Source organism: Streptomyces sp. NPDC101132 (genome assembly GCF_044759225.1).
Classification (GTDB): domain Bacteria; phylum Actinomycetota; class Actinomycetes; order Streptomycetales; family Streptomycetaceae; genus Streptomyces.
On record NZ_JBIVYX010000015.1, the window covers coordinates 126082 to 180774 of the forward strand.

General features: G+C 73.5%; 57 protein-coding genes (1 of these 57 only partly in view). 23 read left to right on the forward strand and 34 right to left on the reverse strand.

The features are described 5' to 3' along the window. Positions 1 to 201: 201 nt before the first annotated feature. Positions 202 to 1686 carry a protoporphyrinogen oxidase gene (gene hemG, locus ACIQUR_RS29270; protein WP_403670482.1) on the reverse strand — a complete coding sequence of 495 codons (1485 nt, stop codon included), beginning with the start codon at positions 1684 to 1686 and terminating at the stop codon, positions 202 to 204. Between the two features lie 364 nt (positions 1687 to 2050). On the opposite strand from hemG, the gene ACIQUR_RS29275 reads away from it, so the two are divergent. Together ACIQUR_RS29275 and ACIQUR_RS29280 are read left to right on the forward strand one after the other, a co-directional pair. Beyond that, the gene (locus ACIQUR_RS29275) at positions 2051 to 2779 is read left to right on the forward strand and encodes an SDR family oxidoreductase (protein ID WP_403670484.1); all 729 of its coding nucleotides are present in this window, start codon (positions 2051 to 2053) and stop codon (positions 2777 to 2779) included. Positions 2780 to 2917: 138 nt separating this feature from the next. Further along, on the forward strand, positions 2918 to 3796 hold the full coding sequence (locus ACIQUR_RS29280; protein ID WP_403670487.1) for an NmrA/HSCARG family protein: 879 nt from the start codon (positions 2918 to 2920) through the stop codon (positions 3794 to 3796). Positions 3797 to 3848: 52 nt separating this feature from the next. Here the strand turns inward: ACIQUR_RS29280 and ACIQUR_RS29285 are convergent, their stop codons facing one another. After that, on the reverse strand, positions 3849 to 4466 hold the full coding sequence (locus ACIQUR_RS29285) for a DsbA family protein (RefSeq protein ID WP_403670490.1): 618 nt from the start codon (positions 4464 to 4466) through the stop codon (positions 3849 to 3851). 222 nt (positions 4467 to 4688) lie between these two features. Between ACIQUR_RS29285 and ACIQUR_RS29290 the strand changes: the two genes are divergently transcribed. The 3 genes from ACIQUR_RS29290 to ACIQUR_RS29300 all read left to right on the forward strand — a co-directional run bounded on the left by ACIQUR_RS29290 (position 4689) and on the right by ACIQUR_RS29300 (position 6960). Then, complete coding sequence (locus tag ACIQUR_RS29290; protein ID WP_403670493.1) at positions 4689 to 5717, forward strand: methyltransferase; 1029 nt, start codon at positions 4689 to 4691, stop codon at positions 5715 to 5717. A gap of 132 nt (positions 5718 to 5849) precedes the next feature. Further along, positions 5850 to 6281, forward strand: coding sequence for a carboxymuconolactone decarboxylase family protein (locus ACIQUR_RS29295; protein ID WP_399954886.1), 432 nt, complete (start codon positions 5850 to 5852; stop codon positions 6279 to 6281). A 16-nt stretch (positions 6282 to 6297) separates the two neighbouring features. Beyond that, positions 6298 to 6960: a sulfotransferase family protein gene (locus ACIQUR_RS29300; protein WP_403670496.1), complete on the forward strand. Its 663-nt coding sequence runs from the start codon at positions 6298 to 6300 to the stop codon at positions 6958 to 6960. A gap of 81 nt (positions 6961 to 7041) precedes the next feature. On the opposite strand, the gene ACIQUR_RS29305 is transcribed toward ACIQUR_RS29300, so the two are convergent. The 13 genes from ACIQUR_RS29305 to ACIQUR_RS29365 all read right to left on the reverse strand — a co-directional run bounded on the left by ACIQUR_RS29305 (position 7042) and on the right by ACIQUR_RS29365 (position 21214). After that, positions 7042 to 8988 (reverse strand): multicopper oxidase family protein, encoded by a 1947-nt coding sequence (locus ACIQUR_RS29305; protein ID WP_403670499.1) that lies wholly within the window; start codon positions 8986 to 8988, stop codon positions 7042 to 7044. 111 nt (positions 8989 to 9099) lie between these two features. Then, on the reverse strand, positions 9100 to 10851 hold the full coding sequence (locus ACIQUR_RS29310; protein WP_403670664.1) for an ABC transporter ATP-binding protein: 1752 nt from the start codon (positions 10849 to 10851) through the stop codon (positions 9100 to 9102). Between the two features lie 428 nt (positions 10852 to 11279). Further along, a complete protein-coding gene (locus ACIQUR_RS29315) occupies positions 11280 to 12197 on the reverse strand; it encodes an ABC transporter permease (RefSeq protein ID WP_403670502.1) in 918 nt (305 codons plus the stop codon). After that, positions 12184 to 12990: an ABC transporter ATP-binding protein gene (locus tag ACIQUR_RS29320; RefSeq protein ID WP_403670505.1), complete on the reverse strand. Its 807-nt coding sequence runs from the start codon at positions 12988 to 12990 to the stop codon at positions 12184 to 12186. The genes ACIQUR_RS29315 and ACIQUR_RS29320 overlap by 14 nt, the downstream gene beginning before the upstream one ends. 59 nt (positions 12991 to 13049) lie before the next feature. Further along, positions 13050 to 14156 carry an aliphatic sulfonate ABC transporter substrate-binding protein gene (locus tag ACIQUR_RS29325; protein WP_403670507.1) on the reverse strand — a complete coding sequence of 369 codons (1107 nt, stop codon included), beginning with the start codon at positions 14154 to 14156 and terminating at the stop codon, positions 13050 to 13052. After that, complete coding sequence (locus ACIQUR_RS29330) at positions 14156 to 15487, reverse strand: sulfate adenylyltransferase subunit 1 (RefSeq protein ID WP_403670510.1); 1332 nt, start codon at positions 15485 to 15487, stop codon at positions 14156 to 14158. The genes ACIQUR_RS29325 and ACIQUR_RS29330 overlap by 1 nt, the downstream gene beginning before the upstream one ends. A gap of 2 nt (positions 15488 to 15489) precedes the next feature. Continuing rightward, entirely contained in the window at positions 15490 to 16428 is a 939-nt protein-coding gene (cysD, locus tag ACIQUR_RS29335; protein ID WP_403670513.1) for a sulfate adenylyltransferase subunit CysD, read from the reverse strand. Continuing rightward, positions 16425 to 17006, reverse strand: a complete 582-nt coding sequence (gene cysC, locus ACIQUR_RS29340; RefSeq protein ID WP_403670667.1) for an adenylyl-sulfate kinase — start codon at positions 17004 to 17006, stop codon at positions 16425 to 16427. The genes cysD and cysC overlap by 4 nt, the downstream gene beginning before the upstream one ends. A gap of 117 nt (positions 17007 to 17123) precedes the next feature. Further along, a complete protein-coding gene (locus tag ACIQUR_RS29345) occupies positions 17124 to 17900 on the reverse strand; it encodes an alpha/beta fold hydrolase (protein WP_403670516.1) in 777 nt (258 codons plus the stop codon). A gap of 306 nt (positions 17901 to 18206) precedes the next feature. After that, complete coding sequence (locus ACIQUR_RS29350; protein ID WP_403670519.1) at positions 18207 to 18689, reverse strand: iron chaperone; 483 nt, start codon at positions 18687 to 18689, stop codon at positions 18207 to 18209. A gap of 51 nt (positions 18690 to 18740) precedes the next feature. After that, positions 18741 to 19265 carry a helix-turn-helix transcriptional regulator gene (locus tag ACIQUR_RS29355; protein WP_403670522.1) on the reverse strand — a complete coding sequence of 175 codons (525 nt, stop codon included), beginning with the start codon at positions 19263 to 19265 and terminating at the stop codon, positions 18741 to 18743. Between the two features lie 48 nt (positions 19266 to 19313). After that, positions 19314 to 19724, reverse strand: a complete 411-nt coding sequence (locus ACIQUR_RS29360; RefSeq protein ID WP_403670525.1) for a VOC family protein — start codon at positions 19722 to 19724, stop codon at positions 19314 to 19316. A 59-nt stretch (positions 19725 to 19783) separates the two neighbouring features. Further along, positions 19784 to 21214, reverse strand: a complete 1431-nt coding sequence (locus tag ACIQUR_RS29365) for an ATP-binding protein (protein ID WP_403670528.1) — start codon at positions 21212 to 21214, stop codon at positions 19784 to 19786. A gap of 152 nt (positions 21215 to 21366) precedes the next feature. Here ACIQUR_RS29365 and ACIQUR_RS29370 point away from each other — a divergent pair, with 152 nt between their 5' ends. The 3 genes from ACIQUR_RS29370 (at position 21367) to ACIQUR_RS29380 (ending at position 24627) form a co-directional block, all read left to right on the forward strand. Next, the gene (locus ACIQUR_RS29370) at positions 21367 to 22572 is read left to right on the forward strand and encodes an NAD(P)/FAD-dependent oxidoreductase (RefSeq protein ID WP_403670531.1); all 1206 of its coding nucleotides are present in this window, start codon (positions 21367 to 21369) and stop codon (positions 22570 to 22572) included. A 240-nt stretch (positions 22573 to 22812) separates the two neighbouring features. Continuing rightward, positions 22813 to 23628 carry an NAD(P)H-binding protein gene (locus tag ACIQUR_RS29375; RefSeq protein WP_403670534.1) on the forward strand — a complete coding sequence of 272 codons (816 nt, stop codon included), beginning with the start codon at positions 22813 to 22815 and terminating at the stop codon, positions 23626 to 23628. 54 nt (positions 23629 to 23682) lie between these two features. Next, the gene (locus ACIQUR_RS29380; RefSeq protein WP_403670536.1) at positions 23683 to 24627 is read left to right on the forward strand and encodes an AraC family transcriptional regulator; all 945 of its coding nucleotides are present in this window, start codon (positions 23683 to 23685) and stop codon (positions 24625 to 24627) included. Between the two features lie 30 nt (positions 24628 to 24657). On the opposite strand, the gene ACIQUR_RS29385 is transcribed toward ACIQUR_RS29380, so the two are convergent. After that, on the reverse strand, positions 24658 to 26235 hold the full coding sequence (locus ACIQUR_RS29385) for an FAD-dependent monooxygenase (protein ID WP_403670539.1): 1578 nt from the start codon (positions 26233 to 26235) through the stop codon (positions 24658 to 24660). Between the two features lie 148 nt (positions 26236 to 26383). Here ACIQUR_RS29385 and ACIQUR_RS29390 point away from each other — a divergent pair, with 148 nt between their 5' ends. Then, complete coding sequence (locus tag ACIQUR_RS29390) at positions 26384 to 27058, forward strand: TetR/AcrR family transcriptional regulator (protein ID WP_403670542.1); 675 nt, start codon at positions 26384 to 26386, stop codon at positions 27056 to 27058. A 137-nt stretch (positions 27059 to 27195) separates the two neighbouring features. Here ACIQUR_RS29390 and ACIQUR_RS29395 read toward each other — a convergent pair whose 3' ends face one another. Next, complete coding sequence (locus ACIQUR_RS29395; RefSeq protein ID WP_403670544.1) at positions 27196 to 27930, reverse strand: Clp protease N-terminal domain-containing protein; 735 nt, start codon at positions 27928 to 27930, stop codon at positions 27196 to 27198. 93 nt (positions 27931 to 28023) lie between these two features. Further along, complete coding sequence (locus ACIQUR_RS29400; RefSeq protein WP_403670670.1) at positions 28024 to 29523, reverse strand: M4 family metallopeptidase; 1500 nt, start codon at positions 29521 to 29523, stop codon at positions 28024 to 28026. Positions 29524 to 29781: 258 nt separating this feature from the next. Between ACIQUR_RS29400 and ACIQUR_RS29405 the strand changes: the two genes are divergently transcribed. The 6 genes from ACIQUR_RS29405 (at position 29782) to ACIQUR_RS29430 (ending at position 35357) form a co-directional block, all read left to right on the forward strand. Further along, on the forward strand, positions 29782 to 30312 hold the full coding sequence (locus ACIQUR_RS29405; protein ID WP_403670547.1) for a GNAT family N-acetyltransferase: 531 nt from the start codon (positions 29782 to 29784) through the stop codon (positions 30310 to 30312). Positions 30313 to 30451: 139 nt separating this feature from the next. Further along, positions 30452 to 31705 carry a glycosyltransferase gene (locus tag ACIQUR_RS29410; RefSeq protein ID WP_403670550.1) on the forward strand — a complete coding sequence of 418 codons (1254 nt, stop codon included), beginning with the start codon at positions 30452 to 30454 and terminating at the stop codon, positions 31703 to 31705. A gap of 116 nt (positions 31706 to 31821) precedes the next feature. Beyond that, entirely contained in the window at positions 31822 to 32511 is a 690-nt protein-coding gene (locus tag ACIQUR_RS29415) for a PP2C family protein-serine/threonine phosphatase (protein WP_403670552.1), read from the forward strand. A 111-nt stretch (positions 32512 to 32622) separates the two neighbouring features. Beyond that, on the forward strand, positions 32623 to 33213 hold the full coding sequence (locus tag ACIQUR_RS29420) for a dihydrofolate reductase family protein (RefSeq protein WP_403670554.1): 591 nt from the start codon (positions 32623 to 32625) through the stop codon (positions 33211 to 33213). Between the two features lie 212 nt (positions 33214 to 33425). Further along, positions 33426 to 34454: a S66 peptidase family protein gene (locus ACIQUR_RS29425; RefSeq protein ID WP_403670557.1), complete on the forward strand. Its 1029-nt coding sequence runs from the start codon at positions 33426 to 33428 to the stop codon at positions 34452 to 34454. A 156-nt stretch (positions 34455 to 34610) separates the two neighbouring features. Further along, on the forward strand, positions 34611 to 35357 hold the full coding sequence (locus ACIQUR_RS29430; RefSeq protein ID WP_403670560.1) for a hypothetical protein: 747 nt from the start codon (positions 34611 to 34613) through the stop codon (positions 35355 to 35357). Between the two features lie 34 nt (positions 35358 to 35391). On the opposite strand, the gene ACIQUR_RS29435 is transcribed toward ACIQUR_RS29430, so the two are convergent. Further along, positions 35392 to 36009, reverse strand: coding sequence for an isochorismatase family protein (locus tag ACIQUR_RS29435; protein WP_403670563.1), 618 nt, complete (start codon positions 36007 to 36009; stop codon positions 35392 to 35394). 88 nt (positions 36010 to 36097) lie between these two features. Further along, on the reverse strand, positions 36098 to 37093 hold the full coding sequence (locus ACIQUR_RS29440; protein WP_403670566.1) for a GlxA family transcriptional regulator: 996 nt from the start codon (positions 37091 to 37093) through the stop codon (positions 36098 to 36100). A gap of 132 nt (positions 37094 to 37225) precedes the next feature. Here ACIQUR_RS29440 and ACIQUR_RS29445 point away from each other — a divergent pair, with 132 nt between their 5' ends. After that, entirely contained in the window at positions 37226 to 37441 is a 216-nt protein-coding gene (locus ACIQUR_RS29445; RefSeq protein ID WP_403670569.1) for a hypothetical protein, read from the forward strand. Positions 37442 to 37478: 37 nt separating this feature from the next. On the opposite strand, the gene ACIQUR_RS29450 is transcribed toward ACIQUR_RS29445, so the two are convergent. The 3 genes from ACIQUR_RS29450 to ACIQUR_RS29460 all read right to left on the reverse strand — a co-directional run bounded on the left by ACIQUR_RS29450 (position 37479) and on the right by ACIQUR_RS29460 (position 39013). Further along, positions 37479 to 37949 carry a hypothetical protein gene (locus ACIQUR_RS29450; RefSeq protein ID WP_403670572.1) on the reverse strand — a complete coding sequence of 157 codons (471 nt, stop codon included), beginning with the start codon at positions 37947 to 37949 and terminating at the stop codon, positions 37479 to 37481. Between the two features lie 108 nt (positions 37950 to 38057). Beyond that, on the reverse strand, positions 38058 to 38639 hold the full coding sequence (locus ACIQUR_RS29455; protein ID WP_403670575.1) for an HAAS signaling domain-containing protein: 582 nt from the start codon (positions 38637 to 38639) through the stop codon (positions 38058 to 38060). Next, positions 38636 to 39013: a PadR family transcriptional regulator gene (locus ACIQUR_RS29460; RefSeq protein ID WP_403670578.1), complete on the reverse strand. Its 378-nt coding sequence runs from the start codon at positions 39011 to 39013 to the stop codon at positions 38636 to 38638. Before ACIQUR_RS29460 ends, ACIQUR_RS29455 begins: the two co-directional genes overlap by 4 nt. A 142-nt stretch (positions 39014 to 39155) precedes the next feature. Here ACIQUR_RS29460 and ACIQUR_RS29465 point away from each other — a divergent pair, with 142 nt between their 5' ends. Beyond that, positions 39156 to 39551, forward strand: coding sequence for a hypothetical protein (locus ACIQUR_RS29465; RefSeq protein WP_403670581.1), 396 nt, complete (start codon positions 39156 to 39158; stop codon positions 39549 to 39551). A gap of 26 nt (positions 39552 to 39577) precedes the next feature. On the opposite strand, the gene ACIQUR_RS29470 is transcribed toward ACIQUR_RS29465, so the two are convergent. Next, positions 39578 to 40195 (reverse strand): class I SAM-dependent methyltransferase, encoded by a 618-nt coding sequence (locus ACIQUR_RS29470; protein ID WP_403670584.1) that lies wholly within the window; start codon positions 40193 to 40195, stop codon positions 39578 to 39580. Positions 40196 to 40316: 121 nt separating this feature from the next. Between ACIQUR_RS29470 and ACIQUR_RS29475 the strand changes: the two genes are divergently transcribed. Further along, positions 40317 to 40982 carry a DUF998 domain-containing protein gene (locus tag ACIQUR_RS29475; RefSeq protein ID WP_403670587.1) on the forward strand — a complete coding sequence of 222 codons (666 nt, stop codon included), beginning with the start codon at positions 40317 to 40319 and terminating at the stop codon, positions 40980 to 40982. On the opposite strand, the gene ACIQUR_RS29480 is transcribed toward ACIQUR_RS29475, so the two are convergent. Next, a complete protein-coding gene (locus tag ACIQUR_RS29480; protein WP_403670590.1) occupies positions 40979 to 41554 on the reverse strand; it encodes a DUF6434 domain-containing protein in 576 nt (191 codons plus the stop codon). The genes ACIQUR_RS29475 and ACIQUR_RS29480 overlap by 4 nt on opposite strands. A gap of 235 nt (positions 41555 to 41789) precedes the next feature. Between ACIQUR_RS29480 and ACIQUR_RS29485 the strand changes: the two genes are divergently transcribed. The 3 genes from ACIQUR_RS29485 to ACIQUR_RS29495 all read left to right on the forward strand — a co-directional run bounded on the left by ACIQUR_RS29485 (position 41790) and on the right by ACIQUR_RS29495 (position 45654). Next, entirely contained in the window at positions 41790 to 42488 is a 699-nt protein-coding gene (locus ACIQUR_RS29485) for a DUF4097 family beta strand repeat-containing protein (RefSeq protein ID WP_403670592.1), read from the forward strand. Between the two features lie 92 nt (positions 42489 to 42580). Beyond that, the gene (locus ACIQUR_RS29490) at positions 42581 to 44881 is read left to right on the forward strand and encodes a DPP IV N-terminal domain-containing protein (RefSeq protein WP_403670595.1); all 2301 of its coding nucleotides are present in this window, start codon (positions 42581 to 42583) and stop codon (positions 44879 to 44881) included. Then, the gene (locus ACIQUR_RS29495) at positions 44878 to 45654 is read left to right on the forward strand and encodes an alpha/beta fold hydrolase (protein ID WP_403670598.1); all 777 of its coding nucleotides are present in this window, start codon (positions 44878 to 44880) and stop codon (positions 45652 to 45654) included. Before ACIQUR_RS29490 ends, ACIQUR_RS29495 begins: the two co-directional genes overlap by 4 nt. A gap of 4 nt (positions 45655 to 45658) precedes the next feature. Here the strand turns inward: ACIQUR_RS29495 and ACIQUR_RS29500 are convergent, their stop codons facing one another. After that, positions 45659 to 46165, reverse strand: a complete 507-nt coding sequence (locus tag ACIQUR_RS29500; RefSeq protein ID WP_403670601.1) for an MOSC domain-containing protein — start codon at positions 46163 to 46165, stop codon at positions 45659 to 45661. 200 nt (positions 46166 to 46365) lie between these two features. On the opposite strand from ACIQUR_RS29500, the gene ACIQUR_RS29505 reads away from it, so the two are divergent. Then, positions 46366 to 46713: a hypothetical protein gene (locus tag ACIQUR_RS29505; protein WP_399957565.1), complete on the forward strand. Its 348-nt coding sequence runs from the start codon at positions 46366 to 46368 to the stop codon at positions 46711 to 46713. A 59-nt stretch (positions 46714 to 46772) separates the two neighbouring features. Beyond that, the gene (locus ACIQUR_RS29510) at positions 46773 to 47402 is read left to right on the forward strand and encodes a class I SAM-dependent methyltransferase (protein ID WP_403670604.1); all 630 of its coding nucleotides are present in this window, start codon (positions 46773 to 46775) and stop codon (positions 47400 to 47402) included. A 79-nt stretch (positions 47403 to 47481) separates the two neighbouring features. On the opposite strand, the gene ligA is transcribed toward ACIQUR_RS29510, so the two are convergent. The 8 genes from ligA to ACIQUR_RS29550 all read right to left on the reverse strand — a co-directional run. Beyond that, positions 47482 to 49521: an NAD-dependent DNA ligase LigA gene (gene ligA, locus ACIQUR_RS29515; protein ID WP_403670607.1), complete on the reverse strand. Its 2040-nt coding sequence runs from the start codon at positions 49519 to 49521 to the stop codon at positions 47482 to 47484. A 138-nt stretch (positions 49522 to 49659) separates the two neighbouring features. Continuing rightward, entirely contained in the window at positions 49660 to 49827 is a 168-nt protein-coding gene (locus ACIQUR_RS29520) for a hypothetical protein (RefSeq protein ID WP_403670610.1), read from the reverse strand. 35 nt (positions 49828 to 49862) lie between these two features. After that, positions 49863 to 50285, reverse strand: a complete 423-nt coding sequence (locus ACIQUR_RS29525; RefSeq protein WP_403670613.1) for a hypothetical protein — start codon at positions 50283 to 50285, stop codon at positions 49863 to 49865. Beyond that, positions 50285 to 51742: a phytoene desaturase family protein gene (locus ACIQUR_RS29530; protein WP_403670616.1), complete on the reverse strand. Its 1458-nt coding sequence runs from the start codon at positions 51740 to 51742 to the stop codon at positions 50285 to 50287. Before ACIQUR_RS29530 ends, ACIQUR_RS29525 begins: the two co-directional genes overlap by 1 nt. Next, positions 51739 to 53454: an ABC transporter ATP-binding protein gene (locus tag ACIQUR_RS29535; protein WP_403670619.1), complete on the reverse strand. Its 1716-nt coding sequence runs from the start codon at positions 53452 to 53454 to the stop codon at positions 51739 to 51741. Before ACIQUR_RS29535 ends, ACIQUR_RS29530 begins: the two co-directional genes overlap by 4 nt. Before the next feature lie 2 nt (positions 53455 to 53456). Next, a complete protein-coding gene (locus ACIQUR_RS29540; protein WP_403670621.1) occupies positions 53457 to 53636 on the reverse strand; it encodes a hypothetical protein in 180 nt (59 codons plus the stop codon). 29 nt (positions 53637 to 53665) lie between these two features. Beyond that, positions 53666 to 54379 carry a class I SAM-dependent methyltransferase gene (locus ACIQUR_RS29545; RefSeq protein ID WP_403670624.1) on the reverse strand — a complete coding sequence of 238 codons (714 nt, stop codon included), beginning with the start codon at positions 54377 to 54379 and terminating at the stop codon, positions 53666 to 53668. Continuing rightward, positions 54376 to 54693: the 3' portion of a hypothetical protein gene (locus ACIQUR_RS29550; protein ID WP_403670627.1), read on the reverse strand. Its footprint extends 234 nt past the window's final position; the window shows 318 of its 552 coding nt (coding positions 235-552); its start codon lies beyond the right edge, outside the window — the gene reads right to left on this strand; its stop codon occupies positions 54376 to 54378. Before ACIQUR_RS29550 ends, ACIQUR_RS29545 begins: the two co-directional genes overlap by 4 nt.

Genomic DNA, 54693 nt, shown 5'->3' on the forward strand with positions numbered 1-54693 from the left:
CGGCGCCCCGTCCGCCGGGCGGGGCACGGGGGGGGGCCGCGAGCGCCCCCCGCACCTCCTGCCGACCGGACCTCCTGGTGACGGGAAGGGGCCGTGCCCGATCGGGCACGGCCCCTTCCCGTCACCAGGAGGTCCGGCGCACACATGCCGGATCCCCCGGCGCGATCGCTTCGTGACCGCGCCGGGGGATCCGGATCCGACTCAGACCCCGACCGTGACCGAGGAGGCGGCGGCGGCCGCCTTCCTCACGAAGGGGAGGATCTGGTCGACGGCCCGGCGCGAGGTCATCATGCAGACGCCGACGCCCACGCCGTCGTACACCGCACCACAGACGGCGAGTCCGGGCTGGGTCGCCACGGCCTCGCGGATCTGCCGCACCCGCTCGACGTGGCCGACGGTGTACTGCGGCAGGGCGCTCTCCCAGCGGCTGACACGGGTCGCCACCGGGGCACCGGACACGCCGGTGGCCTCGGCGAGCTCCGCCGTCGCGAGCTTGACCAGGTCGGCGTCGTCGAGCTGGAGCAGGTGCTCCTCGCCGAACCGGCCGATCGAGCAGCGCACGATCTCCACCTCGCCCGCCAGGTGCGGCCACTTCACCGTGGTGAACGTGACCTCCTTGACGGCCTTGCCCTCCTCCGCCGGCACCCGGTAGCCGGCGTAGCCGCGGCCCGTGAGCCCGCCGGGGAACGCCCCCTTCGGGAAGGCGAGCGTGACCATGGCCACGCTGGAGTACGGCACCTCGGAGAGCGCCGAGACGGCGGGAGCCGTACCGGAGACGCCGGCGAGCAGGCTGCCCGTCGGACCGGCCGGGGTGGCGATGACGACCGCGTCGGCCTCGATGACCTCCGCGTCGGCGCCCGAACCGACGGTCACCCGCCAGCCCTCACCGTGGCGCGCGAGCTCCCGGACGGAGGCGCCGGTGCGCAGGGCCGTGTCGGGCGCGGCGTCCAGCACCTGCTGGATGATCGCGCCGGGCAGCGTGCCGAAGCCGCCCTCGATGGTGGCGACGCTGATCGGGGGGAGCTTCTCGCCCTCCTGGAGCTGCGGCACCAGCGAGCCGGCCGCGTCCGCGAGCGAGATGTGGTCGCGGGACGCACGCGCCAGCGGGGTCAGGGTGGCCTCGAACGAGAGGTCCGCGGCACGCCCGGCGAACACACCGGCGAGGAACGGCTCGACGAGGCGGTCCACGACCTCCTGGCCGAACCGGCCGCCGACGAAGGACGCGACCGAGACGTCGCCCTCCAGGTCGAACGAGGGGAGTACGAGGTCCTGCCGCGCCCGCTCCACGCCCTCGGCCGACAGCACGCCGGACCGGGCGAGGTCGTCCATGTCGCAGGGGACACCCATGAACTGACGGTCGGGCTGGTGCTTGATCGCACCCTGGGTCCAGATCGCCGACGCGGTGACCGGGCCCGCGGACACGATCTGCTCGCCGAGCCCCGCCTCCTTGATCAGGCCGGTGGTCTTCTTCCGGTTGGCGTACAGCGACTCGGCGCCCTCGTCGACCGGGACCCCCGCGACGTCGGAGACCAGCAGCTTGCCGCCCAGCCGGGACGAGCTCTCGAGGAGCGTGACCCGCACCGGCTCGTTCCGCAGGTGGAACGCCGCCGCCAGTCCCGAGATACCGCCACCGACGATGACCACGTGGGGCTTACCGCTCGCCTGAGCCTGTTCGCTCCCAGTCATTCCACCAGCTCCTTCATGGTTACGGTGTTGTAAGACCTGCTCACGGGCGACGACGGTCGGCGCCGACACAGGCGTGGGCAGTCTGGCCGGGCGCCCCGGACCGCGGGTGGAGGCCGCCTCGAAAGCGGGCCCGTCCCCGGCAATTGCACGCCGGCCGTCCGTTCAACTGCGGACCCCCGGCGTTTGAACACGGTGTTTCCGGCGGCGGTATCGCCAAGGGCCCGGGCGTTTGCGTTTCATGCCGTGAACGTATTAATTCGTTCCTCGAAAACCGGGCGCACGACGTTCCGCTCGCCGCCTCTTCGTATCCGGCGAAGTGGCGTTCCGGGGGCAGTGCCACCTGGACCTCACGAAAGGAAAAGACGTGCCGGTCGAGAAGATCGCGCTCATCACGGGCGCCAACAAGGGCATCGGATTCGCCATCGCGCGACAGCTCGGCGAGCAGGGGATCACCGTTCTCGTCGGCGCCCGGGACGAGGTGCTCGGCAAGCAGGCCGCCGACGCGCTGGCGGACGACGGCATCACGGCCGTGCCGCTCCGGCTCGACGTGACGGACCCGGCCTCCGTGGCGGAGGCCGCCCGCGAGATCGAGAGCCGGTTCGGGCGCCTGGACATCCTGGTCAACAACGCCGGCATCGCGGGCGGCTTCACCGGGACGCCCAGCGAGGCGACCGCCGCCGACCTGCGGGAGGTCTACGAGACCAACGTGTTCGGGGTGGTCACCGTGACCCACGCGCTGCTGCCGCTGCTGCGCCGTTCGCCGGCCGGCCGCATCGTCAACCTGTCGAGCCACGTGGCCTCGTTGACGCTGGGCTCGGCCCCGAGCGGCCCGCTGGCGGGCGTCAGCATGATCGCCTACCAGTCCTCGAAGACCGCCCTGAACGCGGTGACCCTCGCGTACGCCAAGGAGCTGCGGGAGACCCCGGTCAAGGTCAACGCGGCGCTGCCCGGAGTGGTGGCCACCGACATCAACGGACACCGCGGGTTCCGGTCGCCCGCCGAGGGCGCGGAGATCGCCGTCCGGCTCGCCACGCTGCCCGAGGACGGCCCGACGGGCCAGTGCCTGGCGGACGACGGCCCCGTCCCGTGGTAGCGCGGAGCGCCACCACGCAGAGGACGCCCGGCGCGGAGCCGGCGGCCTGATCCCGCGAGGGACCGCGGCCGTTCGCGGCCATCACACCGATCGCCGGGCCGGGCGAGGCCCGGCGGGCACACGACATGGAGGCAGACAGTGGCGGATGCACAGACGATCCTGGTGACGGGCGGCACCGGCCGGCAGGGCGGGGCGGTCGCCCGCGACCTGCTGCGGCGCGGTTTCCCCGTACGCGCCCTGGTCCGCGACCCGCAGAAGGCGGAGGCACGGGCGCTGGAGGAGGCGGGCGCGGTCCTCGTCCGCGGTGACATGGAGGACGCGGCCTCGCTCGACGCGGCGACGGAGGGCGCGTACGGCGTCTTCAGCGTGCAGACCTTCCGCGGCCCCGGCGGCGTCGAGGCCGAGATCCGCCAGGGCAAGGCGGTGGCCGACGCCGCGGTGCGGGCCGGCGTGAAGCACTTCGTCTACAGCTCGGTCGGCGGTGCGGACCGGGACACCCGCGTCCCGCACTTCGAGAGCAAGCTGGTGGGCGAGCAGTACCTGGCCACGCTCGACCTGCCGGCCACGGTGCTGCGGCCGGCGATGTTCCACGACATCCTGCTCGACATCAAGCCGCGGCCGGTGCAGGGCGAGCTCGTCCTGGCCATGTGGCTCGACCCCGAGACCCCGGTCCAGGTCATCGCGACGAGCGACATCGGCGCGTTCGCCGCGGACGCCTTCGAGAACCCGGAGGCGTGGCTCGGCCGGACGGTCGACATCGCCAGCGAGGAGCTGACCGGGCCGCAGATGGCCGCGGCGTTCGAGGCCGCCTCCGGCGTCCCGACCCGCTACCAGCAGCTGCCCATCGAGCCGCTGCGCGCCGGCCGCCCGGACCTTGCCAACATGTTCGACTGGTTCGAGCGCGACGGCTTCCAGGCCGACCTGCCCGAGCTGCGCAAGGGCCGGCCGGACCTGCTCTCCCTGGAGGCCTGGCTCAAGGACAACTGGACCCCGCCGGCGGTCGCGGCCCGCGGCTGACGCCGCGGCCGGCCGCGCGGGCCGCGGCGCCGGCCGGGGACGGAACCGGGACTCAGGCGAAGATCGGGTCCCGGGTCCGGGTGCGCTTGAGTTCGAAGAACCCGTCGGTCTGGGCCACGGCGAGCACCCCGTCCCAGAGCTTCACCGCGGCCTCCCCGCGCGGCGTGGGCGTCACGACGGGGCCGAAGAAGGCCACGTCCCCCACCGCGATCACAGGGGTGCCGACATCGGTGCCGACGCGGCCGATGCCGTCGTGGTGCGACGCGCGCACCGCGGTGTCGTACGCGTCGGACCCGGCGGCGTCGGCCAGGGCGGTGTCGAGGCCCGCGGCGGCGAGGGCCTCCGCGTAGGTGACCCGGTCCTTGGGCGCCTTCTCCAGGTGGAACCGGTTGCCGAGCTCGGTGTAGAGCCGGCCCAGCACGCCGGGTCCGTACGCGCGCTCGGCGGCGGCGCAGACCCGTACCGGCTCCATCCGCAGGGCCAGGTTCCGGTGCCAGCGCTCGTCCAGGTCCGCGCGGCCCTCGTTGAGCACCGTCAGGCTCATGATGTGCCAGCGGATCTCCAGGGGACGTCGCTCTGCGACCTCGAGGACCCATCGGGAGGTCATCCATGCCCAGGGGCAGGTCGGGTCGAACCAGAAATCCACCGGGGTCGGGGTGTCGTGCGCCAACGTCGGCCTCCTCAAGGCGACTGCAAGGTCGCGGTCGGCACAGCCTGACAAGCGGGCTCGGATTCCCGGTCGAGCGTCAATAGAGGTGGGCTCCGTTCAAACGCGAGAATTTCCCGTGCCGGACATTCACGTCAACGATTTGAGAAAATCGGCCGGTTGCGGCGGGGAGAAGCGCCGACCTATCGTCTGGAATCCGTGAAAAGCAACTCCGAGGGGAAATCGATGTCCGCATCGGCCGAGGTCCGCGACCAGTCGGATTCCTACGCGCTGCTCGATCTGATTCAGGGTGCCGTCATCACCCAGGCGATCTCCGTCGCGGCCAGGCTCGGCATCGCGGACGTCCTCGCCGACGGGCCGCTGTCCGCCGAGGACATCGCACTGCGCGTCGAGGCCCACCCGGGGGCCACCCACCGGCTGCTGCGCGCGCTGACCGGCCACGGGGTCTTCGCGGTCCGCCCGGACGGCCGGTACGAGAACACCGCCCTGTCCGACAAGCTCCGCGAGGACGCCCAGGACTCGATGCGGAAGTTCGCCGTGCTGATGAGCGACCCCCTGCTCCACGAGGAGTGGGGCCACCTGCTCACCACCGTGCGGACCGGCGAGGCGAACCTGCCCAAGCTGCGCGGCATGAGCACGCTGGACTTCTTCCACGCGAACCCCGCCTACGCCGCCACCTTCTTCCAGGCGTTCGGCAAGGTCTCGGAATCGGAGACCGACCCGGTCCTGGCCGCCTACGACTTCACGCAGTTCGGCACCGTCGTCGACGTCATCGGCGGCCGCGGCTACCTCCTGGCGGCCGTCCTCCAGCAGGCGCCGGACGCCAAGGGCGTGCTGTACGACTTCGAGATCGCGACCGTGGACTCGGCCTCGCTCTTCGAGGAGGCCGGCGTCGCGGACCGCTACACCATCGAGCACGGCAGCTACCTCGGCAAGCTGCCCAAGGGCGCCGACGCGTACCTGTACAAGCGCATCATCCACAACTTCTCCGAGGAAGACGCCCTGACCGCCCTGCGCAACGCGCGCGAGGCGATCGGCCCCGACGGCAAGCTGCTGTGCATCGAGTACCTGCTGCCCGAGAACAACGAGCGCCACATCGGCCACACCATCGACCTCTGGCTGATGCTGATGATCGGCTCCCAGGACCGCACCCTCGCGCAGTACACCGAGCTCTTCGCCCGGGCCGGCTTCAAGATCACCAGGGCGATCCCCACCGCGTCCCCGATCTCGATCATCGAGGCGATCCCGGTCTGACGGCCCCTCCGGCAGCCCTTCCGGCGGCCCCTCCGACGGCTCTGCCGACGGCCCCTCCGGCGGTTCCGCCCGACGGCCCGTCCGACGTCGTTCCACCTTCCAGCGCACCCTCACCACACAGGAGAACTCCCGATGGCTCCACGGATGGACAACCCCTCCCTGGTCGTTCCCGGCGCCCTGCAGCCCCTGCTCGACCTGTCCGAGGTCATCGGCAAGGTCGGCGTGCCGCAGTCCACCCTCGACTTCATCCGGCTGCGCGTCGCCTCGCTCAACGGCCGCGTCTACACCTTCCCGGCCGAGCCCGCGGACAAGCGCCTGCTCCTGGTGGACGAGTGGCGGACCGAAGCCTCCTTCACCGACGCCGAGCGCGCCGCGCTGGAGCTGGCCGAGGCCGTCACCCTCCAGACCGACGCCGCCAACGCGCCGACCGACGAGGTCTGGGGCAACGCCTCGAAGCACTACACCGACGTGCAGCTCGGCGCCCTGGTCATGCACATCAGCCTGGTCAACTTCTGGAACCGGGTGAACGTCGCCACCCACCAGGACGACGCGGTCTGGCGCTGAGGGGGAGGACGCACCCGTGCTGAAGCTCATCAACGCCGGCCTCGGCAGGACCGGCACGACATCGCTCCAGGTGGCCCTGGAACGGCTCGGCCTCGGCCCCTGCTTCCACATGTTCGACGTCGTCGACGACGACGAGCGCCTCGCGCAGTGGGAGCGCATCATCTGCGACGGCGAGCGCCCCGACTGGGCCGCGCTGTACGACGGCTACGCCTCCGCGGTCGACGGCCCCTCCACCGTCTACTACCGGCAGATCAGCGAGGCGCTCCCCGAGGCCAAGGTGGTCCTGACGGTCCGCGACGCCGAGGGCTGGTACAAGAGCACGTACGACACGCTCTACCAGTTCGCGCTGCGGACCAAGCAGAACCCGCCCGAGCCGGGCTCCCGGCAGGCCCGGCTGTTCCGCGTCGTCAACGCCCTGGTCTGGGACGGCCTCTTCGACGGCCGCTTCGAGGACAAGGACCACGCCATCGCGGTCTACCACCGGCACACCGAGGACGTCGTGCGCGCCCTGGGCGCGGACAACGTCCTCGTGTACGACGTGAAGCAGGGCTGGGAGCCCCTCTGCGCGTTCCTCGGGGTCGACGTCCCCGACGAGGAGTTCCCGCGGGCCAACAGCTCCGAGGACATGCGCCGGCGGATAGCCGAGGCCACCGGCGCCGGCCGGGCCGCCGCCGCCTGAGCCCCCGCGTCCCGCCACCGGGACGGGAAACGGCCCGTGGGCCCGCGCCGGTCACCGGCGCGGGCCCACGGCGTTCCCGCCTCAGTGGTGACCGTGGCCCCCGCCGCCCGCCTGCAGGTGCGCGGCCGGCGACACCACGAGGGGCCGCACCATGTGCTGCTCGTGCTCCAGCATGTGGCAGTGGTGGACGCCCCTGCCGACGACCGGGAACCGGAGCGCCACGGTGACCAGCTCGCCCACCGTCGCGTTCGGCCCGATCTGGCCGGCCGTACCCACCCGGATGACGTCCTTCTCCCCGAGCTCGTGCGCCTCCAGCGCCGCCGCGGCCTTGAACGCGATGGGCCGGGACGAGCCGCGGGTGGCCCGGTCGAACCCGCTGATGTCGTAGTTCTCGCGGGACAGCACCTGGAAGTGCGACAGGTGGACGTGCATGGGGTGCGGGGACGCCGCGAGGTTGAGGTACTTCCAGATCTCCGTGCTGCCGTGCGCGACGGTGAACGTGTTGCCGTCGTCGTACGCCATCGCCGTCCTGCGCAGCGTGACGACGGCGCCCTCGGCGTCCCGCACCTGGACGACCCCGGCGGTCGGGAAGGTGATCCCCGCGGGGTCGACCTCCTCCATCTCCCACAGCTCGGGAACGTTCGTCGAGCCGGGGCCGACCACGACCACCCACCGGGGGGCGCGGTCGTGCGGCACGTCCTCGTGGCTGAGCCGCTTGAACGTGGGGGAGAGGGTCTCCGGCAGCACGAACCTCCCCGACGGCCGCTGGTCCGCGACGCGGAACTGCATCACGTCCGGCTCCAGCAGGTCGTTGAGCTTGTTGGAGGCACCGGGCGTGATGCCCTCCAGCGTGTTGACCAGCTTCAGGGCCTGTCCCCGGAACGCGCTGAAGTCGACCAGTACGTCGACCCGCTCGCCGGGGGAGAGGTTGAGCGCCCCGTCGACCGCCAGCGGCTTGTCGATCAGGCCCTGGTCGGTCCCGATCACCTTCAGCGCCCCCGGGACGGGCTTCCCGTCCGCCAGCAGCATCAGCCGGTACATCCGGGAGTTCGCGGCGTTGGCGATCCGGAACCGGTACCAGCGCGGCGCGACGTCCAGGTACGGCCAGACCACCCCGTTGACCAGGGTGTACGGGGCCGCGTGGGCGCGCATGAGCTTCTGCGGGCCGATCATCTCCACCTTGTGGACCAGCCGGCCGACCAGGGCTCCGGACTCGTCCACGTCGAAGTTGCGGTCGCTGAGCACCAGCGGCACGTCGCGGGCGCCGTCGGGCAGGCCGAGCGCTTCCTCCTCCTCGTTGCGGGAGAGGAACAGGCCCGCCAGGCCGGCGTACACGCTGAAGCGGCTCACGTGGTGGGTGTGGTCGTGGTACCAGAGCGTCGTCGCGGCCTGGGCGTTCGGGTAGGCCGACAGCTGGACGTCGCCCGGGCCGATGAGGTTCTCCATCCAGCCGTCGTTGCCGCCGCCGGTCAGCATGCCGTGCATGTGCACCGCCGCCCACGGCTCCAGGCCCGCCACGCCGGCGACCTCCTGGGTGCCCGCCGTGCCGGGGTAGTTGGTGAGCGGGTCCGGCGCGCGGCCCGTGGGCGAGGCGAAGTCGACGGCCTTGACGGGGATGTTCCCCGACAGCCGGTTCTCCCAGACGACCCGCAGCGGACGCCCGCTGACCGTCTTGATCGTCGGACCGGGGAAGACCCCCTCGTACGTCCACATCGTCACCGGCGGCATCTCCGAGTGCACGGTGACGTCGGCGGTGCGCATCCGGACGGTCAGCTCGTCGTAGCCGCCGCGGTCGCGGGGGCGGAGCACCGGCGGTATTCGCAGCGGATCCCGGAACTTGGTCAGCTTCAGCTCGGGCGCCGACGGCTCGGGCCCGCCGGCGCCCGCCGAGACGGCGACCGCGCCTTGCGACTTGAGGAGGGGGGCGGCGGCCACCAGGGCGCCCAGGCCGGCCATGGTGCCGCACCGCAGCAGCGCGCGGCGGTTCAGCCCGGAGGGCTCGAATGCTTCGGAAGCTGTGGGTTCCATTCCCCCGACGCTAGGGGCGGCCGCTCTCGATGGACTCGAACTCGGCTCCAGACCGACGGGGTCGGTCCGTGGAGCCGGGCCCGGTCCTCAGGGAGCCGCGTCGGACCGCGATCAGACCGCGATCGGCTCGCTGTCCCGGTTGACGAGCGTCGCGTAGTGGCCGGCGCGCAGCAGCAGCTCGTCGTGGGTGCCGCGCTCGGAGATCCGTCCGCGGTCCAGCACGATGATCTCGTCGGCGTTGCGGACGGTCGACAGCCGGTGGGCGACCGTGATGGTGGTACGGCCCACGCTGGCCGCGTCGATGGCCTGCTGGACGGCCTGCTCGGTCTGCGTGTCCAGGGCGCTGGTGGCCTCGTCGAGCACCAGGATCGGCGGGTCGCGCAGGATGGTGCGGGCGATCGCCAGCCGCTGCTTCTCACCGCCGGAGAACCGGTACCCGCGCTCGCCCACCACCGTGTCGTACCCGTCGGGCAGCAGCATCAGGTAGTCGTGGATGTGGGCGATCCGGGCCGCCGCGTACAGCTCCTCGTCGGTCGCGTCGGGCTTGGCGAACCGCAGGTTCTCCGCGACCGTCGCGTGGAAGAGGTACGTCTCCTGGGCCACCACGCCGACCGCCGACGTGAGGGTGTCGAAGGACATGTCGCGCACGTCGACCCCGTCGATGGTGACCGAGCCGGACGTGACGTCGTAGAGCCGGGGGATGAGGTAGCTCAGGGTGCTCTTGCCCGATCCGGTCTCGCCGACGATCGCGAGGCTGCGGCCGGCGGGGACGGTCACGTCCACGCCCGCCAGCGTCGCCTGGTCCGCGCCCGCGTAGGAGAAGCCGACCCCCCGCATCCGCACCTCGCCGCGCAGGACCGCCGGCTTCACCGGCCGCTCCGGCTCGGCGATGTCGACCGGCAGGTCGATGTACTCGAAGATGCGGCCGAAGAGCTCCAGGGAGCCCTGGATCTCGATGCCGACGGTCAGCAGGCGCTGCGCGGGGCGGAACAGGCTCTGCTGGAGGGAGGTGAAGGCCACCAGGGAGCCGATGGAGATGGCCATGTGGCCGTTGTTGGAGGTCAGCCCCGCGACCCAGTAGATGACCGCCGGCATCGAGGCGATGACGACCCAGATCGTGGACTGGTACCACAGGCCCGCCGTGGTGACCCGCACCTCGACGTCGGTGAGCTTGCGCGACTGCCGCGCGAAGTTGTCGGTCAGGGAGCGCGAGCGGCCCATGGTGTGGCTGAGCAGGATCCCGCTGATCGACAGCGACTCCTGCATGGTCGAGGACAGCTCGGCGAGCCGGTTCTGCCGGTCGCGGGTGATGTGCCGCCGCTCGTTGCCGACGCGGCGGCTCACCAGCGCGAACATCGGCAGCATCAGCATCGACGCGAGCGTCAGCCGCCAGTCGAGCATGAACATGGCGGTGGTTGCGGCGATGACGATCGTGATGTCGGACAGCAGCGCCGTGGCGGTGGTCGTGATGGTGACCTGCATCCCGCCGATGTCGTTGGCGATGCGCGACTGCACCTCGCCGGTCCGCGTGCGGGCGAAGAAGGCCAGCGACATCCGCTGGAGGTGCGCGTACACCGCCGTGCGCAGGTCGTGCATGACGAGCTGGCCCACGGTGGCCGAGATGTGCGTCTGCCAGACGTTGAACGTGCTGGTGGTGACGGACACCAGGATCATGCCGAGGGAGAGCAGGGACAGCAGCCCCAGCCGGTCCTGCGGCAGCGCCACGTCCATGATCTCGCGGATCAGGAACGGGTTGACGAGCGCGATGAGGGAGGAGCCGGCGACCAGCAGCACGACCGACAGCAGCTTCCTCCGGTACGGGCGGAACAGCCGGAGGACACGTCGCAACTCGCCGTGTTTCATCACTGCCTGGGGACGCGTGGTGCCCGAGCTGGCGCGGCTCACCCTGGCCTCCTTCTCTCTTGGGTCGGTTCCGGTCGACGGAACGCAGGACGACAGCGGAGTCGAAGCCGCTGGGGGGGGGGCGCCTAACGCAGTTGCCTGACCAGCGCCGCCCACCGGGCTTGCTCCTCCCGCGACAGCGCCGGCGGGAGCGGCTCGTCGGCGGGCGGGGCGGTGGCTTCCTCCCATGCGCAGGGAGGACACAGGCCGTTCCAGGCGAACCCCGTCCACATGAGGCCCTCACCGAACTTCTTCCATACGGATCGCATAGCGGACCTGGGCCGCGTGCCCATGTCGGTCTCCATTCGCAGGGGGAACGCCCGACGTCATCCTTCGCAACGCGCCTCGACGGGACATCGGGACCGTGTCGAGCGCCGCTTGAGGCCGCTTCAGCGGGCGGCCAGCAGCCCGCGGCTGCGCAGCACCCGGCGCTCCAGCGGCGAGAAGAACAGCAGGTCGATGGCGACGCCCACGACGAAGATCAGGAGGATGCCGAGCATCACTCCCGGCATGTCGGAGAACTCCCGCTGGTTCTGCAGGAACCGGCCGAGGCCCAGCCCCAGCTCGGGGGAGGAGGCGATGAGCTCGGCGGCCATCAGCGACCGCCAGGAGAACGCCCAGCCCTGCTTCAGACCGGCCAGGTACCCGGGCAGCGCGCCGGGCAGCAGCACGTGCCGGGCGCCGCGCAGACCGTTCGCGCCGAGCGTACGGCCGGCCCGCAGGAACAGCGGCGACACCTGGTCGACGCCGGCGATCAGGCCGTTGGCGATCGAGGGCACCGCGCCCAGCAGGATCACGGCGTACATGGCCGAGTTGTTGATGCCGAGCCAGATCACGGCGGCCGGAACCCAGGCGACCGAGGGCAGCGACTGCAGGCCCGCCAGCACCGGCCCGATGGCGGCCCGTACCGGTTTGATCTGGGCGACGACCAGGCCGATCGGCGTACCGATCAGCACGGCCGCCACGAAGCCCGACACACCGCGCCAGAGACTGGTCCAGACGACGGAGAACAGGGTGCCCTCGCCCCAGAGGACGGTGAACGCGTGCCACACGTCGGCCGGACTCGGCAGCTTCTCGGGGCTGGTCAGGTGCAGGCTGTAGGCGAGCTGCCAGAGGCCGACGACCAGGACCACGCCCAGGACCGGCGGCAGCACCTTCGCCCGCAGCACCTGGCGGTACGAGGTGCGCTGTACGGGGCCGGTCTCCAGCGCGTCGAGGCCGGCCCCCAGCGTGTCGAGGCCGCCCCCCACGACGGGGCGCCGGGCGGCGCGCTCGCCCGGCGCGTACAGGGTGTCAGTGCTGGACATGGCGGCGGATCTCCCCACGCAGGTGCTCGGTGATTTCGATGGACAGCTCCGCGACCTCGCGGGACTCGCCCCGCAGCGAATGCGGCAGGTCGACCCGCCACTCCCGGGAGATCCGGCCGGGCCGGGACGACAGCAGGACGACCCGCTGGGCCAGGCGCACGGCCTCTCGCACGTTGTGGGTGACGAACAGGACGGTGAGCCGGCGCTCGTTCCAGATCCGGGTGATCTCCTCGTGCAGGACGTCCCGCGTGATGGCGTCGAGCGCGGCGAACGGCTCGTCCATCAGCAGGACGGTGCTGCCCTGGGCGAGCGCCCGCGCCATGGCCACGCGCTGGCGCATGCCGCCGGACAGCTCGTGCACCCGCTTGCGGTACGCGCCGCCGAGGCGGACCAGCTCCAGGAGCCGCTCCGCCTCGGGCCTGCGGTCCTCGCGCGGCACTCCGGCCAGGCGCAGGGCCAGCTCGACGTTCTTGCCCGCGGTCAGCCACGGGAAGAGGGCGTGGTCCTGGAACATCAGCGCCGGACGGGTGCCGGGCACCTCGATGTTCCCGGCACTGGGCTCGTCGAGCCCCGCCACCAGGTTCAGCAGCGTGGACTTGCCGCACCCGGAAGCCCCGAGCAGGGTGACGAACTCGCCCGGCGCCACGTCCAGGCTGATGTCGTCGAGCACGACGGGCGCCGCGCCGGGGCGGCCGAATCCCTTCGAGACGTGCGAGAGCCGGACCGCCGGGCACTCGTCCGTGGTGGTCTCGACGACGGGTGCGCACTGCGGGATGGTCAGTGCCGTGGTCATTGCGGACACCTCCTGCGGGAGTGGACGGGGGCCTGCGCGGGGCTACGGGGTGCGGGCCGTCACCTGACGCCGAGTCCGGCGTCGGCCGCGGCGGGCCGGCCCGCCGCCGTGAGGACCTTGTTGAGCAGGGTCAGGTCGACGATCCCGGCGAGGTCGGGCTTCTTGAGCAGGCCCGCGGCGACCGCGTGGTCGGCCCCGGCCTGCAGGGTGTCGGCCAGCGGGTCGTCGATGAAGTCGATGCTGCGCCAGGCGGGGTCGAGGATCTCGGGCGGCAGCGCCTTGCCCGTGTCGGCCTTGATCCGCAGGTTGGCGTCGGCCTTCGCCTTCTCGGGGTCGGCCTTGATGAAGGCGTTGGCCGCCAGCGAGCCGCGCAGCACGGCCTCGACCACGTCGGGGTGGGCGGCCAGGAACTTCTGCGAGACGATGATGTTGGTGGTGACGAACTTGCCGCCGGGCCAGAGCGTCTTCTCGTCCAGCAGGACCTTCGCGCCGAGCGTGACCAGCCGGGAGGCGGTCGGCTCGGGCACCCAGGCGCCGTCGATGGAGCCGGACTTGTACGCCTCCGGGGCGACCTTGTTCTCCGTGCGGACCACGCTGACGTCACCCGCGCCGGAGGCCGGGTCCACCTTGTAGCCCTTGCCCGACAGGTAGTTGAGCAGGGCGACGTCCTGGGTGCCGCCCAGCTGCGGGGTGGCGATCTTCTTGCCCCGGAGGTCGTCCAGCGTGCGGATCTTCGCCGGGTTGACCACCAGCTTCACACCGCCGGAGGCCGCGCCGCCGATGATCCGCAGGGACGTGCCGTGCGACTTGGCGTAGCTGTTGATCGCCGAGTTCGGGCCGATCCAGCCGATGTCGATCGAACCGGCGTTGAGCGCCTCGATCTCGGCCGGGCCGGCGTTGAAGAACTGCGACTTGATCCGGGTCGACCCCAGCTCCTTCTGGAAGAAGCCGTCCTGCAGGCCCACCAGGGCGGTCCCGTGCGTCAGGTTCGGGAAGTAGCCGATCTTCACGGTGTCGGCGGAGAGCTTCGCGCCCGATCCGGCCACGGTCTGGTCCACCGGGGCGTCGTCGGCGCTGGCGCCGTAGCCACAGCTCGTCAGCAGCCCTGCGGCCGCGGTGACTGCGACGGCCGCCATGGCCACGCGCCCTCTCGTCTGGTGGAGCATCAGACCCAGTCCTCCTCGTTCAGTGCCGCGGCCGGGGCCCGGCGTACGGTGTCGAAGGGTTCGCCCGCCATGCCGGCGGCGAGGGTGGTGCCGTCGGCCGGGTCGATCAGCAGGAACGAGCCCGTCCGGCGGTTGTCGGCGTAGGGGTCGAGCGCGAGCGGCTCGGCCGTGCGCAGCACGACGTGGCCGATGTCGTTGACCTGCAGGCCCTCGGCGCCGGGGCGCCGCTCGAGCGTGCCGATGTCGATGCGGTACGAGATGTCCTTGACCAGCGCCCGCACCGTACGGGTGGTGTGCTTGACCAGCACCTTGGCGCCGACGTGCAGGGGGCGCTCGTTGAGGTGGCAGACGCTGGCCTCGATGTCCTGGGTGGGTGCCCCGGCCGTGCCCACGGCCGCGATCAGGTCGCCGCGTGAGACGTCGACGTCGTCGGTGAGCCGGACGGTGACCGACTGGGGGGCCCAGGCGACGTCCGTCCGCGCCCCGAGCGCGTCGATGGCCGCGACGGCCGTGGTGCGGCCGGAGGGCAGGACGGTGACCGCGTCCCCGACCCGCAGCACGCCGGAGGCGAGCTGGCCGGCGTAGCCGCGGTAGTCGTGGTGCTGCGCGGTCTGCGGGCGGATCACGTACTGGACCGGGAAGCGGGCGGGCTCCTCCCGCGGGTCGCTGCCGACCGGGACGGTCTCCAGGTGCTCCAGCAGGGTCCGGCCGCCGTACCAGTCCATGTTGGCGGAAGGCTCGACGACGTTGTCGCCGGCCAGCGCGGAGAGCGGGATCGCCACGACGTTCCTGACCCCGAGCGTGGCGGCGTACGAGGTGAAGTCCTCGGCGATCTTCGCGAAGACCGCCTCGTCGTAGCCGACCAGGTCCATCTTGTTGACGGCCAGCACCACGTGCGGGACCCGCAGCAGGGCGGCGACCGCGGTGTGCCGGCGGGTCTGCTCGACCATGCCGTTGCGGGCGTCGACCAGGACGACCGCCAGCTCGGCGGTGGAGGCGCCGGTGACCATGTTGCGGGTGTACTGCACGTGGCCGGGGGTGTCGGCCAGGATGAACCGGCGGCGGGCGGTGGCGAAGTAGCGGTAGGCGACGTCGATGGTGATGCCCTGCTCGCGCTCGGCGCGCAGGCCGTCGGTCAGCAGCGCGAGGTCGGGGGCGTCCTGGCCGCGGTCCTGGGAGACCCGCTCCACGGCCTCCAGCTGGTCCTCCAGGACCGACTTGGAGTCGTGCAGCAGCCGGCCGACCAGGGTGGACTTGCCGTCGTCGACGGAGCCCGCGGTGGCGAAGCGCAGCAGCGTCGTGGCGCTGAGCTGCTCGGTGGTGGTCGTCATGGCTAGAAGTACCCTTCGCGCTTGCGGTCTTCCATCGCGGCCTCGGACAGCTTGTCGTCGGCGCGGGTCGCGCCCCGCTCGGTGAGGCGGGAGACGGCGATCTCGGCGATCACCGCGTCGAGGGTGGCGGCGTCGGAGTCGACGGCGCCGGTGCAGGACATGTCGCCGACGGTCCGGTAGCGCACGAGGCGCTTCTCGACCCTCTCGTCGTCCTTCGGGCCGCCCCACTCGCCGGCGGTCAGCCACATGCCGCCGCGCAGGAACACGTCCCGCTTGTGGGCGAAGTAGATCCGGGGGAGTTCGATGTCCTCGCGGGCGATGTACTGCCACACGTCGAGTTCGGTCCAGTTGGAGAGCGGGAAGACGCGGACGTGCTCGCCGGGGGCGTGGCGGCCGTTGTAGAGCTGCCACAGCTCGGGGCGCTGGCGGCGCGGGTCCCACTGGGAGAACTCGTCGCGCAGGGAGAACACCCGCTCCTTGGCGCGGGCCTTCTCCTCGTCGCGGCGGCCGCCGCCGAACACCGCGTCGAACCGGTGCTGCTGGATCGCCTCGGTCAGCGGGACGGTCTGCAGCGGGTTGCGGGTGCCGTCGGGGCGCTCCTGGAGCTTGCCGGCGTCGATGTAGTCCTGGACGGAGGCCACGTGCAGGCGCAGGCCGTGCCGGGCGACGGTGCGGTCGCGGTACTCGATGACCTCGGGGAAGTTGTGCCCGGTGTCGACGTGCAGCAGGGTGAAGGGCACCGGCGCGGGCGCGAAGGCCTTGAGCGCCAGGTGCAGCATGACGATGGAGTCCTTGCCGCCGGAGAAGAGGATCACCGGCTTCTCGAACTCGCCCGCCACCTCGCGGAAGATGTGGACCGCCTCGGACTCCAGCGAGTCCAGGTGCGTCAGAGCGAAGGGGTTCCCCGACGCCTCGATCAGGCGATGGGTCGCGGTCGTCATGCCAGGCCCCTCTCGGTCAGGAAGGTGTGCAGCTCGGCTGCGGACTCGGCCACCGAGCGGCTCTGCGTCTGGACGCGCAGCTCCGGGCTCTCGGGTGCCTCGTACGGGTCGTCGACGCCGGTGAGACCGGAGATCTCGCCGGCCGCCTGCTTGGCGTACAGGCCCTTCACGTCGCGCGCGGAGCAGAGCGTGACCGGGGTGGCCACGTGGATCTCCAGGAACGGCGTGCCCGCGGCGGCGTGCCGGGCACGGACGGCGGCGCGGGAGTCGGCGTACGGGGCGATGACCGGAACCAGCGCCTTGACGCCGTGCGAGGCCAGCAGCCCGGCCACGAAGCCGATCCGCTGCACGTTGGTGTGCCGGTCCTCGCGGGTGAAGCCCAGGCCCGACGAGAGGAACTCGCGGATCTCGTCGCCGTCGAGCACCTCCACCTCGTGGCCCTCGGCGCGCAGGCGCTCGGCGAGGGCGCGGGCGAGGGTGGTCTTGCCCGCGCTGGGCAGCCCGGTCAGCCACACGGTGGCCCCGCGCTCGCTGGGGGCGGCGGCCAGGGCCGCGTCCGCGGTGTCCCCGGCGGCCAGGGTGTGAGCCGTGGTCACGGTGGTGTTCTCCCGGGAGGTAGAAGGCGGACTTGCAGGGATGGTTCGAGCACGTCCCCCGCGCCGCAGGGCGTCGGCGCGGACAGGGGCGGAAGTCCTTCAGGCGGTGGCGAACTCGGCGAGCGTCCGGCCGAGCACGTCCATGTCGATCCGGTGCCAGGACCCGCGCAGCTCGAGGCCCCGGCCGTTGGGCAGGGCCGCCGCGGTCGCCTGCGCGGCCGCACGCAGCCAGGCGCTGGTGCCGTCGCTGTTGAGGACCAGCGTCTCCGTCCGGAACCCGGCGAGCCGGTCGGCCGGGACGGTGAAGTCGCCGCAGATCTCGACGTCGTACAGCAGGGTGTGCGCGTTCGCCTCGTTCATCGCCCAGATCGGGCTCCTGCGCCACTCCGCGACCGTGTCGGGGGTGAGGCCCAGGACGGGACCGAGGAAGAACTCGGCCGCCTCGTCGCGCCGGTCCTCCTCCAGGAGGGCCCGGATCGTCCGCGCGGCGTTCCACGGGGTCTTCGGGAACCCGTCGACGCGGAAGAACGGCTCGTGGAGCGCCAGCCTGGTGATCGGCGTGCCGGAGAGCGCCGCCCGGATGGCCAGGTTCGCGCCCGTGGACCCGGCGAACACGGCCGCCGAGCCGCCGGCCTCCTCGATCACCGCCTGGAGGTCCTCGATCTCCCGCTCGACCGCGTACTCGGGAGCGTCACCGCTCTGGCCGCGCCCGCGGCGGTCGTAGGCGTACACGGTGCAGTGCCGCGCGAGCTCGGGAACGAGGTCGCCGAAGATCGTGTGGTCGCGGAAGGCACCGTTGAGGAGCACGAGGGCGGGGCCCTCGCCGGACTTCTCGTAAGCGATCGTCGTGCCGTCCCGCGAAACGACCTTGCGCATCACGCACTCCTCATGCCGACCGGAGGTGCTGTCACCTCGCCCTGTGTCGGCAGCTTCGAGTGCGTCGATGGATCAACGGTCGAGAACCGTTAGCGGCCCGCTTGCACCGCCCGTCGCCGGCTCCTGCCGGCGGACCCGGAGGAAGCGGCGCTGACCAGCGGAAACGCGACCGGTACCGGGTTCCTCCCGGCACGACGCAGGCGGCCGTTCCCCACGCTTCGATGTATTGCGCAACGAAGCACCGGGGGAACGGCCGCCTGCGTACGGGTGCTGCCGTCGGACCACCTGCGGGCGGTGGCCCGGACGTCAGCCCACCGCCTTCCTGACCAGCGCGCCGATGCGCTCCTCGTCGGCCTCGGTCAGCTCCTTCACGGCGTACGAGGTCGCCCACACGGTGCCTTCGTCGAGCGCCGCCTGGTCGCTGAAGCCGAGCGTGGCGTACCGCGACTTGAACTTCTCCGCGCTCTGGAAGTGGCAGACGACCTTGCCGTTCCTGGCGTACGCGGGCATCCCGTACCAGAGCCTGGGCGCCAGGTCCGGGGCGGCGGTCGTGATGATCTCGTGGATCCGCTCGGCGAGGACCCGGTCCGCCTCAGGCATCTCGGCGATCTTCGCGAGCACGTCCTTCGCCTCCTCCGCCGCCTTCTCCGCCTTGGTCGCACCGCGCCGGGCCGCCGCCTTCTTCTGGTCGCGTGCGTGGTCCTTCATCGCGGCCCGCTCTTCGGCGCTGAATCCGTCGTACTTCTCGGTGGCGGCGGCGTCCTCGGCGGGCGACTTCGCAGACGGCATGGCTGTTTCCTCTCGTACGGGGTCACGCGGGGCCGGGTGCGCCGGCCCCTTTCACGCTAGGGGCTGGGCGGCCGCCGGGGCTTCTCGAATCCTGACCGGTCCCGCGACCTGCTTCGCCACGCACGCCGGCATCCCCGCCACGTCGATCGCCGGCCCGTCGTCGCGGTCCCCACCCGCGGCACCGGCACCGGCACCGTCGGCCGAGTCCGCCGCCCGGCGCCGGAAGACCCCGGGCGGCACGCCGACCAGCGCGGTGAAGCGGGTGGTGAAGGTGCCCAGCGAGGCGCAGCCGACCGCGAAGCAGACCTCCGTGACATCGAGGTCGCCCCGCCGCAGCAGCGCTGCCGCCCGCTCGATCCGACGCGTCATCAGGTAAGCGTACGGCGACTCACCGTAGGCGGCCCGGAACTGCCGGCTCAGGTGCCCGGCGGGCATGTCCGCGGCGCGGGCGAGCGCCTCCACGTCCAGCGGCTGCGCGTACTCCCTGTCGATCCGGTCGCGGACCCGGCGCAGCCGCGCCAGATCGGCCAGGTGCTGCGCCTGGATGCGGGCACGCCGCCAGTCGGGCCTGCACATCGGGACACTCCCCTCTGCCGGTTTCCCTGCCGGCCGGCATCCACCGGGTCAGCGGATCTCCTGGATGCGGACCAGGTTGCCCGCGGGGTCGCGGAAGGCGCAGTCGCGTACGCCGAACGGCTGCTCCGTCGGCTCCTGGACGACCTCGGCGTCCCCGGCCTGCACCTTCTCGAACAGGGCGTCGAGGTCCCGGGTGGCCAGCAGGATCCAGCCGTAGGTGCCCTTGGCCATCATCTCGGTGACCGTGCGGCGCTCGTCCTCGGTGATGCCGGGACCGGAGGCGGGCGGCGTCAGGAGGATCGACGGGCCCGGCTGCCCGGCCGGACCCACCGTGATCCGGCGCGACTTGCCCTGGCCCACGTCGCTGCGGACCTCGAAGCCGAGCGCGTCGCGGTAGAAGGCGAGCGCCGCGTCCGGGTCGTCGTGCGGAAGACAAGCCGTGTGAATGGTGATGTCCATGCTTGGCAGGCTAGGGGCGGCTCCGCGCACCGCGCTTCTCGATTCCTGACCGTCCCGGTCTAACTCCGCCAGGCCTCCAGGAGTTCGGCCGGCCCGTACACCGCGTCGAGCCCGTCGAGCGTGCGCACACCGTCCGCCCCGCCGCGCGAGACCGCGACCAGCGGCAGCGGGTCGTCCGTGAGCGCGGCGCGGTGGCGCTGGAGGGCGGCGAGGTCGTGCCGGTCGAAGGACTTGTGCTCCAGCCACTTCACCGAACCCACGAACAGCAGCCGCCGTGCCACCGGCGCCCGGTCCGCCCCCACGATGTCGATCTCCACGTCGTTGGTACGGGTCCAGTAGCCGCCGATCGCCGGCGCCGCCGGCAGCCGTCCGTCGGGCAGCAGCCGCCCCAGCGCCTCCCGCACCAGCGGCTCGACGGCCCGCCCGCGCCAGCTGGTCCAGCCCGCCCGGATCCGGGCGAGCGCCAGGTCGCCGCGGCCGCGCTCGATCTCCGGCAGGGCGGGCCCGAGGTGCTTGAGCCAGAACCGCAGGTACGGGTCGGCGACCCGGTAGCGGCGGTCGCGCGAGGCCCTGGTGGAGACCGGGAGTTCGGCGGCGACCACCCGCTTGTGCGTGAGGGTCTCCAGCGACCGCTGGAGCGGGGTCGCGCCGATGCCGCCGGCCGCCCGCGCGATGTTGGAGAAGGTGCGCTCGCCGCTGCCGATGGCGCCGAGCACCCGGCGGGCCTGGAGGGTCTGCGGGAACTCGGCGGCCAGCGAGCGCTCCGCCGAGACCAGCAGGGCGGACACCGGGTCCTCCAGCGCGGCCGCCAGGAACTCCTGGACCCCGGCACCCCGCGGCCAGTCGGCGCAGATCAGCGGCAGCCCGCCGGTGATCAGCGCGGCGTCGAACGCGGCGGCCGGAGACAGGTCCAGCATGGCGCCGACCTCCGCGGGGTTGAGGGGGCCCAGCACCATCTCGCGGCCGCGCTGGTGGAAGGGGCGGCCGTAGGCGTTCAGGGCCTCCATCATCGACAGGTCCGAGCCGATCAGGACCAGCAGGACCGGCTTCGCCTCCAGCGCCCGGTCCCAGGCCCGCTGGAGGGTGCCCTCGAAGGCGCCGTCGGCGTCCATGAGGTACGGGAGCTCGTCCATCACCACGATGCTGGGCCGGTCGTGCGGCAGGGCCGCGGCCAGCACGTCGAAGGCGGCGCCCCAGTCCCCGGGCCGGGCGGCGGACAGCAGGCGGGCCAGCGGCAGGGTCGAGGCCTCGGCGTCGCGCGCGAGCCGCGCGAGGTCGGCGCCGGGGGAGGCCCCCGTGGCCGCGTAGAACAGGAAGGGCGCCCCGGACCGCTCCGCGAACCGCTCGACCAGCCGGGACTTCCCGACCCGCCGCCGCCCGCGCAGCATCAGGCACCGCCCCGGCCGGTCGCCGCCGACGCCGGACGCGACCCTGGCCAGCTCCCGCTCCAGCGTTTCGAGCTCCCGGTGCCTGCCCACGAAGTCGGCCACCCCGCCAGGCTAACCCCCACATCACCAACGCGGATGTTAGTAACACCGGTGTTAGTCAGAGCCCGTCTTTGTGAGCTGCGTCACACCATGTCACAACGGCGGGGGGCTGCGGTGTCCCGTGACTGAACCCCACTGGAGCCGGAGGAGGCACCGTGAACGCGAACACCCAGGTCATCGTCATCGGCGGCGGATACGCGGGCGTGATGGCGGCGAACCGCCTGACCCAGCGCGACGACGTGACCGTGACCCTGATCAACCCCCGGCCGTCCTTCGTCCACCGGATCCGCCTGCACCAGCTGGTGGCCGGCACCGACGAGGCCGTCGTCGACTACCGGGACGTCCTGGCCGACGGCGTCCGGCTCCAGGTCGGCACCGTGACCCGCATCGACGCCCCCGCCCGCCGCCTCACGCTGGCCGACGGCGGCACCGCCGACTACGACTACCTGGTCTACGCCGTCGGCAGCGGCAGCGCCGACCCGAGCGTGCCCGGCGCGGCCGAGTACGCCCACCCGATCGCCACCCTCGAGGACGCCCAGCGGCTGCGGCCGCTGCTGGACGCGGCCGCCGCGACCGCCCCGGTCACCGTGGTCGGCGCGGGCCCCACCGGCATCGAGACCGCGGCCGAACTGGCCGAGCGCGGCCGCCGGGTGACCCTGGCCTGCGGCGGGGCCCTCGGCCCGTACCTGCACCCGCGCGGCCGCCGGGCCGTCGCCAAGCGGCTCGCCGCACTCGGCGTGGCCGTGCTCGACGGCCCCGGCTCCAGGGTGACCGGCGTGACCGCCGACGCCGTGCGGCTCGCCGACGGGCGTGAACTGCCCAGCGAGGTCACCATCTGGACCGCCGGCTTCGGCGTGCCGGACCTGGCCGCCCGCAGCGGACTGACCACCGACGCCCTGGGCCGCCTGCTCACCGACGAGACCCTCACCAGCGTGGACGACGGACGCGTCGTCGCCGCCGGCGACTCCGCCGCCCCCTCGGACCTGCCGCAGCGCATGAGCTGCCAGGCCGCGATGCCCCAGGGCGCCCGCGCCGCCGACACCGTGCTCAGCCGCATCGCGGGCGAGCAGCCGGCCACCCTCAACCAGGCGTTCGGCGCCCAGTGCATCAGCCTCGGCCGCGGGACCGGCATCTTCCAGCTGGGCAACAAGTACGACGTCGCCGTGTGGTTCCACATCAACGGCAAGCCCGGCGCCAAGGTGAAGGAGACCATCTGCAAGGGCGTCGTGAAGCACCTGGCCCACGAAGGGAAGAAGCCCGGCGAGTACAAGCTGCACCTGATGTCGCGCGGCGGCACGCGCCAGGAGCAGCTCAAGGCCAAGCGCGCCGCCGCCCCCACCCTGGCAAACCACCCGGCGTGACCCACCCGCGCCCCGCTCGACCGCGCCGCTCTCGACCCCGCCGATGCCGGCGTGCGGACCGCAGACCGCCTCCGCCGGCATCACCCCCGCCCGTCTGCCGAGCGGACGTGCCTCCCGAAGGCCCCGCGAGCCGCGCGGGATTCGTTCCCGCGCGTGCTCGCGACGCGCCTGGACGCTCGCGTATGCAGCTGAGCTTCACAGCCATGGGCCGTCTCAACTTCCGCCGGTTCACTGGAGGACATGACCCAGAACACCACCACCCTCGTCATCGGCGGCACCGGCAAGACCGGCCGCCGCGTCGTCTCGAAGCTCACCGCGCGCGGCCTCGACGTGCGCGTCGGATCGCGCACCGCCGCGGTGCCCTTCGTCTGGGAGGACCCCGACACCTGGGCGCCCGCCCTCGACGGTGTCCACTCCGTGTACGTCACCTACGCGCCGGACCTCGGCTTCCCCGGCGCCGCCGAGACCGTCGGCGCCTTCGCCCGCGTCGCCGTCGAGCGCGGCACCCGCCGCCTGGTGCTCCTCTCCGGCCGGGGCGAGGAGGGCGCCGAGGCCGGCGAGGAGGCCCTGAAGGCCTCGGGCGCCGACTGGACCGTGGTCCGGGCCGCCTGGTTCCACCAGAACTTCGACGAGAGCTTCTTCCTCGACGACGTCCGCGCCGGGGAGATCGCCCTCCCCACCGCCGACGGCGTCGAGCCCTTCGTCGACGCGGACGACATCGCGGACGTCGTCGTCGCCGCACTCACCGACGACCGCCACATCGGCCGCACCTACGAACTCTCCGGACCCCGCCTGCTCAGCTTCCACGACGTGGCCGCCGAACTCTCCAAGGCCACCGGCCGCACCATCACCTACCTTCCCGTCAGCATCGAGGACTACAAGGCCGTTCTCGCCGCGAACGGCGTGGCCACGGAGTTCGCCGACCTCTTCCGGCTGATCCTCGACGGCCGCAACGCCCATCTCGCGCACGGCGTCGAGGAGGTCCTGGGCCGCCCGGCGAAGGACTTCGCCGACTACGCCCGCGAGGCCGCCGCCACGGGCGTCTGGAACGACTAGGCGATGTCCGCCGGAGCAGGGCCGCCCCAGCCCCGTGCCCCTATCGTGGAGGGCATGGACACCCTGGCCGGCCTGCTCGACGGGCCCAAGGCGCGCGGCGCCTTCCTCCTCAAGGCGGTGTTCAACCCCTCCTGGTCGATCCGTATCGAGGACCGGGCGCCCCTCTCCGTCTTCACCCTCCTCCACGGCGACGCCTGGGTGCTGGCCGACGGCGGCGACCCGGTCCCGCTGCGGACGGGCGACATCGCCGTCGCCCGCGGCCCGGACCCGTACACCGTCACCGACACCCCCGGCCTGCCCCCGCTGATCACCGTCGACCCCGACCAGCGGTGCAGCACCGCGGAGGGCGTCGACGTCAGCGACTCCATGTCCCTGGGCGTCCGCACCTGGGGCGTCGCCCAGCCCGCCCCCGACGCCGCCGTCATGCTCACCGGCACCTACCTCGGCCCCAGCGAGATCGGCAGGCGACTGCTCGCCGCACTCCCTCCCCTCCTCGTCCGCCCCGCCAAGGGCACCGACCGGACCCTCGTCCACCTCCTCACCGAGGAGATCGGCAAGGACCGCCCCGGCCAGGAACTCGTCCTGGACCGGCTGCTGGACCTCCTCCTCATCGGCGTGCTCCGCGACTGGCTCGCCGACCCCGACAGCGGGTCACCCGCCTGGTACCGCGCCCACGGCGACCCCGTGGTCGGCCCCGCGCTCCGGCTGCTGCACGAGAACCCGGCGTACGGCTGGACGGTCGCCGAACTCGCCGCCAAGACCGGCACCTCCCGCGCCTCGCTGGCCCGCCGCTTCACCGACGTGATGGGCGAGCCCCCGATGGCGTACCTGACGGGCTGGCGCCTCGCCCTCGCGGCCGACCTGCTCCGCGAACCGGACGCCACGGTCGCGACCGTGGCCCGCCGCGTGGGCTACGGCAGCGCCTTCGCCCTGAGCACGGCGTTCAAGCGCGTCCGCGGCATGAGCCCCCAGGAATACCGCGCCACCTCCCCCGGCTGACCGGCGCCCCCCGCCACGCTGACCGGAGCCTCACCCCTGCCCTATCCCGCCGGGCACCCCGGCCACCACCCCCGTCACCAGCCGCGCCCACTCCCGCAGTTCGCGCCCCGCCTCCGCGCCGCCGGCCCCTGCCCAGCCGACGTACCCGTCCGGCCGCACCAGGTACAGGCCCCGCCCGTACACCTCGTACGCCCCCGTCCGCGCCGTCCGGAGCCCCGGCAGCGGCGGCAGCTCCTCCGGCAGCTCGGTGTCGACCGCCAGCAGCGTGAACTGCGGCCCGCGGTACAGGTCGAAGAGCCGCAGCCCGTCCCGCCGCCCGTCGGGGGCCCGGTCTCCGGCGCGCAGCGCCCCCTCCGCCAGCCCCTCCCGGGTCTCGCGGGTGAGCGGCGACTCCCGCAGGTGGATGCCCAGCTGCCGGGTCTCCGCCCCGCGCCGCGCCTCGCCCCGGTGGATCCGCGTCGACAGCCCCAGCATCGCGGCCGCCTGCGGCAGCCGCTCCTGCTCGTACGTGTCGAGCAGTTCCTCCGGCGCCCCCTCCCGCAGCACCGCGGCCAGCTTCCACCCGAGGTTGTACGCGTCCTGGACGCTGGTGTTCAGCCCCTGGCCGCCCGCGGGGGAGTGGACGTGCGCCGCGTCCCCCGCGAGGAAGACCCGGCCCTCCCGGAACCGCTCGGCCATCGCCGCGTTCACCGTGAAGTCCGAGGCCCACCGCACCTCGGTGACCTCCTCCGCCCCGACGTGCGTCAGGGCGGCCACCAGCGCGCGCACGTCGTCGGCCGTGATCCCGTCCCGCCGCTCCGCGGCCTGCGCGACGAACTGGAAGTCCTCCGCGTGCGGCATCGGGCACAGCGCGGCGAAGCCCGCGCCCTCCTCCTTCGGCGGGAAGACGTGCCAGTTGTCCCGGTCGAGTGTCGGGATCACCACGTCGGCCACGACCATCGGCATCGGGTCCACCTGCCCGCCCGTCATCGGGATGCCGGTCAGCCGCCGCACCGTCGACCGCCCGCCGTCGGCCGCCACGGCGTACCGGGCACGCACCGTCTCCGTGCCCCCGTCCGCCGTGCCGAGCGTGGCCGTCACGGCATCGGAGTCCTGAGCGAGCGCCGTCAGCTCCACGCCGAACCGCACGTCCCCGCCCAGCTCCCGGAGCCGCTCCAGCAGGATCTGCTGGGTGCGCCACTGGGGGAGCACCCACGGTCCCGGGTACGGCGCCTCCTCGGTCGGCTCGACCACCTCGAACACGGGCTGCTCGCCCACGCGCCGGCCGTCCACCCACGCCATCGCGGTCGGCGCCAGGCCGCCCCACTTCAGCACCTGCCCCAGCACGCCCAGGTCGTCGAAGACCTCCAGCGTCCGCGGCTGCACGCCCTTGCCTCGCGAGCCGGGGAAGAGCCCCGCGGCACGCTCGACGACCAGCGCGCGCACGCCCCGCCGGGCCAGATCACAGGCCAGCACGAGACCGGTCGGCCCGGCCCCCACGACCAGCACGTCCACCGCGGAGCCACCGGCCAGGCCCGGCGCCTCCGGCTCGAAATCCCTCTCCCGCCGCACATGGGCGCCCCGCCCCCGCTCGGCCCCCTGCGCCTGCCCCTGCATCTGCTTCCGCATGACCTTCCCCCGTCCAACCGATCCCGGCATACACGCACAAACCAACCGCCCTTAACAATGTTAAGGAAGGTCGTGCCGCAAGCATGCACTTAACGTTGTTAAGGTGTCAATCCCCGAAGAGAAGCAGAGCGACACAGAGAGCCGGCCGATGACCTCCAAGCCGCAGCACACCCCGCCCCGCGTTCCGCCCCTGAGCCGGGCGACCGTCGCCGAGACGGCGCTGCGCCTGCTCAACGAGACCGGCCTGGACAAGCTCACCGTCCGCGCCATCGCCCAGGAGCTGGACGTCAAGGCGCCCGCGCTCTACTGGCACTTCAAGAACAAGCAAGAGCTCGTGGACGAGATGGCCACCGAGATGTACCGCCGCATGACCGGCGAAGGGGCGGAGCACCCGGCCGGCGCCCTCCCCTGGCGCGAGCGCCTGCTCCTCGCCAACCGCTCCCTGCGCAGGGCCCTGCTCGCCTACCGCGACGGCGCCCGCGTCTTCAGCGGCTCACGCTTCACCGGCACCGACCACGCGGCGCAGACGGAGGCCCACCTCCAGGGCCTCGTCGCCGCCGGCTTCGACCTGCCCCAGGCCGTACGCGCCACCAGCACGGCCTTCGCCTACACCCTCGGCTTCGTCACCGAGGAACAGGGCGTCCACCCCGCCCCGGGCGAACGCCGCGAAGGCTACGACGTGGCCGAACGCGCCGCCCGCATGGCCGACTACCCCCTCACCGCGGCGGCCGGCACCCAGCTCTTCGAGGACTACGACACCCACTTCGAGGAAGGCCTCCAGCTCATCCTCGACGGCATCGCGGCCCGCTACGGCATCGCCTGACGGGCACTCACCGCCCCCGCCCCCCCCGGAACGCGCGAAGAGGTCGGCACCGCGCCCCAGCGCGACACCGGCCTCCCGCGATCCCAGCCGTACGGACGGTCCCAGCCGCACGGACGGTCCCAGCCGCACGGACGGTCTCAGCCGTTCGCTTCCGCTCCTGCTCCCGAGGCCGCCGCGGCCAGCTCCGCCACCCGCTCCGCGACCTCGGCCTCGGCCGCCGCCTTGTCGACCCCGAGCCCCGTGAGCAGCCCCGCGCCGGCCTCGAACTCCAGCAGCGCCAGCAGGACGTGCCCGGTGCCGACGTGGTTGTGCCCGAGCCGCAGCGCCTCGCGGAACGTCAGCTCCAGCACCTTCTTCGCCTCGCCGTCGAACGGCACCAGTGCCGGCGCGTCGCCCGCGGAGGGGGCCGGCAGCGCGGCCTTCGCCGCCCCGCGCACCGCCTCCAGGCCCACGCCCTGCGCCACGATCGTCCGGGCGCCCAGGTCCGAGGGCTCGGCCACCAGGCCCAGCACCAGGTGGACGGTCCCGATCTCGTGGTTGCCCTCGGCGTGCGCCGAGGTCTGCGCGGCCACGACCACGCGCCGCGCCTCGTCCGTGTACCGGCTGAAGCCCTGGCTCGCGTCCAGGTCCACGTCCTCCTTCGGCACGAACCGCTTCTGCGCGGCCTGCCGGGTGACCCCCATGCTGCGGCCGATGTCGGTCCAGGACGCGCCGGAGCGCCGCGCCTGGTCGACGAAGTGGCCGATGAGGTGGTCCGCCAGCTCCCCGAGGTGGTCCGCCGCGATCACGGCCCCCGACAGCTGGTCCAGCGCGTCGTCGTGCACCTTCTTGATGGCGTCGATCAGGTCGTCGAGCCGCACGGGATTCGTCATGCGTCAACCGTAAGTTGACACCCCGTCGGGCGTCAACCCACGGTTGACAGTCGATCCCTCAGTGGAGCCCGCAGTGGAGCCCTCGGCCGATCCCTACTTGACGTTCACCGCCGTCCACGCCGCGGCGACGGCCGCGTACTCCGTGCTGCCGCTGCCGTAGAGGTCGCCGGCGGCCTTCAGGGTCGCGGTGCGCGCGCCCGCGTAGTCCGTCGACGAGGTCATGTACGTCGACAGCGCCTTGTACCAGATCTTGTACGCCTTGACGCGGCCGATGCCGGTCACCGACGAGCCGTCGTACGTCGGCGAGTTGTAGCTCACGCCGTTGACCGTCTTCGCGCCGCTGCCCTCCGACAGCAGGTAGAAGAAGTGGTTCGCGGGCCCGGACGAGTAGTGCACGTCCAGCCGGCCGAGGGTCTTCGACCAGTAGTCGGCGGAGTTGCCGTCCCGGCTCGGCTTGTCCATGTAGCGCAGCGGCGTGCCGTTGCCCCGGATGTCGATCTTCTCGCCGATGAGGTAGTCGCCCTGGTCGGCCGAGTTCGCCGCGTAGAACTCCACGGAGGTGCCGAGGATGTCCGAGGTCGCCTCGTTCAGGCCGCCCGACTCGCGGCTGTAGCGCAGCCCCGCCGTCGAGGAGGTCAGGCCGTGGGTCATCTCGTGCCCGGCGACGTCCAGCGAGGTCAGCGGCTTGGCGTTGCCCGCTCCGTCGCCGTACGTCATGCAGAAGCACTGGTCCGACCAGAAGGCGTTGACGTACGCGTTGCCGTAGTGGACCCGCGAGTACGCGCCCACGCCGTCGCCCCGGATGCCCAGGCGGCCCAGCTCGTTCTTGTAGAAGTCCCAGGTCACGCCGGCGCCGTAGGCGGCGTCGACGGCCGCGGTCTGCCGGCTGCCGGCCGTGCCGTCGCCCCACGCGTCGTCCGCGTCGGTGAAGAGCGTCCCGGTGCCGTTGGTCCCGCCGTTGAGGTCGTACGTCTTGTGCCCGCCGCGGCCGGCGTCCGTCAGCTCGTACAGCGAGCCGTTCTTCACCGTGCCGACCGGGACGGAACCGCTGTACTGGCTGGTGCCCGTGCCGGTGAAGACGGCGTCGTAGCTGTGCAGCACCTTGCCCGTGCGGGCGTCGGTGATGGTGTGCAGCTCGCTCGGCGTGCCGTCGTGCGAGGTGCCCGTGGTGACGGCCTCCCACGCCAGGGTGGGCGTGCCGTTCGCGGCCCAGACGACCTTGCGGGCGTTCTTCGGGGCGGCCTTGGCGGCGAAGGTGCTCGCCACGGCTATCTTCGCGTTCGTCGCGCGGGTGGTCTTGCGGCTGCCGTCCTTCTTCTGGTGGACGACCAGGTCACCGCCGAGCACGGGGAGTCCGGCGTACGTCCGCTCGTACCGGGTGTGGACGGTGCCGTCGGCGTCGCGGATCACGTCGCGCACCACGAGGGCCTCGGACGAGCCCAGGCCCAGCGCCCTGGCGGTCGCGGCGGCGCCGGACTGCGCCTGGGCGATGGCGGTGGCGCGCTGCGCACCGGACAGGGACACGGCGCTCGCGCCGGCCTCGCGGTCGGCCGTGGCGGAGGCCGAGCCGCTCTGCACCGCGACGACCACCATCGCGGCCGAGGCGACCAGTGCGCCTGCCCGCACGATCCGGGTACGGGTGCGGGAGGTGCGGGATGAGGACTGGGGGAAGGTCACTCGTGCTCCTTGGAAGCCGTGGGGGTCAGCGGCTGAGAAGCGTGCCAGCGACCTGAGGCTTTTGACAGGTCTGCAACAAGAATTTGACCTTGAGTTGTCCGAACGTAGAAAACTGCTGTCCGAATGCCGGATACGTCCGGCTGTGAAATGAGACCCCGGAAGGGACGTGATCCCATGACAGATCCCGCACCCGCGACACCCGTTGCCCCGGTGCCCGCGCCACGCCGGGCGACGCCCGAGGACCTCCCCGAACTCGTCCGCCTCCGCGCCGTCGCGCTCACCTCGCTCGGCGTCGATCCCGGTCCCGCCGACGCCCCCTGGCGCGAGGTCGCCCACGCCTGGTTCACCGAACGCCTCACCGCCCGCCCCGACCACACGTGCCTGGTCATCGGGGGTGGGCCCGGCGAGCGGCTGGAGGCCTGCGGCCTCGCCTGGGTGACGTACCACCTGCCCGGCCCCCTCTGGACGGACGGCCGCCGCGGCTACCTCGACGGCATCGTGACCGACACCGGGGCCCGCGGAAAGGGCTACGGCAGGCGGATCGTGTCGGGCCTGGTCGACTGGCTGAACGCCCGGGGACTGACGTACATCCAGCTCCACGCGAGCACCGACGGCAAGCCGCTCTACAGCTCCCTCGGCTTCACCCCGTCTCAATTCCTGGGCATGGACCTGCACACCTCCCCGCCCGGCGCCGGCACCCCCTGACGGACCGCCGGCCGACGTCCACGGCCCCCTTCCGCAGCGGCCGGAAACCACCCGTCCCGGTCACCACCCCGCCCACCCCGCGCGGAACAACCCCTCACGACCCGGTACGCCCGCCCCGCGCGCCCGGCACACTGGGCACGTGCGCGTACTGATCGTCACCGCGGGCTCCTGGGGCGACGTCGCCCCCTACACCGGCCTCGCCGTCCGCCTGCGCGAGGCCGGCCACACCGTCGACCTCGCCACCCACGCCCGTTTCGCCGGCACGGTCACCGGCCACGGCATCGGCTTCCGCCCCCTCCCGGTCGACCCCCGAGAGGAACTGGCCTCCGCCACCGGCCAGGGCCTGGCCCGCGCCGTCAGCCCCGCCGTGGCGATGGCCCGGGCCGTCACCATGGCCCGGCGCTTCATGCCCCGCCTCACGCGCGGCATCGCCGACGCCGTCGCCCAGGGCGCGGACGTGCTGATCTCCTCCACCGTCACCGACCCGATGTGCACCGTCCTGGCGGAGGCCCACCGCATCCCCAGCCTGAGCGGCTACCTCCAGCCGGTCACCCCGACCCGCGCCTTCCCGCCCCTGGTCACCGCCGCACGGACCCTCGGCGGCTACGGCAACCTGCTGGCCTCCCGCGCCCTCTGGGCCGGCACCGACGGACTCTTCGCCCCCGCTGTCCGGGCCCTGCGCCGCGAACTCGGCCTCCCCGCGCCCCGCCGGGGCACCTCCCGCGGCGCCTTCACCGGCTTCCTCGGCCTCCCTCCCGCCCGCACCGTGCTGCACGGCTTCAGCCCCACCGTCGTACCCCGCCCCGCCGACTGGCCCGTGGGCCACGAGGTGTGCGGCTACTGGTGGCCGCCGGCCCCGCCCGCCTGGGAACCCGAGCCGCGGCTGGCGGAGTTCCTCGCGGCCGGCCCGCCGCCGGTCTTCGCCGGCTTCGGCAGCTTCGTCGCGGGCGACGCCCCGCGCCTGTCCGCCCTCCTGGTGGAGGCCTTCCGCCTGGCCGGCGTACGGGGCGTCGTCCAGTCCGGCTGGTCCGGCCTGCACGCCGAGGGGAACGACGTCCTCACCATCGGCGAGGCGCCGCACGCCGCCCTGTTCCCGCGCATGGCCGCGGTCATCCACCACGCGGGCGCCGGCACCACGTCCGCGGGCCTGCGGGCGGGCGTCCCCGCCGTCCCCGTACCGGTCCAGCTCGACCAGCACTTCTGGGCCGCCCGCCTGCACACCCTCGGCGTGGCCCCCCGCCCCCTGCGCTACCAGCGCCTCGACGCCGCGGACCTGGCGGCCGCCATCCGCGCCGCCCTCGCGGTGCCGTCCGCGCGGCCCCGCGCCCTGGCCGCCGCGCTGGCGGCCGAAGACGGTCCGGCCCCCGTCCTCTCGGCCCTGGCGCGCCTCTGACGGCCGCCGCGCGGCCCTGCCCGGACCACCCGCCGGCAGGCGAGCGCGCCGAGAGACGGCACGTTCCTGCACCGACCATCGGCAATTTGGCACAATCGCGCACATTAAGGAGCCTCATGCGTGCCCATGCCACCGCCCAGCTGACCGGCGACCGGTCCCACCAATGCGACGCCACCGCGACGTTCACCCATCGCGGCGCTCGGTCGTACGCGCTGCTCGACGGCATCGGCAGCAATGACGAGGTCCGCGACTGGGCCCGGACCACCGCCCGCCGCCTCGCCCGCGCCGCCGCCCGGGAGGGCGCCGAGCCGGGCCTGCGTGCGGTGCACGCCGCCATCGCCGCCGATCCCGCGCGCCAGGACCCGTACGCGGAACTGCCCTGCGCGGTCGCCGTCGTGGCGGTCGTGTCCGACCAGCGGCTCCAGGTCGCGTGGTGCGGCGACTCCCGCGCCTACCTGCTCCCGCCGGGCGCCCGCGAGGCGGTCTGCCTCACCGCCGACCACAACATGCGCCGGCAACTGCAGGACATGGGCATGACGCCCGGCCCGTACGACCGCAACCTGGTCACCTCCTACCTCGGCGACACCCGCCCCGACTGGCTGCTCGGCACCCGGTCGGTGCCCGCCGGGGGCCGGCTGCTGCTGGCGAGCGACGGCGCGTACGAACCCCTGGAGGACGCCGGCGCCGACCTCGCCGCCCACCTCGCGGGAACCCCGCAGGCGGCGGCCCGCGCGCTCGTCGCCGCGGCGGTCGCCCATGCCACCGGCCCCGCCGACAACGCGACGGCCCTCATCGCCGACCTCTGACCATGTGACCCGCATCACACGAGAAAGGTGCCGGCGCGCCGATGAGTCCGGCGGGCCACGCCGGTCCACCTCTTCGCACGCCACACACGCAGACCACGGGAGCGGACCGACATGCGCATCGTCATCACCGAGTTCATCAGCCTCGACGGCATCGTGCAGGCTCCCGGCGGCCCGGAGGAGGACACCGACGGCGGCTTCGCGCACGGCGGCTGGACCCACCCCTTCTTCGACCCGGAGGTCGTCGGCGGCGCCTTCGACAACGCCCTCTCCGGCGCCGAGGCGCTGCTCTTCGGCCGCCGCACCTGGCAGAACATGGCCGCGGCCTGGCCGGAGCGGGCGGGCGACCCCTTCGCCGACCGGATGAACTCCATCCAGAAGTACGTGGTCTCCGACACCCTCGGCGACGACAAGCTGACCTGGGACAACACCGTCCGCATCCCCGGCGCCGGGGCCGTCGCCGGGATCCGCGAGCTGCGTGACCGCGACGGCGGCGACCTGGTCGTGATGGGCAGCCCGACCCTCGCGCGCACCCTCATCTCCGAGGGCCTGGCCGACGAACTCCGGCTGATGACGATGCCGGTGCTGCTGGGCGGCGGGAAGTCGCTCTTCCCTTCGGACGGCGGCCTGCACACCTTCGAGCTGGCCGAGGCGGTCACCTCCCCCCAGGGCGTCGTGGTCTCGACGTACCGCCGCAAGGCCTGACCCCGGCGGCGGCCCCGGATCCGGGGCCGCGCCCCGCTCCCGCTGCCCCGACCCGCGCCGGCCCCCGGCGCGGGTTCCGCGTGCACCGCCGAGACCGCCGCCGACACCGAGCCGACGGGCGCGAGAACCGTGCCCCGTCGCGTTCACCGGCCGACCCCCGCCCCGCGGAAACCACGTTGTCCTCCGCGCGAACCCCCACCAGGATTCACGGCATGACGGTCCGATACCCCCGCCCCCTGCGCCCCGGCGACCGCATCGGCGTGACCTCCCCGTCCAGCGGGGTCCCGGAGGAGCTGCGGGCCCGGCTCGAGGTCGCCCTCGGCGACGTCCGCGCCCGCGGCTACGAGGTCGTCCTCGGCCGGTGCATGGACGGCTCGGGCCACGCCAGCGCTCCCGCCCCCGACCGCGCGGCCGAGCTCATGGCGATGCTGACCGACCCCACGATCCGCGCGGTCGTACCGCCCTGGGGCGGCGAGACCGCCATCGACCTGATCCCGCACCTCGACTGGAGCCGGCTGCGCGACGCGGAGCCGACCTGGCTCGTCGGCTACTCGGACATGTCGACCCTCCTCACGCCGCTGACCCTGCTCACCGGCACGGCCACCGTCCACGGCAACAACCTCATGGACACGCCCTACCGCGCCCCCGAAGGGCTGCTGTCGTGGCTGGACGTCGTCGCGGCGCCCCCGGGCCACCGATTCACCCAGACACCGCCCGGCCGTCACCGCGCCACGGGCTGGGACGACTACGCCGAGCACCCGGACGTACGCGAGTTCACCCTCGACTCCGCCGGCTCCTGGACCCGGCTCGACGGCGCCGGTGACGTCACCGCCGAGGGCCGGCTGATCGGCGGCTGCATCGAAATGCTGTGCAACCTCGCCGGCACCCCTTACCTCGACGCCTCGGCCTTCGCCCGCGCCGAGTCCCCGGAAGGCCTGCTCGTGTACGTCGAGGCCGGCGGTCACGACGCCTTCACGATCTGCCGCAACCTGCACGGCATGCGCCTCGCCGGCTTCTTCGACCGGGCGAACGCGGTCCTCGTCGCCCGGACCAACGCCCCGGACGCACCCACCCTCACCCAGCACGAGGCCGTCCTCGACGCACTCGGCCCGCTCGGCGTGCCGATCGTCGCCGACGTCGAGTGCGGCCACGTCCCGCCGTACCTGCCACTCGTCAACGGCGCCCTGGGTCGCCTCGTCCACACCCGGGACCGCAGCGAACTGACCCAGACCCTGACCTGACGCGCCGCCGCACACCCGGGGCCCGGACACCCGCGCCCCGACCCCGCCCCTGCACGAAGTGCAAGCAACCCCGCGGCACGTGGACGGCCGGGGTGCGCCGTACCCTGTCGAGGCCGTGGCCGGGGGGAGCCCGGCCCAGCCGAGGGGGACCGACCGTTGATATCCGAGCCCGAGATCACTTCGTACGACGACCCGCACGCCTCCTACCCACTGCCGGAAAGCGGCCCCGCCGCCCCGCCGGAGGGGACACCGGCCCCCCGCGGCCGCCGCCTCGCCTGGGCCCTGACCGGCGCCGTCACCGTCTCGGCCCTCTGGGTGGCCGGCCTGTACGTCCTCCACCCCCCGCACGAACCGGCCGCCGAGCGCCCCCGGATGGACTACGCGCTCCCCTCCGACATGTGCGACCGGGTCCACGTACCCGCACTCGGCCAGGCGACCCGCATCGCGGACTGGTCCGAGACCGGCCGGACCCGGACCACGGACCCGGCGCTGCGCACCGGCGTGTGCTGGCGCGACAGCGACCACGCCGGTGCCCGGGGCCAGTGGCGCTCCTGGAACGTCCGCGCGTCCGTCGAACTACACCACCGCACCGATCCGGAGCCGGAGTTCGAGGCCCGCAGCGCCGAGCTCCAGGATTCGCTGGAGACGCCCCGCCAGGAGGAGGTGCCCGGCCTCGGGCAGCGCGCCCTGATGCTCACCACCTCGGCGACGGACGGGCGGATCCTGCGCGTCCTGGACGGCGGCGGGGTCTTCCAGCTCGTGGTGACCACCACGGCCAACACCGACTACTCCCTGGAGAACTCGCCCGACGCCGCCGAACTCCCGGAACCGGACTGGACCGAGGTCCAGTCCGCGATGATCGAGGACGCGCGCGGCATGCTGGCGGCGCTCCGCACCCCCTAGCCGCCGACGGCACTCCCCGGCCGGCGACCGCACCTCAGGCGTCCAGCACCTCACCGGACGCCACGACCACCCCGAACAGATCGGCCACGGTCGCCAGCGCCCCGGCCCGCAGCACCTCCGCCGGCACCACGCCACCGTCCGCCCCCGGCAGCGACCGCGTGGCCGTGGCCCCCGCGACGACCGTCGGCCGGTACCCCAGGTTGAACGCCCCCTGCGCGGTGAACAGCACGCACATGTGCGTCATGAACCCCGCCAGCACCAGGTCCTTCCCGCTCCCCGCCGCGAACCCCAGCCCCTCCAGCACCTTCTCCAGATCGGTCCCCTGGAAGGAGTCCGGCAGCTGCTTCACCACCACCGCCTCACCGGCCCGCGGCGCGACCTCGTCGCTGATCGCCCCGATCCGCGCCCGGATGTCGTACGGCGTGCCCGGACCGCCGTCGTTGACCACGTGCACCACCGGCGCACCCGCGGCCCGCGCCCGCTCCAGCAGCCGCGCCGCCTCCGCGAGGGCCTCTTCCGCACCCTCCAGGGCCATCACCCCCTCGCGGTAGGTGTTCTGGAAGTCGACCATCACCAGGACGGACTCAGCGAGCCGGGCGGGCCGGTCGTCCAGCCCGACCACCTCGCGCAGCCGCTTCGACACAACGCTCATCAGGACTCTCCTCACAAAAGGGGCATGGCGCGGCGAACAGTCCGCCCAGCCCACCGGCAGAAACGAAAAGAAGAAGGAAAAGGGAAGGTCAGCCGACCGACATCCGGAACCGCCGCCGGTACGCCGCCGGCGTCGTCCCCACCTGCCGCCGGAACGCCCGGTGCAGCGTCTCCGCCGACCCCAGCCCGGCCGCCTCCGCGACCTGACCCAGCGACAGGTCCCCGGTCTCCAGCAGCCGCCGCGCCGCCTCCACCCGCGCCGACTCGACGTACGCACCGGCACTCACCCCGGTCTCCCGCGCGAAGACCCGGGCGAAGTGCCGCTCGCTCAGGCACATCCGCGCCGCCAGCGCCCCGGCCGACAGGTCGCCGTCCAGGTGGTCGGCGATGAACAGCAGCAGCTCGTCGATGTCCCGCCGCCCCGCCGGCGGCCGGCTGAGCGGTACGGAGAACTGGCTCTGGCCGCCCTGCCGCTTCAGGTACATCACCAGCTGCCGCGCCACCGCCAGCGCGGTGTCCTCGCCCAGGTCCTCCGCGACCAGCGCCAGCGCCAGGTCCAGGCACGCGCTGATGCCCGCCCCGGTCCAGAGCCGCCCGCGGTCCGCCCGTACGAAGATCGGATCGGCGTCGACGGTCACGTCCGGGTGGTCGGCGGCCAGTTGGGCCGCGGTCGACCAGTGCGTGGTCGCCGTCTTCCCGTCCAGCAGCCCGGCCGCCGCCAGCACGTGCGCACCGACGCACACCGACGCCACCCGCCGAGCCCGCGCCGCGGTCTCCGCGACCCACGCCACGACACCGGGGTCGATCCGCGCGACCGGACCGTCCGGCCCCATGTCCACGGCCCCCGGCACCAGCAGCGTGTCCACCGGCCCGCGGACCTCTCCGAAGGCGAGGTCGGCGACCAGCCGGACCCCGGCCGAGGTCCGGACCGCCTCCCCGTCGGGCGACGCGAGGAGCACCTCGTACCCGGCACGGCCCCCGGTCTCCCGCCCGGCCAGCGAGAAGACCTCGGCCGGGCCGGTGACGTCGAGCAGGTCGACGTCGGGGAAGACCGCGATGACGACGCGGTGGGGTGTGGTGGACATGCGTCGATCCTCACCGCCCCCGGCGGCGGCCGCAATGACGATTCCCTGTCACATCCGGACACGGGCGGCCGGACCCCCTAGGCTGCCGCCACAGCACACCCGCCCGTCCCGCACCAGGAACCCGGGGAACCCATGAACGCGAAGACCCTGGCCGCAGCCGCGGCCCTGGCAGCAGCCGCCCTGATCGCCGCGACGCACACCGCGGCGGCCCGGGAAACCCCCGAACCGCCCGCCCCGGACGGATCGGCGTCCTCCCACGCCCTCACCCCCCAGGGTGACCCCGAGAGCTACTGGACCCCCGAACGCATGCTCGCCGCAGCCCCGGCCCCCATGCCCACCGAGCCCTAGGAAGGAGCCGGGGCGCGAGGCGTGTCCGGCGCCGTACTCAGGCGCCGACCAGCGGCCCGCTCCCGCCACGCCGCCGCCGCACGCTCACGGCCACCGCGGCACCGAGCACCACCAGCAGCAGCGGCAGCGCGAGGTACACGGCGAGCGCCCCGGTCAGCTCCGCCAGGACGAGGAACGGCAGCCCCGCGGCCGGCACCGCCGGCGCCGTGCGCAGCCGTACGAAGGCCTGACGCCCCGCCAGCAGCAGCCCGCCGGCCACCGGTACGAGGAACCGCAGCCAGCTCACCGCGTACGGCACCGCCACCGCCACCGCCACCACCGCCCCGAACCACCGCCCGGCCGAACCCAGCCCGAGCCGCATGCGCAGGGCGTGCCCGATCACGTCGCCGGTCTCGCGCATCCGCCCCAGCGGACCCGCATCCCGCGTGGCCTCCCGGTACACCTCGGCGACCTCGTCGCCGAACTCCCGCCGGAAGGCGGCGGGGTAGAGCCGAACCGCCCAGCTCACGCGCCCACCGCCCCACCAGCTACACCCAGACCGGCGGCACCGAGCCCGAGGCGGAGCGTGGCCTCCTGCGCGGTCCGCGCAGCCGACTCATCGCTCCATGAGGGGACTTCACCGCCGCGCGGTGCGCAGCAGCGCCATCGCCCCCACCGCCGGCACGGCCACGGAGCACGCCGCGATCACCATCAGCTCCACCGGCCCGACCCGGACCGCGGCCAGCAGCAGCGCGCCCACCAGCAGCATCACCGGCACGGCGACGGAGGTGGCCGTGCCGAGCACCTTCTCGCGCCGCTCCCACTGCGCGGAACTCCACAGCAGCACCAGGCCGGCCAGCAGGGCCACCCCGCCCACCGCGAGGTTGGCCAGCACCAGCAGGCCGGCGCACGCGAGCAGCCCCACCGTGACCCGGGTCCGCCACCGCGGCTCCGGAGGCGCGGCCGGGCCGGTCGCCGCCGCGGCGGGGTGCACGACGGCCGGCTCCTCGGCGAGCGCGGACGCGGCCACGGTCCGCGGGTCGCCCAGCTGTTCCAGCACCTCCCGGATCTGCTCCTCGCCCTCCGCGCCGCTGTCCTGGACGTGCTCGCGCAGGTCGGAGAGCAGTTCGGCCCGCCGCTCGGCGGGCAGTTCGGCCGTCTCGCGCGAGACGGCGTCGAGGTAGGCGGTCACCAGCGGGTGCTCGGCAATGGCGTTCATGCGGTCTCCCCTTGCGGATCGGAGTCGGTGAGGAAGTGGTCGACGGCGTCCCGGAAGAGCGGCCACGCCTGCGCGAACTCGGCGAGGGCCGCCCGGCCGACGGGCGTCAGGGTGTAGTACCGCCGCGGCGGCCCGCTCGGGGACTCGCGCAGCTCGGTGTCGACGTACCCCTCCCGCCGCAGCCGCGACAGCAGGGGGTAGATCGTGCCCTGGCTGGTCGTCATCACGCTGACCGCGGACAGCTCGGCCAGCAGCTCGACCCCGTACCTGGGCCCGTCCCGCAGCAGCGCGAGCACGCAGTGCTCCAGCACGCCCTTGCGCAACTGGCTGGGGACCCGCCCTCCCGCCTCGTTCTTTGCGTTACCAGGAACCATGCAATGCAAGATACCTGGCGCGAAAACACACCGACAACCCGCCACCCCCGCCCACCCACTCACGGGTACTCAGACGGATGCACGCCGAACCTGAGTACCAGCACCCTGACCTGGACTTCCCCGCTCCAGAACACTGATCCCCATGAGCACTCGACTCCACAGCCTCCCCCGCGACCTGATGGCCACCCCCCTCCTCGCCGGCCTCGCCGTCGGCGCCTGGGCGGCCTGGCTCGGCTGGGACCAGGTCCTCGACGTCGCCCCGGACGGCTCGGTCAGCGGCCCCTACCAGGCCTGGCAGGTGATCGGCCTGGTCCTGACCCTCACGGCGGTCGTCTGGGCCTCCGCCCGCCGCCAGCTGGTCGTGGCATCGATCATCGGCACCACCGCCGGCCTCACCGTCGCCTCGTTCTACGACTGGTCGGACGACGGCAGCGGCCTCTTCGTCATCGGCGTCGGCATGACCACGATGGCCACCTTCGCCGCCACCGCCGGCCTCACCGTCATCACGGCCTCCCGCGCCCGCCGGGCCACCGCCTGAGCGGGCCACCCGCTCAGGCCACCCGCTCACGGCACCCGGGCCCGTACCATCACCACGGCCCGGTCCCCTGCGGAGAGCAGCCGGGCGGCAGGGTCGGCGAACCCGGCCGCCGCCGCGAGCCGGCACCCGTCCTCCGCGGTCTCCGGCATCACCAGATCCCCCGCCACCAGTCCGGCGAACACCCCACCCGGCCGGAACCGCGACGCGACCGGCAGGGTGAACCCCACCCGCCCGCCGGGCCGCACCGCCCGCACCCAGTCGTCGAGCGCCGCCGCCCCCAGGAAGTGCAGCGAGGACGCGCACAGCACCACGTCCAGCGCACCGTCCGCGACCGGCAGGGGCACCGCCGGTCCCACCCGCCAGTCGACCGCCCCGCCGGCCCCTGCCCGATCGGCCCGCGCCCGGCCCGCCGCCACCATCCCGGCCGACAGGTCCACCGCGAGCACCGGCACCGCACCCCCGCCCGCCGCGACCACGGCCAGCGCCACCGCACCTGTCCCGCACGCCACATCGGCCACGGCCTCACCCGCGCCCGGAGTCAGCCACCGGACCAGCGCCCGCGCGATCCCGTCGTGGTGCGCGTCGTCGTACCCCTCGGCCAGCCCGTCGAACGCCGCCGCCATCCGCTGCCCCGCTGTCGTCATGACCGAGCAGCCTAATCAGCCTCTCCTGCCGGAATTCCCCTCGCCGACCGATGAGTTCGCACGCCGCCCGGGGTCCACCCCTCGGAACACCGACGCGCAGGCCGGCCGAGGAGGCACCCCCGTGACCACCCCCACCCGCACCACCACCCCCCGCACCGCATCCACCCCCACCCCCGTCCCCACCGGCACGCGGCTCCTCCTCACCGGCGGCCTTGCAGCCGGTCCGCTCTTCCTCGCCGCGGGCATCGCCCAGGGCGTCGCCCGCGACGGCTTCGACTTCACCCGCAACGCGATCAGCCAGCTCGCCCTCGGCACCCACGGCTGGATCCAGACGGCGAACTTCCTGCTCGCCGCCGCCCTCCTCACGGCAGCCGCGACCGGCCTCCACCGCCTGCTCCGCAACACGCCCGGCGGCACCTGGGCCCCGCGCCTGATCGGCGTCTTCGGCGCCTCGTTCCTCGCGGCCGCGGTCTTTCCGGCCGACGCGGGCGCCGGCTTCCCGGCCGGCAGCCCCGATTCCACCCGGCTCAGCACCCACGGCGCCGTCCACATGGCCGGCGGCATGATCGGCTACCTCGCCCTGTGCGCCGCCCTCCTGGTCCTGGCCCGCTCCTTCGCGGCCCGCGGCCACCGCGGCTGGGCCCTGGCCTCCCGCCTGGTCCCGCTCGCCGTCCTCGCGGGCTTCGCCGGCTCCTCCGCCGCGGTCCTGTCCTTCACCGCCGCGGCCGCCCTGGGCCTGACCTACCTGACCGCCGTCACGGCCCGCCTCCTCACCGACAGGGCCTAAGGCCGACCCTCCCGCGGCGCCGCCCGGTGGTCGCGCCACGCCGCGAGGGCCTCTTCCCGACGGCCGGCCGGGTGGGCGGCGTGCCAGTCGCGCAGGTACCGGTTGAACTCGAACTGGGCGCCGATCTCCTGCGGCTGGGCCGCCTCGGCGCGCGTCGCGTGCCAGTGGGCGACCGCCTCGCCCAGGGTCCGTCCCGCGTTCTCGGCGACGTAGGCCCGCATGTGCGCGTCGAAGTGGAACCCCGGCCCGATCTCCCGCAGGAAGAACTCCCGCAGCACCTGACTGCACCGCTGCCCGTCCGGAATCACCGTGCCGGCGTCCACCGGGGCCGCCAACTGCCGCCCGCCCGGCCGCCGGACCACCCGCACCTCCGCGGGCACCGGCTCCCCGTCGAGTGCGGCGCGCAGCCGGCCGGTGAGCGCTGCCTTCCCGCCCCCGCGCGGTACGCCGAGCTCCCGGGCCAGCCCGGTCAGCTCGGCCAGGGTCCAGTACCACCGCCCCAGCTCGTCCCCGGTCAGCGCGGAGCTGAGTGCCGGGCGTCCTCCGCCACCGTCTCCCTGATTCGAACGCACATTCCATCCTAGCAACTGCCGACGTGGCGTTAACTCCATTTCCATTGCAACGCTCATCTCGATGAGTTGCATTAACCTACATGCTCAACGCAACGATTTACCCACTCTGACCTGCAGTAACAAGCATCCATCGCAACAAGTGCGTTGCCGAATCAGTGAACACAACGTAGCTTTTGCGTTGTCGGAAACGAGCAGGCCAAAGGGGCCGGCGCCCGACACGATCAAGGAGCAGATCATGCAGACGTTCGCCACCACCGCCCCCCTCTCCGCCCTCCTGAACGTCCCCGCCGGCCGCATCCGCTTCGTGGCCACGGACGAGTCGGACCAGGCGACCACGACGGACGACACGCACACGACGGTGGAGGTCCTGCCGGCGGACGCCTCGAAGGGCCGCGACGTGAAGGCCGCCGAAGCGGTCCAGGTCACCTACGCCGACGGCGTCCTCCGCATCGAGGCCCCCGAGGACAGCGCCCGCACGCTCGGCAACCCCGGCTCCGTCGAGGTCACCGTCCACCTCCCGGCCGGCTCCCACCTCCGGGCGAAGACCGCGTCGGCCGAGTTCCGCGCCATCGGCCGCCTGGGCGAGGTCGAGTACGACAGCGCCCACGGCTCGGTCAAGGTCGACGAGACCGCGGGCGGCCGCATCACCCTCCAGGCCGGCGACATCGCGGTCGGCCGCCTCGGCGGCCCGGCGGAGATCCGTACCCAGAAGGGCAACCTCATGGTCGCCGAAGCCGTCCGCGGCACGGTCCGCCTGAGCACCGACGCCGGTGACGTGACCGTCGGCGCCGCCCGCGGCGTCTCGGCCACCCTCGACGCCGGCACCTCCTACGGCCGGATCCACAACAGCCTCGCCAACACCGAGGGCTCCGCCGCCGCCCTCACCATCCACGCCACCACCTCGTACGGCGACATCACCGCCCGCGCCAACTGAAGGAGCCGCAACCCCGAATCCCCCGGACGCGCCCCCACCCATCCCCCCCCGGACCCCCCCGCCCCCGACCACCCCGAGGACGCACCCCCAGCATGAGCACCCCCCAGAACCACCGAGCGGCGGAGCGGCTCCTGAGCCGCCCCGCCCGCCCCGGCGAGCTGGTCGTCGGCGACAGGGTCACCCCGCAGTGGACCGACCAGGGCGCCCGCTTCTGGTACGCGGTGGACGACGGCGCCGGCAAGCGCTTCGTACGGGTCGACCCGGCGGCCGGAACCCGCGAGCCCGCCTTCGACCACGCCCGCCTCGCCGCCGCCCTGACCGCCGCCTCCGGCCACCCGGCCGACCCCGAGGCCCTCCCCTTCACCACCCTCCGGCCGACCCCCGACGCCGTCGAGTTCGACGCCTTCGGCGCGTTCTGGCGCTGCCGGCTCGACGGACCGGACGGCTACGTCTGCGAGCGCACCGAGTTCACGCCGCCCGCCCACCCCCTCGAAGTCCTGTCGCCCGACGGCAGGGTCGCCGTCTCCCTGCGCGGCCACGACCTGTGGGCCCGCTCCCTCGCCGACGGCCGCGAGTGGCCCCTGACGACCGACGGCGAACCCGACCACGCCTACGGAACCGGACCGGCCGCCACCGCCAACGCCACCCTGCTGCGCAAGCTCGGCCTGCCCCACCTGATGCCCGCGGTCGCCTGGTCGCCCGACTCCACGAAGGTGCTCACGCACCGGACCGACGAGCGCCTGGTCCGCCTGACCCACCTCGTCGAGGCCCACCCCGCCGACGGCGGCGCGCCCCGCACCCACACCCAGCGCTACGCCCACCCCGGCGACGCCCACCTGCCCCTCGCCGAACTCGTCGTCCTGGACGTCACCGACGGCACCGCCGTCCCCTCCAGGGCCGAACCACTGCTCGCCCCGCAGCTGTCACCCGTCATGACCCAGTGGGCCTGGTGGGCCGACGACGGCTCGGCGGTCTACTACCTCGACCGCCCCCGCGACCTCCGCACCCTCACCCTGCACCGGATGGACCCGGCCACCGGCGAGGTCACCACGGTCCTCGCCGAGACCGGCCCGACCCGGGTCGAACCCAACCAGTGGGCCTACGAGCCGCCGATCGTACGGACCCTGGCCGACGAGGTGCTCTGGTACTCGCAGCGCGACGGCTGGGGCCACCTCTACCGCTACGACCTGCACACCGGCGAGCTGCTCAACCCGATCACCTCCGGACCGTGGGCGGTCCGCGGCATCCTGCGCGTGGACGAGACCGAACGCGCCGTCTACTTCACCGCCTCCGGCCTCGTCGCCGAGGACCCGTACCGGCGCACCGTCTGCCGCGCCGCCCTGGACGGCACCGGCTTCACCCGGCTCACCGACGACGCCCTCGACCACACGGTCACCCTCCCCGCCGACGGCCGCCACGGCTACTTCATCGACTCGGCCTCCACGGTCGACACGCCCCCCGTCACGACGGTCCGCGACTGGACCGGCCGGGTCCTGGTGCACCTGGAACGCGCCGACACCACCCGCCTCACCGCGACCGGCTGGACCCCGCCGGAGCGCTTCCGCGTCAAGGCGGCCGACGGCGTCACCGACCTCTACGGCGTCCTCCACCGGCCGCACGGCTTCGACCCCGCCCAGCGCTACCCGGTGGTGGACAACGTCTATCCCGGCCCGCAGGTCAACCGCGTCTCCCCGGCCTTCGACCCCGGCGCCATGGGCCTCGACGCCGAACCCCTGGCCGCCCTCGGCTTCGTCGTGATCGCCCTCGACGGCCGCGGAACCCCCGGCCGGGACAAGGCATTCCACGACGCGTCCCACGGCCGGCTCGCCGACGCCGGCAACCTGGACGACCACGTCGCGGCCCTCCACCAGCTGGCCGCGACCCGCCCCTGGATGGACCTCGGCCGCGTCGGCGTCCTCGGCCACTCCGGCGGCGGATTCGCCGCGGCCCGCGCCATGTTCGACTTCCCCGACGTGTACCACGCCGGCGTCGCCCTCTCCGGCTCCCACGACGCCCCCCACTTCAACGCGGGCTTCGTCGAGAGCTACGACGGCGCGGACGACCCCGACGCCTGGTCCCGCACCTCCAGCCTGGACCGCGCCCACCTCCTCACCGGCCGGCTCCTCCTCGTCCACGGCGAGATGGACGACCAGGTCCACCCGCACCACACGCTCCGCCTCGCCGACCGGCTCGTCGCCGCCGACAAGGACTTCGACCTCCTCCTCGTCCCCGGCGCCGAGCACACCCTCTTCGACCACCTCGCCTACGTCCGCAAGCGCTGCTGGGACTTCCTGGTCAGCGCCCTCATGGGCACCACGCCGCCCACCCACCGCCCGGCCCGCATCCCCCTCGGGCCCGATCCTGTTCGCCTAGACCCGAAAGGAAGCAGATGAACCACACCCTCTCCCCGGACGGCACGAAGATCGCCTACGAGCGCACCGGACACGGCCCCGCCCTGATCCTCGTCGGCGGCGCGTTCCAGCGCCGCGGCGACTTCGGCGCCCTGCCCGACCTGCTGTCCGGGAACTTCGAGGTCCTCACGTACGACCGCCGCGGCCGGGGCGACAGCGGCGACACCGCCCCGTACGACGTCCAGCGCGAGATCGAGGACCTCGACGCCCTGATCCGCCTCGCCGGCGGAAGCGCCTTCGTCCACGGCATGTCCTCGGGCGCCGTCCTCAGCCTGGAGGCCGCCGCCCGGGGCAGCGCGATCTCCCGCCTCTCGGTGTACGAACCGCCGTTCGTCGTCGACGACACCCGCACCCCCGTCCCCGGGGACTACGCCGAGCACCTCACCGCCCTCGTCGCGGCCGGCGCCCGCTCCGAGGCCGTCGCCTACTTCCTCACCCGCGGGGTCGGGCTCCCCGCCGAGGTGGTCGAGGGCATGCGCCAGACCCCCTTCTGGCCCGGCATGGAGGCGCTCGCCCACACCCTCCCGTACGACGCCCAGGTCATGGCCGGCACCATGTCCGGCCGGCCCCTGCCGCCCGGCCGCTGGGACTCCCTGGCCCCGCACCTCCTCGTCCTCGACGGCGGAGCGAGCGACGCCTGGATCCGCAACGCGGCAGCCGCCCTCCCCGGCCGCCACCAGACCCTCCCCGGCCAGGACCACGACGTCGACCCGCACGCCCTGGCCCCCGCCCTGACCGCCTTCTTCACGGACTGACCCCTCAGGGCCGGACGGGCGGCAGGGGCCGGTACGGCAGACCGGGCAGCCGGATGCGGATCGCGTCCCCGGGACTGAGGAAGCCGGTCGACTCGACCACCGCCAGCACCCCGGCCCGCCGCACGACCCGCCCCTCCATCCCACGGGGGAACACCCCCGCGCGCACGCCGTCGACGCCACGTACCCCCTCGAGGCGGACGACGGCGTGCGCCCCGAGCTGCAGCCGGGTGCCCAACGGAAGCCGCGCGAGGTCGATGCCGCGCGTGGTGACGTTCTCACCGAGCTCCCCCGGCTCCAGCTCGTGCCCGGCCTCGGCGAACTCGTCCAGCACCTCCGCCGGCAGCAGGTGGACCTGCCCGGCACCCCGCCGCCGGCGCCGCGCCGCACCCCGCACCCCGAGGTCGCCCTCGACCCCGACACCGGCCATCAACCGGACCCGCGCCCGCAGCTCCCGACCGTCCCGGTCCCCGGCATCACGCCGGAGCACCCGGCCCACGACCCCGTCGTACACAGCCACTCCTCACCACCGAACCGCACCCCGCGGCTCAACGGCCGACGACCCCCCACCGGTGCCACCCACCCCCCGAACACCCCCGAACGGCTGAAGCCCGCCGCCCCGCCGTCATCCACGCGGCCGCGCAGCGGATGCCGGGCCGCGCCCACCACGTCAGGCTGCGGTCAACGGCACACCGCACAGACGAGGACCGAGCCATGTCCCACCACCGGCGTTTCGGGGTCATCACCGGAGCGGCAGTCCTGCTGCTCACCGCCACCGCGTGCTCCGCCGACAGGACCACCGTGGGCACCCTCAGCTTCCGCGCCCACGACTCGCCGGTCGAACTGACCTACAGCAACACGCCGGTCCAGGGCTGCCACAAGATCGCCCTCCCGCGCGGGGCCGCGCACGTGGAGAACAACACGCTCGTCGACATCGTCCTGTACCGCACCCCGGGCTGCCAGAAGTCGGACGAGGCCCCCGGCACCTACCTCGCCACCACCATGTCCGACGTCACCGCCCCGGACACCCTCCCCTGGCGCAGCTTCACCGTCGTCCACTGACCCCCCCCGCCCGGACCACCCGCGTCGGCCGCGAGCCTCCCGCTGCTAGCTTCCCTCGCATGGGGAAACACCAGGAGGACACGAGAGTGTCCTACGACGACGTCGTGGAGCTGTACGCGTCGCTGTTCGCGGACCGGCTGGAAACCCGGCCGTTCACCCGAGCCATGATCGGCACGTTCGCCGAGCTGGTCCGCGCGACGGGCAACCTCCGCACCGCCGACGTCGGGTGCGGCCCCGGCCACCTCACGGCCGTGCTGCACGGCCTGGGACTGGACGCCTTCGGGCTCGACCTCTCCCCGGCCATGGTCGCGCACGCCCGCCGGGCCCACCCGGACCTGCGGTTCGACGAGGCCCGCATGGAGGCCCTCCCGGTCGAGGACCGGACCCTCGGCGGCGTACTGGCCCACTACTCGATGATCCACACCCCGCCGGAGGAACTGCCCGCGCTGCTCGCCGAGCAGGTACGCGCCCTGGCACCCGGAGGCCTGCTCCTGGCCTCCTTCTTCGCCACCGACGGCCCCGACCCGGTCCGCTTCGACCACAAGGTGACCCCCGCCCACGCCTGGCCGGCCACCCGCTTCTCCGCCCTGCTGACCGCCGCCGGCCTCACCCCCGTGGCCCAACTCCTCCACGACCCGGCCTCGGAACGCGGCTACCTGGACGCCCACCTCCTGGCCCGCCGCCCCTGAAGCCACGCCGCCGTCGCCGGCCCCCAGGGGTGCCGGACAGGGGCCCCGCCCCCGCCGCCTGCGCGCGCGGCCGCGCCGGCTAGGCGCCGGGCAGGAAATCCGCGACCAGGGCCGCGAACTCCTCGGGACCGAGGATGCGGATCCCCAGGTCCTCGGCCTTGGTCCGCTTCGAGCCGGCCTTCTCGCCCGCCACCAGCAGGGCGGTCCGCTTGGACACCGACGACGACGCCTTCCCGCCGGCCCGCTCGATCAGCTCGTTCATCTCGTTGCGGGACAGCTCCGCGAGGGGACCGGTCATGGAGCCGGTCACCACGACGGCCTGTCCGGCCAGCGGCCCGCCCACGGCCTCCTCCCCCTCGCCCGCCTCGGCCGAGGGCTTCTGCGGCTCGGTCACCTGCGTGCCGACCCGCTGCGCCTGGAGCTTGTCGAGCAGCGGGGCGAGTTCGACGAGTTCGGCCGCGATGACGCGGGCCTTCTCGGTGCCGATGCCGTCGACCCCGGCCAGCGTCTCGGCGTCGGCGGCCCGGATCGCGGCCATCGAGCCGAAGTGCGCGGCGATCCGGCGGGACATCGTGCGCCCGGTGCCCCGGACGCCGAGGGCGCAGAACACGCGGCTCAACGCCGCCCCGCGGGCGGTCTCGATCGCGGCCAGGAGGTTGGTGGCGCTGGTCTCGCCCATCCGCTCCAGACCGAGGAGCTGCTCGCGGGTGAGGGTGAACAGGTCGGCGATGTCCCCGACCAGCCCGGCCTCCACCAGCTGGACCGCGCGCGTGCCGCCGAGACCTTCGATGTCGAGCTGGTCCCGTCCGGCCGCGTAGATCACCGAGGCCACCGCCTGGCAGCTCCGGCCGCGCACGCACCGCCACCGCTGCTCGGTGGTGTCGATCGTGTCCCCGCAGCGGGGGCACGCCTCCGGGAAGACGACCGGGCTCTCGGCGCCGGTGCGCTGGTCGACCAGGGGCGCCTCGACCCGGGGGATCACGTCGCCGGCCCGGTACACGAACACCTGGTCGCCGATCATGAGCCCGCGACGGGTGATGTCGGCCGGGTTGTGCAGCGTGGCGTAGGTGACCGTCACGCCGTCGATGACCACGGGCTCCAGGACGGCGCGCGGGGCGATGATCCCGGTCCGGCCGACGTTCCACTCCACCGCCAGCAGGCGCGTCACCTTGTGCTCGGCCGCCAGCTTCCGGGCCACCGCCCACCGCGGGGCGCGCGAGCCGTTGCCGGCCTGCCGCTGGTCCTCGGCCGTGTCGGCCTTCACGACGACGCCGTCGATCCCGAACGGCAGGTCCCCGCGCAGCCCGGCGATCACGTCGATACGTTCCTGCACCTGCTCCAGCGTCTCGTACCGCACGGGGGCCGCGGCCGTGCTGGCGGCCGTGTTCGCCCCGAGCGCGGCCAGGTTCTCCAGCAGGGCGAGGTGCCCGAGGTCGTCCAGGCCGATCGCGCCGTAGGCGAAGAACGTCAACTCGATGCGGTACGGGCGGTCCTTGGCCCGCAGCGTGCCGGCCGCCCCGCTGCGCGGGTGGGCGAAGGGCGTGGCCTCGTGGGCCAGCCGGATCCGGTTGGCCTCCTCGAACTGCGCGGTCGTCAGCAGCACCTCGCCGCGCAGCTCGACGTCGATCGGCCGGGTGAGTACCGGCGGCAGACCGAGCACGGCGTCGGCGGCGTGCGTGATGTCCTCACCGGCCAGGCCGTCGCCGCGGGTGAGCACCTGCACGAGCCGGCCACTCCGGTACCGGGCGGCCACCGCGAGCCCGTCGAGCTTCGGCTCCACGCACCACCCGGCCACCGGGCGACCGAGACGCCGCTCCAGCCCCGCGGCCCACTCGGCCAGCTCGTCGGCGTCGAAGACGTTGTCGAGGGAGAGCATCGGCACCGAATGCGGCACGTCGCCCTGCACGGCCCCGCCCGCCACCTTCCCCGTCGGCGACTCGGCGAGCACCTCCTCCGGGTGCGCCTCCTCGTACGCCGCGATGGCGCGCAGCAGCCCGTCGTACTCGTCGTCGCCGAGCGGCGTGGTCCCGTCGCCGTAGTACGCGGCCGACGCCGCCACGGCGGTGGTCACGGCCTCCACGTAGGCGGCAGGGGAGAGCAGGGCACTGTTTTCGGTCATGAAGGTCATCATCCCGCCCACCACTGACAACGCCCCGCACCCGAGCACCGCGTGGTCAGCGCTCACGGCGGATCGTGAAGCGCCCGGTGTCCCGGCCCGGCGGCGGGGGCCGCCGGGCCGGGACACCGGGCAGTGAGATCAGCGGGCCGTCAGGTCGCGCCGCAGTTCCACCAGCGCGCGCAGCGCGGCGCTGTACATGTGGACGCTCTTCTCGTTGTGGCCGTTGACCGCCGTCCGCACCTCGCGGAAGGTCTTGGCGATCGTCTCGTCCAGCTCGGCGAGGTCGATCTCGGTGCTGTTCTTCATTCTGTGTCTCCTGATTCGGTGCGGGGATGGACGGGTCAGCCGATCGGCCAGTGGGTGACGCTCTGCCAGGGCGCGCAGTCCCTGGTGTTCTCCGTGCCCTGGCAGACCGTCAGCCGGGCGGTCGTGGTGGGCGACCGGAGGAGGAAGCGGATGTCGACGGGCACGGTGCCGTCGCCGCACACCTCGGCCTGCTTGCGCGGCGGCGCGGGGACGAAGTCGAACTGCATGGCGAGCCAGACCGAGGAGCAGCCGTCGCCGGTGCGGGTGAGGGTGCCGTTCATCCGCACCTCCGGCACTCCGCCGCCGCTCCGGCCGATGGACCGCTCGCCCTCGGCCCTGGCCGTACCGTGGCCGACCGACCAGGGCACGCCTCCCGCCGCGCTCGCCGGGGAGGCGGCCGCGGTGGTGACGAGCGCCGTGGCGGCGGCCGCGGCCACCGCCCAGCTACGGGTGCGCATCAGGGGTGTTCCTTCCGGGTGGGGGACAGGTCGGGGGCGTCCAGGCCGAAGTGGTGCCGCAGCACGTCACGGGCGGCGAGGTGGCCGCACATGCCGTGGACGGAGGGACCGGGCGGGGTGGACGCCGAGATCAGGTACGTGCCGCGGAGCGGCGTGGCGTAGGGGTTCCAGCGGGCCGCCGGCCGGGCCAGCGACTGGCGCAGGGTCATGGCCCCGGACGCGATGTCCCCGCCCACGTAGTTCGGGTTGTACGTCTCGTAGGCCGCGGCTGGCATGCCCCGCGAGGCGATCACGGTGTCGGTGAAGCCGGGGGCGTGGGCCTCGATGCGGCGGCGGATGAGGTCGGCGGGGTCACGGGTGTCGCCGTGGGGGACGTGGGCGTAGGCCCAGACGGGCCGCTTCCCGCCCACGGCCCGGGAGGGGTCGGTCACGGCCGGGTCGACGACCAGGGTGAACGGGTCGTCGACCCGGTGCCCGGCAGCGGTGGCGTTCTCCTGCCGGACGATGTCGGCGTGGCTGCCGCCCAGATGGACCGTGCCGGCCCGCCCGACGAGGGGATCGGACCAGGGGATGGGGCCGCTGACCAGGAAATCCGCCTTGGCGGCCCCGGGCCCGTAGCGGAACCGGCGCAGGGCACGGGCGTAGGAGGCGGGCAGCCGGTCCCCGGCCAGGGAGAGGAGTCCCTTGGGGCTGACGTCGAGGAGGACGAGGGGGTGGTCGGACAGCTCGGCCAGGTCGCGGACGCGATGCCCGGTGTGGAACACGCCGCCGTGCGCGCTGATGTCCGCCGCGAGGGCGTCGGCGATCCGGCCGCTGCCTCCCTCGGGGAGCGGCCAGCCGCTGCTGTGGGCGGCGTGACCCAGCAGCATGGCCACCGCTGCCGAGGCGAGGGAGGGCAGCCGTCCCACGGCGTGGGCTGCGACCCCGGTCAGCAGCGCGCGGGCCTCCTCGGTGGCGAACGGGGTGCGCAGCGAGGTGGCATGGGCGAGGACGCGGGGCGCGAGCAGCCACAGCGCGGCCGGATCGCGGGGCAGCGAGCGCTGGTCGGAGAGGACCAGGTCCACGACGGCGCGGGAGTGACGGACCAGCGGCCCCATCAGGCGGGCCCAGCGGGGTCCGTCCACGCCCAGGTGCTCGGCGGTACGCGCGATGCTCCGCCAGGCCGCCGCGGTCCGGCCGTCCGGCAGGGGGTGCGCGTACGGGATGTCCGGCTGCAGCAGCGGCACTCCGCGGGCGGGCAGGTCGAAGCGGCGGAAGAAGGAGGACGCGGCGGCCATGGGGTGGACGGCCGCGCAGATGTCGTGGACGACCTCGCTGTCGAAGAGCGGCTTGGTGCGCAGGCCGCCGCCGATGCTGTCGGCCTGCTCGAAGAGCGTGACGGCCAGGCCGGCCCGGGCCAGGGTGACGGCGGCGGCCAGCCCGTTGGGCCCGGTGCCCACGATCGCGGCGTCGCTCACGAGGGGGCTCCGGCGGGCGCGAGCTGCTGGTCGGCGAGCCTGCGGTACGTCTCGTCGGTGTCCATCAGGTGCGCGTGCGTACCGCTGGCGCGGAGCCGGCCCGCCTCCACGACCAGGATGCGGTCGGCGCTCGCGGCGGTGGACATGCGGTGGGCGATGGTCAGGACCTGGCAGCGGGTGCCGATCGTGGTGATGGCCTCGCGCAGGGCGGTCTCCGCGTCGGAGTCCAGGTTGGCGGTCGCTTCGTCGAGCAGCAGGACGTCCGGGCGGGCGAGCAGGGCGCGGGCGATGGCCAGGCGCTGCCGCTGGCCGCCGGACAGACCGGTTCCTCCTTCGCCCAGCTCGGTGTCGAGCCCGTTCGGCAGGGCGTCGACGACGGCGGTCAGGTGGGCCGCTTCGAGTGCTTCGGCGACGGCTTCGGGGGAGGCGTCGGGGCACGCGTAGACGAGGTTCTCGCGCACGGTGCCGCGCATCAGCGGGGCTTCCTGCTCGACCAGGCCTATGCGGCCGCGCAGTTCGCCGAGGGGGAGGGTGGCGGTGTCGGTTCCGGAGAACCGGATGGTGCCCCGGTCGGGGGTGTGGAAGCGCTCGATGAGCTGGAAGAGGGTGGTCTTGCCGGACCCGGAGGGGCCGACGATCGCCGTCACCCCGGTGGCGGGCAGGGAGAAGGAGGTCCCGTCGACGGCCGGGGTGCCGGTGCCGGGGTAGGCGAAGGTGACGTTCTCGAACTCGACGGCGGGGGCGCCCGGGACCGGCCGGAAGGCCGCCCCCGGTGCGTCGACGGTCTCCTGCTCGATGAGGGCGAGCTCCTTGACCCGGTCGATGGCCGCCCGGCCCTGCTGGAACTCGCCTACCGCCATGAACAGCATGACCAGCGGGGACACCAGGTAGAAGAGGTACATGACGAACGCGGTCAGGTCCTCCAGCGGCAGGGCGCCGGTGGCCGTCCGGGCCATGCCCCAGGCGATCACCACGGCGAGGGACACCTGGGTGCCGACGTTCATGGCCGGCATCAGCATGGCCGACAGGCGGGTGACGCGGATGCCGCTCAGGCGGGCGGCGTCCGCGAGCTCCGCGAGGTGTTCGGCCTCGCGCAGCTCGGCACGGGAGGCCTTCACGGTGGTCAGGGCGCCGAGTACGCGCAGCAGGGCGGAGCCGTAGGCGCTCGTGTCCTCCCGGTTCGCGACGGCGGCGGTGCGTACCGCGCGGGCCAGGCCCAGGGCGCAGGCGGACGCGATGCCGAGGCAGCCGACGGTGACCAGCAGCATCTTCCAGTCGATCCAGGCCATGACGGCGATGCAGCCGAGGGTGGAGAGCCCCGCGGTGATCATCTGCGCGACGGAGGAGGACAGGGCGACGCGGGCGAGCGAGGTGTCGGCGATCGTCCGGGTGAAGACGTCGCCGTGCTCCAGCTTCTGGTACGCCCTGACCTGGGAGTGCAGCAGCCGCCCGGTGAGGGTGGTGCGCATGTCCAGGACGATGTTCTCCCCGGCCCGGCCGATCAGGTGGAAGTGCAGGGCGGCCAGCAGCGCGTCGGCCGCGAACAGGCCGGCGATGAGGGCGATGGGCTGCGCGATGGCCCGTTCGAGGGCAACGGCCTCGATCAGGTCGCCGATGAGGAGCGGCTGGAGCAGGGTCGCGGCGGTGCCCGCGAGTCCGAGCAGGGTGCCCAGGCCCAGCAGCACGCGGTGCCGGCGGACGATCTCGTTCATGTTCACTGCTTTGCCTCGCCCAGGAAGATCGTTGCGGTCGTGGCGATGGCCGCGGCGAACAGGACGCTGGTGATCCAGGTTCCCGAGGTGATCCGGCCGTCCTCGCGGAACATCAACAGCATGCTCGGCAGGGCGAACGTGAACGCGATGGCGAACCAGGTGATGCGGCTTGCCGACACCACGGCTGCCCCCTTTCTTGCTTGCTCTCGGGCTATCGGCTGCGGGCGGTGTACCAGTCGTAGGGCCCGCCGTCGGCCGGGTGCATCTGCTCGGCCCGGAAGCCGGCGCCGGCCAGGCAGGCCTCGACCTCGGTGCGCTCGACGAGCAGGACCCGCTCGCCGAACTCGACGGTCTCGGTGCCCGGCACCTCGACCCGGGTGGTCATGGTGAGGAGGTCCCGGTCGTCCAGGGTGATGGTGAAGGTGGTGGTGCCCCCGTGGTGCGGCATCGGCACGGTCACCGTGCCCAGCTGCGCCAGCGGCCGGTAGGTGGCCGTGGAGTAGTACTCGAACAGCAGTGGGCTGCCCGGGACGAGTGCCTCCCGTATGCGGGCGAAGGAGGCCGTGAGCTCCTCGCGGCTGTTCACGCACGCCAGGGAGCCCATCGTCGAATAGGCGGCGTCGAAGTGGCCGGTCACCGGCAGGGGAAGCCGGAAGTCGCCCTCCAGGAGGGTGACGTTGCCGGGCAGGCCCTTCGCGCGGAACACGTCGAGCATGGCCCGGGAGTTGTCGAGACCGACCAGTTCGGCCGCGTACTCGGCGGCGGGCAGGGCGATGCGCCCGGTGCCCACCCCGACCTCCAGCACCCGGGCGCCGGAGATGTGGGGCCTGAGCCGTTCCACGGCCTCCGCCGTGGGCATCGCCGGCGCGATCAGGGAGTCGTAGACGGAGGCCACCTCGGCCCCGTACTGCACGTCCGGGGTCACGGGTTCACCTCTTCGTAGTCGAAGACCATGTCGTACTTCGGGTCCTCGCTGTGGTCGTAGCCCGAGTAGCGGACCAGCATCACCTGGAACAGCGGGTGGTCCGGCTCCGGCGTGATGCGCCGGCGTACGAACTCGTTGACGAGGCCGTAGGCGGCCTGCCTGGCCTCCTGGTGCAGGGGCGTCATGGCCCCGGCGTTGTTCATCAGGGTGGAGGCCACGTCGAAGATGGCCTTCTCGACGCGGCGGCCGGGGAACCAGAAGGCGTGCGCCATCCGGCGCGGGGTGATCGCGTACACCTCGCGCCACTCGGTGTG

What these genes read in the sequence shown, in the direction of transcription:
- hemG (WP_403670482.1), bottom strand. Translation starts at nt 1,686, where the DNA reads ATGACTGGGAGCGAACAGGCTCAGGCGAGCGGTAAGCCCCACGTGGTC.
- ACIQUR_RS29290 (WP_403670493.1), top strand. Translation starts at nt 4,689, where the DNA reads ATGTCCGCATCGGCCGAGGTCCGCGACCAGTCGGATTCCTACGCGCTG.
- ACIQUR_RS29295 (WP_399954886.1), top strand. Translation starts at nt 5,850, where the DNA reads ATGGCTCCACGGATGGACAACCCCTCCCTGGTCGTTCCCGGCGCCCTG.
- ACIQUR_RS29305 (WP_403670499.1), bottom strand. Translation starts at nt 8,988, where the DNA reads ATGGAACCCACAGCTTCCGAAGCATTCGAGCCCTCCGGGCTGAACCGC.
- ACIQUR_RS29310 (WP_403670664.1), bottom strand. Translation starts at nt 10,851, where the DNA reads ATGAAACACGGCGAGTTGCGACGTGTCCTCCGGCTGTTCCGCCCGTAC.
- ACIQUR_RS29315 (WP_403670502.1), bottom strand. Translation starts at nt 12,197, where the DNA reads ATGTCCAGCACTGACACCCTGTACGCGCCGGGCGAGCGCGCCGCCCGG.
- ACIQUR_RS29320 (WP_403670505.1), bottom strand. Translation starts at nt 12,990, where the DNA reads ATGACCACGGCACTGACCATCCCGCAGTGCGCACCCGTCGTCGAGACC.
- ACIQUR_RS29325 (WP_403670507.1), bottom strand. Translation starts at nt 14,156, where the DNA reads ATGCTCCACCAGACGAGAGGGCGCGTGGCCATGGCGGCCGTCGCAGTC.
- ACIQUR_RS29330 (WP_403670510.1), bottom strand. Translation starts at nt 15,487, where the DNA reads ATGACGACCACCACCGAGCAGCTCAGCGCCACGACGCTGCTGCGCTTC.
- cysD (WP_403670513.1), bottom strand. Translation starts at nt 16,428, where the DNA reads ATGACGACCGCGACCCATCGCCTGATCGAGGCGTCGGGGAACCCCTTC.
- ACIQUR_RS29345 (WP_403670516.1), bottom strand. Translation starts at nt 17,900, where the DNA reads ATGCGCAAGGTCGTTTCGCGGGACGGCACGACGATCGCTTACGAGAAG.
- ACIQUR_RS29350 (WP_403670519.1), bottom strand. Translation starts at nt 18,689, where the DNA reads ATGCCGTCTGCGAAGTCGCCCGCCGAGGACGCCGCCGCCACCGAGAAG.
- ACIQUR_RS29355 (WP_403670522.1), bottom strand. Translation starts at nt 19,265, where the DNA reads ATGTGCAGGCCCGACTGGCGGCGTGCCCGCATCCAGGCGCAGCACCTG.
- ACIQUR_RS29360 (WP_403670525.1), bottom strand. Translation starts at nt 19,724, where the DNA reads ATGGACATCACCATTCACACGGCTTGTCTTCCGCACGACGACCCGGAC.
- ACIQUR_RS29375 (WP_403670534.1), top strand. Translation starts at nt 22,813, where the DNA reads ATGACCCAGAACACCACCACCCTCGTCATCGGCGGCACCGGCAAGACC.
- ACIQUR_RS29380 (WP_403670536.1), top strand. Translation starts at nt 23,683, where the DNA reads ATGGACACCCTGGCCGGCCTGCTCGACGGGCCCAAGGCGCGCGGCGCC.
- ACIQUR_RS29385 (WP_403670539.1), bottom strand. Translation starts at nt 26,235, where the DNA reads ATGCGGAAGCAGATGCAGGGGCAGGCGCAGGGGGCCGAGCGGGGGCGG.
- ACIQUR_RS29390 (WP_403670542.1), top strand. Translation starts at nt 26,384, where the DNA reads ATGACCTCCAAGCCGCAGCACACCCCGCCCCGCGTTCCGCCCCTGAGC.
- ACIQUR_RS29395 (WP_403670544.1), bottom strand. Translation starts at nt 27,930, where the DNA reads ATGACGAATCCCGTGCGGCTCGACGACCTGATCGACGCCATCAAGAAG.
- ACIQUR_RS29400 (WP_403670670.1), bottom strand. Translation starts at nt 29,523, where the DNA reads ATGGTGGTCGTCGCGGTGCAGAGCGGCTCGGCCTCCGCCACGGCCGAC.
- ACIQUR_RS29405 (WP_403670547.1), top strand. Translation starts at nt 29,782, where the DNA reads ATGACAGATCCCGCACCCGCGACACCCGTTGCCCCGGTGCCCGCGCCA.
- ACIQUR_RS29415 (WP_403670552.1), top strand. Translation starts at nt 31,822, where the DNA reads ATGCGTGCCCATGCCACCGCCCAGCTGACCGGCGACCGGTCCCACCAA.
- ACIQUR_RS29420 (WP_403670554.1), top strand. Translation starts at nt 32,623, where the DNA reads ATGCGCATCGTCATCACCGAGTTCATCAGCCTCGACGGCATCGTGCAG.
- ACIQUR_RS29425 (WP_403670557.1), top strand. Translation starts at nt 33,426, where the DNA reads ATGACGGTCCGATACCCCCGCCCCCTGCGCCCCGGCGACCGCATCGGC.
- ACIQUR_RS29435 (WP_403670563.1), bottom strand. Translation starts at nt 36,009, where the DNA reads ATGAGCGTTGTGTCGAAGCGGCTGCGCGAGGTGGTCGGGCTGGACGAC.
- ACIQUR_RS29440 (WP_403670566.1), bottom strand. Translation starts at nt 37,093, where the DNA reads ATGTCCACCACACCCCACCGCGTCGTCATCGCGGTCTTCCCCGACGTC.
- ACIQUR_RS29445 (WP_403670569.1), top strand. Translation starts at nt 37,226, where the DNA reads ATGAACGCGAAGACCCTGGCCGCAGCCGCGGCCCTGGCAGCAGCCGCC.
- ACIQUR_RS29455 (WP_403670575.1), bottom strand. Translation starts at nt 38,639, where the DNA reads ATGAACGCCATTGCCGAGCACCCGCTGGTGACCGCCTACCTCGACGCC.
- ACIQUR_RS29460 (WP_403670578.1), bottom strand. Translation starts at nt 39,013, where the DNA reads ATGGTTCCTGGTAACGCAAAGAACGAGGCGGGAGGGCGGGTCCCCAGC.
- ACIQUR_RS29465 (WP_403670581.1), top strand. Translation starts at nt 39,156, where the DNA reads ATGAGCACTCGACTCCACAGCCTCCCCCGCGACCTGATGGCCACCCCC.
- ACIQUR_RS29470 (WP_403670584.1), bottom strand. Translation starts at nt 40,195, where the DNA reads ATGACGACAGCGGGGCAGCGGATGGCGGCGGCGTTCGACGGGCTGGCC.
- ACIQUR_RS29485 (WP_403670592.1), top strand. Translation starts at nt 41,790, where the DNA reads ATGCAGACGTTCGCCACCACCGCCCCCCTCTCCGCCCTCCTGAACGTC.
- ACIQUR_RS29490 (WP_403670595.1), top strand. Translation starts at nt 42,581, where the DNA reads ATGAGCACCCCCCAGAACCACCGAGCGGCGGAGCGGCTCCTGAGCCGC.
- ACIQUR_RS29495 (WP_403670598.1), top strand. Translation starts at nt 44,878, where the DNA reads ATGAACCACACCCTCTCCCCGGACGGCACGAAGATCGCCTACGAGCGC.
- ACIQUR_RS29505 (WP_399957565.1), top strand. Translation starts at nt 46,366, where the DNA reads ATGTCCCACCACCGGCGTTTCGGGGTCATCACCGGAGCGGCAGTCCTG.
- ACIQUR_RS29510 (WP_403670604.1), top strand. Translation starts at nt 46,773, where the DNA reads ATGGGGAAACACCAGGAGGACACGAGAGTGTCCTACGACGACGTCGTG.
- ligA (WP_403670607.1), bottom strand. Translation starts at nt 49,521, where the DNA reads ATGACCGAAAACAGTGCCCTGCTCTCCCCTGCCGCCTACGTGGAGGCC.
- ACIQUR_RS29520 (WP_403670610.1), bottom strand. Translation starts at nt 49,827, where the DNA reads ATGAAGAACAGCACCGAGATCGACCTCGCCGAGCTGGACGAGACGATC.
- ACIQUR_RS29525 (WP_403670613.1), bottom strand. Translation starts at nt 50,285, where the DNA reads ATGCGCACCCGTAGCTGGGCGGTGGCCGCGGCCGCCGCCACGGCGCTC.
- ACIQUR_RS29535 (WP_403670619.1), bottom strand. Translation starts at nt 53,454, where the DNA reads ATGAACGAGATCGTCCGCCGGCACCGCGTGCTGCTGGGCCTGGGCACC.